At 73.4% G+C, this 57,671-nt stretch carries 31 protein-coding genes (1 of these 31 running past the window's edge); 21 read left to right on the top strand and 10 right to left on the bottom strand.

Annotated elements, in window-relative coordinates; genetic code table 11:
- Both ACIHAD_RS31870 and ACIHAD_RS31865 read right to left on the bottom strand, forming a co-directional pair.
- Positions 1-1,220 carry the start of a DNA-binding protein gene (locus ACIHAD_RS31870; RefSeq protein ID WP_397358380.1) on the bottom strand. The gene continues 3,643 nt to the left of window position 1, outside the view, so 1,220 of the gene's 4,863 nt are visible here — the first part of the coding sequence; it begins with the start codon at positions 1,218-1,220; its stop codon lies off the left edge, out of view.
- Positions 1,217-2,083: a DUF4132 domain-containing protein gene (locus tag ACIHAD_RS31865; protein WP_397358379.1), complete on the bottom strand. Its 867-nt coding sequence runs from the start codon at positions 2,081-2,083 to the stop codon at positions 1,217-1,219. Before ACIHAD_RS31865 ends, ACIHAD_RS31870 begins: the two co-directional genes overlap by 4 nt.
- A 311-nt stretch (positions 2,084-2,394) precedes the next feature.
- Between ACIHAD_RS31865 and ACIHAD_RS31860 the strand changes: the two genes are divergently transcribed.
- From ACIHAD_RS31860 to kstD, 7 genes are all read left to right on the top strand, one after another.
- Complete coding sequence (locus ACIHAD_RS31860; RefSeq protein ID WP_397358378.1) at positions 2,395-3,990, top strand: FAD-dependent oxidoreductase; 1,596 nt, start codon at positions 2,395-2,397, stop codon at positions 3,988-3,990.
- A 29-nt stretch (positions 3,991-4,019) separates the two neighbouring features.
- On the top strand, positions 4,020-5,231 hold the full coding sequence (locus tag ACIHAD_RS31855) for a cytochrome P450 (RefSeq protein WP_397358377.1): 1,212 nt from the start codon (positions 4,020-4,022) through the stop codon (positions 5,229-5,231).
- A 92-nt stretch (positions 5,232-5,323) separates the two neighbouring features.
- Positions 5,324-8,170, top strand: a complete 2,847-nt coding sequence (locus tag ACIHAD_RS31850; protein ID WP_397358376.1) for a helix-turn-helix transcriptional regulator — start codon at positions 5,324-5,326, stop codon at positions 8,168-8,170.
- A gap of 74 nt (positions 8,171-8,244) precedes the next feature.
- Positions 8,245-8,367, top strand: coding sequence for a hypothetical protein (locus ACIHAD_RS31845; protein ID WP_397358375.1), 123 nt, complete (start codon positions 8,245-8,247; stop codon positions 8,365-8,367).
- Between the two features lie 117 nt (positions 8,368-8,484).
- The gene (locus ACIHAD_RS31840; RefSeq protein ID WP_397358374.1) at positions 8,485-12,510 is read left to right on the top strand and encodes a S8 family serine peptidase; all 4,026 of its coding nucleotides are present in this window, start codon (positions 8,485-8,487) and stop codon (positions 12,508-12,510) included.
- A 183-nt stretch (positions 12,511-12,693) separates the two neighbouring features.
- Complete coding sequence (locus ACIHAD_RS31835) at positions 12,694-13,584, top strand: YihY/virulence factor BrkB family protein (protein WP_397358373.1); 891 nt, start codon at positions 12,694-12,696, stop codon at positions 13,582-13,584.
- Positions 13,585-13,658: 74 nt separating this feature from the next.
- On the top strand, positions 13,659-15,416 hold the full coding sequence (gene kstD / locus ACIHAD_RS31830; protein WP_397358372.1) for a 3-oxosteroid 1-dehydrogenase: 1,758 nt from the start codon (positions 13,659-13,661) through the stop codon (positions 15,414-15,416).
- Positions 15,417-15,419: 3 nt separating this feature from the next.
- Here the strand turns inward: kstD and ACIHAD_RS31825 are convergent, their stop codons facing one another.
- A complete protein-coding gene (locus ACIHAD_RS31825) occupies positions 15,420-16,088 on the bottom strand; it encodes a hypothetical protein (RefSeq protein ID WP_397358371.1) in 669 nt (222 codons plus the stop codon).
- 451 nt (positions 16,089-16,539) lie between these two features.
- Here ACIHAD_RS31825 and ACIHAD_RS31820 point away from each other — a divergent pair, with 451 nt between their 5' ends.
- From ACIHAD_RS31820 to ACIHAD_RS31805, 4 genes are all read left to right on the top strand, one after another.
- A complete protein-coding gene (locus tag ACIHAD_RS31820) occupies positions 16,540-17,931 on the top strand; it encodes an APC family permease (RefSeq protein ID WP_397358370.1) in 1,392 nt (463 codons plus the stop codon).
- A gap of 186 nt (positions 17,932-18,117) precedes the next feature.
- The gene (locus ACIHAD_RS31815) at positions 18,118-18,681 is read left to right on the top strand and encodes a dihydrofolate reductase family protein (protein ID WP_397358369.1); all 564 of its coding nucleotides are present in this window, start codon (positions 18,118-18,120) and stop codon (positions 18,679-18,681) included.
- 413 nt (positions 18,682-19,094) lie between these two features.
- Entirely contained in the window at positions 19,095-23,798 is a 4,704-nt protein-coding gene (locus ACIHAD_RS31810) for an amino acid adenylation domain-containing protein (protein WP_397358368.1), read from the top strand.
- On the top strand, positions 23,795-33,232 hold the full coding sequence (locus tag ACIHAD_RS31805) for an amino acid adenylation domain-containing protein (RefSeq protein ID WP_397358367.1): 9,438 nt from the start codon (positions 23,795-23,797) through the stop codon (positions 33,230-33,232). The genes ACIHAD_RS31810 and ACIHAD_RS31805 overlap by 4 nt, the downstream gene beginning before the upstream one ends.
- 47 nt (positions 33,233-33,279) lie before the next feature.
- Here the strand turns inward: ACIHAD_RS31805 and ACIHAD_RS31800 are convergent, their stop codons facing one another.
- The 5 genes from ACIHAD_RS31800 to ACIHAD_RS31780 form a co-directional block, all read right to left on the bottom strand.
- Complete coding sequence (locus ACIHAD_RS31800) at positions 33,280-35,232, bottom strand: ABC transporter ATP-binding protein (RefSeq protein WP_397358366.1); 1,953 nt, start codon at positions 35,230-35,232, stop codon at positions 33,280-33,282.
- Complete coding sequence (locus ACIHAD_RS31795; protein ID WP_397358365.1) at positions 35,229-36,965, bottom strand: ABC transporter ATP-binding protein; 1,737 nt, start codon at positions 36,963-36,965, stop codon at positions 35,229-35,231. The genes ACIHAD_RS31800 and ACIHAD_RS31795 overlap by 4 nt, the downstream gene beginning before the upstream one ends.
- A complete protein-coding gene (locus ACIHAD_RS31790) occupies positions 36,965-37,588 on the bottom strand; it encodes a TetR/AcrR family transcriptional regulator (RefSeq protein ID WP_397358364.1) in 624 nt (207 codons plus the stop codon). The genes ACIHAD_RS31795 and ACIHAD_RS31790 overlap by 1 nt, the downstream gene beginning before the upstream one ends.
- Before the next feature lie 69 nt (positions 37,589-37,657).
- Positions 37,658-39,367 (bottom strand): MFS transporter, encoded by a 1,710-nt coding sequence (locus ACIHAD_RS31785; protein WP_397358363.1) that lies wholly within the window; start codon positions 39,365-39,367, stop codon positions 37,658-37,660.
- 122 nt (positions 39,368-39,489) lie between these two features.
- Positions 39,490-39,792, bottom strand: a complete 303-nt coding sequence (locus ACIHAD_RS31780; protein WP_397358362.1) for a 4a-hydroxytetrahydrobiopterin dehydratase — start codon at positions 39,790-39,792, stop codon at positions 39,490-39,492.
- Between the two features lie 109 nt (positions 39,793-39,901).
- Between ACIHAD_RS31780 and ACIHAD_RS31775 the strand changes: the two genes are divergently transcribed.
- From ACIHAD_RS31775 to ACIHAD_RS31740, 8 genes are all read left to right on the top strand, one after another.
- Positions 39,902-41,038 carry an FAD-dependent oxidoreductase gene (locus tag ACIHAD_RS31775; RefSeq protein ID WP_397358361.1) on the top strand — a complete coding sequence of 379 codons (1,137 nt, stop codon included), beginning with the start codon at positions 39,902-39,904 and terminating at the stop codon, positions 41,036-41,038.
- Positions 41,039-41,266: 228 nt separating this feature from the next.
- Complete coding sequence (locus ACIHAD_RS31770) at positions 41,267-42,385, top strand: NAD(P)/FAD-dependent oxidoreductase (RefSeq protein WP_397358360.1); 1,119 nt, start codon at positions 41,267-41,269, stop codon at positions 42,383-42,385.
- Between the two features lie 67 nt (positions 42,386-42,452).
- Complete coding sequence (locus ACIHAD_RS31765; protein ID WP_397358359.1) at positions 42,453-45,491, top strand: amino acid adenylation domain-containing protein; 3,039 nt, start codon at positions 42,453-42,455, stop codon at positions 45,489-45,491.
- A gap of 16 nt (positions 45,492-45,507) precedes the next feature.
- Positions 45,508-46,491, top strand: coding sequence for an aldo/keto reductase (locus ACIHAD_RS31760; protein ID WP_397358358.1), 984 nt, complete (start codon positions 45,508-45,510; stop codon positions 46,489-46,491).
- On the top strand, positions 46,488-47,210 hold the full coding sequence (locus ACIHAD_RS31755) for a hypothetical protein (protein WP_397358357.1): 723 nt from the start codon (positions 46,488-46,490) through the stop codon (positions 47,208-47,210). The genes ACIHAD_RS31760 and ACIHAD_RS31755 overlap by 4 nt, the downstream gene beginning before the upstream one ends.
- A 9-nt stretch (positions 47,211-47,219) precedes the next feature.
- Positions 47,220-48,059 (top strand): family 3 encapsulin nanocompartment shell protein, encoded by an 840-nt coding sequence (locus tag ACIHAD_RS31750; RefSeq protein WP_397358356.1) that lies wholly within the window; start codon positions 47,220-47,222, stop codon positions 48,057-48,059.
- 37 nt (positions 48,060-48,096) lie between these two features.
- Positions 48,097-49,722 (top strand): AMP-binding protein, encoded by a 1,626-nt coding sequence (locus ACIHAD_RS31745; RefSeq protein WP_397358355.1) that lies wholly within the window; start codon positions 48,097-48,099, stop codon positions 49,720-49,722.
- 1 nt (position 49,723) lies between these two features.
- On the top strand, positions 49,724-51,106 hold the full coding sequence (locus ACIHAD_RS31740; RefSeq protein WP_397358354.1) for a DHA2 family efflux MFS transporter permease subunit: 1,383 nt from the start codon (positions 49,724-49,726) through the stop codon (positions 51,104-51,106).
- A 34-nt stretch (positions 51,107-51,140) separates the two neighbouring features.
- On the opposite strand, the gene ACIHAD_RS31735 is transcribed toward ACIHAD_RS31740, so the two are convergent.
- On the bottom strand, positions 51,141-51,779 hold the full coding sequence (locus tag ACIHAD_RS31735; RefSeq protein WP_397358353.1) for a GntR family transcriptional regulator: 639 nt from the start codon (positions 51,777-51,779) through the stop codon (positions 51,141-51,143).
- Between the two features lie 18 nt (positions 51,780-51,797).
- On the opposite strand from ACIHAD_RS31735, the gene aceE reads away from it, so the two are divergent.
- Both aceE and ACIHAD_RS31725 read left to right on the top strand, forming a co-directional pair.
- Positions 51,798-54,245: a pyruvate dehydrogenase (acetyl-transferring), homodimeric type gene (gene aceE / locus ACIHAD_RS31730; protein ID WP_397358352.1), complete on the top strand. Its 2,448-nt coding sequence runs from the start codon at positions 51,798-51,800 to the stop codon at positions 54,243-54,245.
- A 102-nt stretch (positions 54,246-54,347) separates the two neighbouring features.
- Positions 54,348-55,721, top strand: a complete 1,374-nt coding sequence (locus ACIHAD_RS31725) for a sensor histidine kinase (RefSeq protein WP_397358351.1) — start codon at positions 54,348-54,350, stop codon at positions 55,719-55,721.
- A 124-nt stretch (positions 55,722-55,845) separates the two neighbouring features.
- On the opposite strand, the gene ACIHAD_RS31720 is transcribed toward ACIHAD_RS31725, so the two are convergent.
- Positions 55,846-57,465, bottom strand: coding sequence for a serine/threonine-protein kinase (locus ACIHAD_RS31720; RefSeq protein ID WP_397358350.1), 1,620 nt, complete (start codon positions 57,463-57,465; stop codon positions 55,846-55,848).
- Positions 57,466-57,671 lie beyond the last annotated feature (206 nt).

The following is a 57,671-nucleotide window of genomic DNA, read 5'->3' as shown; positions in this document are numbered from 1 at the left end:
AGGTCGATCAGGTCGGCGTCGTCGTCCACCGCGATCGTCCCGCCGGTCTCGGTCAGCTCGGCGCGCAGCCGGTCGGCCATGCGCTCGATCAGGGCGTGCAGCGCGGGCAGGTGCGGCGGGACGCCCCAGGCCCGTTGCCGCGCGGCCAGGAACCTGCGCAGCCAGCCGGCGGCGCCGTCGGCCGAGCGCTCCTCCTCGGGCACGTCGGCGTGCAGCCCGGCGGTCGCGCCCGCGCCGTCCAGGATGTCGAGCCAGATGCCCGGCAGCTCCCGGTCGCGGCCCTCGGGGATGACGTTCAGCAGCGTGCCCCTCAGCTCGGGCCGCTGCCGGGCCAGCGCCGCGACGGCCGGGGCGTGGGACCTCCACCAGCCGGTCGGGGCCTGCATGACGGCCGGCAGCGTCAGCACCTCGGCCAGGTAGTCCTGCTCGGCCGCCTCCGCGTCCACGCCGGCGGCCCTGGCGAGCCTGCGGATGTCGGCGGCCATCTGCGCCGAGGGGGCCAGCCCGCCGGCGGTCCTGCGTACGCACAGCCGCGCGTACCTGCTCAGCGCCTCCGCGGCGGGCAGGCGGGCGGTCAGCTCCTTGGCGTAGCCGGACAGCGCCTTGACCGGCAGCGCCCCGGCCAGCGCGAACTCCAGGAACACCGCGTCGAGCCGGTCCTCGTCCACGGCGAGGCCGTGCTGGGCCTCGGCCCGGCGGGCGGCGGAGAAGAGCTGCCCGGCGTACTGGGTGTTGTCGGCCGCGGCGAACACGCGGGCGGCCTGCTCGTAGAAGGTCGGCAGGAAGTGCGGGACGGACGCGGCGAGCTGCCCGGCCAGCCGCTGGTAGGCGTCGAGCGCCATCTTGGGCTTGGACCGGGCCTGCCGGGCGACGCGCTCCAGCTCCGGCACGACGGCCAGGGCGTGGTGCCCGTCCTGCGGGTGGTGGACCAGCACCCATTCGGGGAAGCCGAGCGAGCGCCGCAGGCCCAGGCCGACCACCGCGGGCTCACCCTCGGGCACCAGGCCGAGGAAGCCGCCCACCGCGTCCTCGGCGGTGCTCAGCTCCTCGGTGACCAGGCGGACGATCACCCGGTCGTCGAGCCCGGGGTGCCGGTAGGCGCGGGCGACCAGCGGCACGGCCCGCTCCCCCGCCCCCTCGGTGCCGGGCGGCAGCACCGCGCCGGCGTCGAGCAGCTCGCCCGCCTCGGAGGCGGTCCTGTCGGACGTGTTGCCGGTCATGCGCTCTTCCCCTCTTCGACCTGCCGCCCGGCGTACAGCGCGGCGGCCATTCGCATGCCTTCGGACCAGGCGACCGGGCCGACCTCGCGCAGCGCGAGCGTCCGGCCGTCCTGGTCGCGCCAGGTGAGGTCGCCCGTGGACGTCTCGCTGTCCCAGTAGGGCTCGCCGATCCAGACGGCGGCCTCGGTGAGCCGGCCGCCGTCGCGCACCTGGCAGGTGGCGAAGCCGCCGGTGACGCGGTAGCCGAGCTGGGTGGCGCGGGCCGCCACGCCGAACCTGGAGGCGTACGTGCCGCCCGCGAAGTCCTTCACCTGGCGCACCCCTTCGCCCTGGTCGGCGGGCTTGCGCCAGATGGCCCGGTGGATCTGCTCGACCTTCTGCGTGATGCCCAGCTCCGCGGCGAACTCGCGCAGGTCGTCGAGGTCGGGCAGGAGCACCGGGTGCGGCAGCGTCACCGTGCGCGCGGACAGCCTGACGGTATCGCCGTCGAGGTTGACGGCGCGCAGCTCGCCGGAGGCGGTCGCGTCCCGCAGGAAGCCCACCTCGTCGGGGTCGTCGCCGACGACCGCCACGTCACGCAGCGCCGTCTGCCACGCCTCGTCGGGCCACACGCGGGCGATCAGCTCGGTCGGCACGGGCAGCGAGGACACCATCCAGGCGTCCACGTGCGCCACGCAGGACGCGGCGTGCCGGTCGAGCCATTCGGCGAAGCGGCGCAGCCGGTCCGCCTCGGGGTGCTCGCGCACCGCCTTCGGCAGCGTCTTGAGCTGCCGCCCGGCCGAGCGGCCGGACGTGGCCCTGGCCGTGACCCGGCCTTCCATCAGGGCGATCTCGTACGCGTCGCCCGCCGCCAGCCAGCCCAATTGCCGCCGCCTCTCGTCGTGAAGCCAAGGGAATGTGTCGAGGCGCGGATCTCCCGCCGCCACGTTGCGCGGAACGTTATCGGCGATCACTGACAAATGCCTACCGACTGCTCGAAGCCCTGGTTACGGTGCCGGGTCCCGCCGGCGACCCGGGCCGCCCGGGATGGCGTGATTTCTCTCCGTACCGCCTAAAGACCAGGGCAGGATCGCCGCGCGCAGGCTACGGGCGCGGGCGGCGGGGGTAGGCCATTCCGGGCCGGGCGCGCCGACCGGGGAGCGGGCGCGCGGCTCGCTCGACGGGGGGATGGCCGGTGAAAGTCGTCGTCGATCTGACGCGTTGCCAGGGGTACGGGCAGTGTGCCTTCCTCGCGCCCGACGTCTTCACCATGCGCGAGGAGTCCCTCCTGTACGACCTGGACCCCGGCGACGACCGGCGCGAGCACGTGCTGCGCGCGGCGGCGGCCTGCCCCGTCCAGGCCATCCACCTCGACTGGACGGCGACCCGGCTCACGCCCGAGCCGCCCGGCCCGCCGGCGCGCGGGATGACCGACGGGCGCATCGTCGTCGTCGGGGCGTCCCTGGCCGGGGCGCGGGCCGCCGGCGTGCTCAGGCGGGAGGGCTTCACCGGGTCGCTGACGGTGATCGGGGACGAGCCCGCCGAGCCGTACGACCGGCCGCCGCTGTCCAAGCAGGTGCTCATGGGACAGGTGGCGCCCGACCACGTCATGCTGCCCCACCTGCGCGAGGTCGAGGCCGAGTGGCTGTGGGGCACCCCCGCGACGGGCCTGGACGTGGCCGGCAAGCGCGTCCTGCTGGCCGACGGCCGCGAGGTCGGCTTCGACCGGGTGCTGCTGGCCACCGGCACCCGCGCCCGGCCCTGGCCGAACGAGGAGGAGGCCCGGCTGGAGGGCGTCCACACGCTGCGCTCGATGCGGGACGCCGCCGGTCTGCGGAAGGCGCTGGCCGCCCGTCCCAACCGGGTGCTCATCCTGGGCGCCGGGTTCACCGGCAGCGAGATCGCCTCGGTCTGCCGCGAGCTGGACCTGCCCGTGACGGTCGTCGAACGCGGCCAGGCGCCGCTCGTCAACGCCCTCGGCGGCGTGATCGGCGACGTGGCCGCCCAGCTCCACCGCGAGCACGGCGTGGACCTGCGGTGCGGCACCACGGTCACCTCATTGGAGGGCGACGGGCACGGGCGGCTGCGCGGCGCCCGCCTGTCGGACGGCAGCACGATCGAGGCCGAGGTCGCCGTCGTCGCGCTCGGCTCGGTCCGCAACGTCGAGTGGCTGCACGACTCGGGGCTGGCCGCCGGGGTGTGGGGGGTGGCCTGCGACGCCGGCTGCCGGGCCGTGGACACCAACGGCCTGGTGACCGACGACGTCTTCGTCGCCGGCGACATCGCCCGCTTCCCGCACCCGCTGTACCAGTACCAGTTCATGACGCTGGAGCACTGGGGGAACGCGGTCACGCAGGCCGAGATCGCGGCCCACAACATGGTCAGCGACCAGACGCAGCGCTGGCCGCACCTGTCGGTGCCGGTGTTCTGGTCCAGCCAGTTCGGGGTCAACATCAAGTCGGTGGGCGTGCCGACCTTCGCCGACGAGCTGGTCGTCACGCAGGGCTCGACGGACGAGCGCCGCTTCGTCGCCGTCTACGGCTACCGGGGCCGGATCACCGCCGCGGTCACCTTCGACCAGGGCATGTGGCTGGAGTTCTACCAGCGGCTGATCGAGCGGGCCACGCCCTTCCCGCCCGCCTTCCGGCACCTCGACCAGCGGGGGGAGGCGCGGCCCGTACCGGCCCGGGTGCCCGAACGGCTGGTCGCGGCTGAGGGGGCGACGGTCGTGGTGACCGGCCACGACCCGGCCGAGCGGCGCGCCTCGCTGCTGCACGCGCCGCAGAGCTGACCCGGCAGGAACCCAGGACAGGAGTGGACATGACCTCGGACGCCGCCTTCCAGCGCATCCTCGACCCGGCCGGCCGCGCCGACCCCTATCCGTTCCTCGGGGAGCTGCGCAGGAACCCGGTGACCCGGCTGGAGGACGGCTCGTACGTCGTCAGCACGTACCGGGAGATCGTCGAGCTGCTGCACGACCCGCGGGTGAGCTCCGACCGCCGCAACCTGGCCGACGCGCCGGAGACGCCGGAGCACGCGCCCGCCTTCATCAGGCTCGACCCGCCGGAGCACGACCGGCTGCGCCGCCTGACCATGCGCCACTTCGGGCCGCCGCACTCGCCGGGCGTCGTGGACGGGCTGCGTCCCATGATGCTGGCCGCCACCACCGAGCTGATCGACGCCCTGGCGGGCAAGACCCGGGCCGACGTCGTCGACGAGGTCGCCTACCCGCTGCCGATCGCGGTGATCTGCCGGCTGCTCGGCGTCCCGGCGGAGGACGAGCAGCAGTTCCACGCCTGGGCGGACCAGATCGTCGAGACGCTCGGGCCGGGCGAGGAGGCCCGCGCCGAGCGGGCGCGGGAGCGCCAGGCGGTGGCGGAGAACCTGGAACGCTACCTCGCCGGGCTGGCCGAGGAGCGGCGGCGGGAGCCGGGCGACGACATGCTGTCCGGGTTCGTCACCTACGAAGGGCCCGACGGCCGGATGACGCCCGAGGAGGTCGTCGCCACCTCGCTGCTGCTGCTCATCGCCGGGCACGAGACCACGATCAACCTCATCGCCAACGGCATGCTCACCCTGCTGCGCGACCCCATCCTGCTGGAACGCCTGCGCGCCGACCCCGACCTCGTCATCACCGCGGTCGAGGAGCTGCTGCGCTTCGAGCCGCCCGTGCAGCTCGTCTCCTCGCGGGTCACCCTCGACGACGTGGTCGTCGGCGGGGTGACGATCCCGGCCGGCTCGCCCGTCGTGCTCGCGCTGGCGGCGGGCAGCCGCGACCCGGCCCACGTGCGCGAGCCCGACCGGTTCGACCCGTGCCGCAGGCCCAACGAGCACCTGGGGTTCGGGGGCGGCGTCCACTACTGCTTCGGCGCGCCGCTGGCCCGGCTGGAGGCGCAGGTCGTGCTGGGGGAGCTGGTGCGCAGGGTGCGAAATCCGCGGCTGGTCGCCGACCCGCCGCCGTACCGGCCGAGCGCGGTGCTGCGCGGCCCACGCCACCTGCTGATCGACTACGACGCCATCACCCCCGCCTGACCCTCCCACCGGCCGGCTCCCCCACCCGAGGCCGGGAGCCGGTGGGGTGATGTGACGTTGATCTATGGGTTCGGGTGCAGTTGAATGAGCGGGTGCGTGCTGGGCGGGTGGTCTCCCCGGTTCTGGTGGGGCGGGAGAGGGAGCTCGCCCGGCTCGTCGCGCTGGTCGCCGGGGCGCCCGCCGTGGCCGTCGTCGAGGGCGAGGCCGGCATCGGCAAGTCCAGGCTGACGGCCGAGCTGCTCGGCGCTCCCGCGGTGACGGGCCTGCGGGTGCTGAGCGGGGCCTGCGTGCAGATCAGGGAGCCGTTCCCGCTGGGGCCCGTCGTCGAGGCGCTGCGCGGACGCGCGTCCGAGCTGGACGGCGCGGCGCTGTCGCCGGTCGCGGGCGCGCTGCGCGAGCTGCTGCCGGAGCTGGCCGGCGTGCTGCCCGAGACGCCGCCGCCGCTCGACGACCGGGCGGCCGAGCGGCACCGGGTCTTCCGGGGGCTCGCCGAGGTGCTGACCGCGCTCGGCCCCGCCGTCCTGGCGGTGGAGGACCTCCACTGGGCCGACGGGCAGACGGTCGAGTTCCTGACGTACCTGATGTCCGTGCTGCCCGGCACGTTACGCGTGGTGCTGACGTACCGGAGCGAGGAGGCGTCCGGGGCGGTACGGGCGATCACCGCGCGCGCCCCCGACACGACCACGGCCGAGCATCTGGTGCTGCCGCCGCTCGACGCCGCCCAGACGCGGGTGATGGCCTCGGCGATCCTGGGGGCCGAGGAGGTGACGGCGGAGTTCGCCGAGCACCTGTGCGGGCGGGCCTCCGGCCTGCCGCTCGCCGTCCAGGAGCTGCTGGCGCTGCTGCGCGACCGCGGCACGCTGATCCGGTGGGAGGGCGGCTGGGCGCGGCGGGCCCTGGAGGAGCTGGACGTGCCGAGCGGGGTGCGCGCCTCGGTGCAGGAACGGGTGGCCCGGCTCTCCCCCGGCGCCAAGGAGGTGGCGGAACGGGCCGCCGTGCTGCAGCTCCCGGTGCCCGTCGCCCTGTTGTCGGGACCGGACGTCGGCGCGATCGACGAGGTGCTCGGCTCCGGGCTGTTCGGCGACACCGGCGGGCTGGTCGGGTTCCGTCACGTGCTGGCGGCCCAGGCGGTCTACGAGGCGATCCCGCTCGGCCGCCGCCAGGCCCTGCACGCCGCCGCCGCCGACACCGTACGCGAGCTGCGCCCGGTGCCGCTGGGACGCCTGGCCCACCACCTGCGCCAGGCCGGCCGGGCCGGGCAGTGGGTGGAGGCCGCGATCGAGGCGGCCGAGCAGGCGTCGCGGCTGGGCGACGACGCCGAGGCCGCGCGCCTGCTGGAGGACGTCCTGCGCGGCGCCGAGCTGCCCGCCGCCCGGCGGGCCGAGCTGACGGTGAAGCTGGGCTGGGCCGCCCTGGAGCTGCTGCGCCCGCCGCCGGTCGCCGACCTGGTCACCGGCGCGCTGGAGCAGGACGTCCCGCCCCCGCTCCGCGGCCGGCTGCGGCTGCTGCTCGCGCTGCACCTGGAGCGCACCCGCACCGACGGCGCCCGCATCGGCGAGGCCTTCGCGCGGGCCGCCGACGACCTGGCCGGCGAGCCGGGGCTGGCCGCGTGGGCCATGGCCGGGGTGGGCCGCCCGCCCAGCGGCCTGCCGCCGAAGGAGACCATGGCGTGGCTGGAGCGGGCGCTGGCGACCCTGCCCGCCGTCGCCGACCCGGCCACGCGCATGCTGGTGCTCGGCAAGATCGCGATGATTTTCGTGGTGATGGGCGACCCGCGCTGGGCCGTGCTCGCCGACGACCTGCTGCGGGAGACCGGCGGGCGGCGGCTGCTGCGCCGCGAGGTCAACGCCTACCGCTCGATCGGGGGCGCGGCCCTGTTCAGCGGGCACCACCGCCGGGGCCGCCGCCTGCTGACCGCGGCGGTCGAGGACGGCGCCGAGCCCGACCTGCGCGAGCGGCTCGAACTGCGCTGCCTGGTGAACCTGGCCGCGGCCGACTACTTCGAGGGCTCCTGGCACGGGCTGCCGGCCAGGCTCCAGGAGCTGCGCGACCACTTCGTGGACGAGCCGCACGAGCGCATCCTGGTGGACATCGTGACCGCCTGCCTGGCCGCGGTGCAGGGCCGCCAGGAGGCCGCGCTGCCGCCGCTGCTCGACGCCGCCGCCGAGGCGCGTACCCGGGGGCAGTACGACGACCTCGTGCTGCCGCTGGCGATGCTGCTCAGGCTGGCCGCGGCGCGGGGCGAGCCGGAGGCGGCGATCGCGGCGGCCATGGAGGCGCTCCGCTCCTGGGAGGCGAGCGAGCTGTGGCCGGTGGCGGTCCGCGCGCTGCCCGGACTGACCGAGGCGCTGCTGGCGGCGGGCCGTCCCGAGGAGGCCGCCGAGGTCGTGGCGCGGCACGCCGCCCGGGTGGACGGGCTCGACGCGCCGCTGGCCGCGCCCGCGCTCGCGCAGGCCCGCGGCCTGCTGGCCGCCGCCGAGGGGCAGTGGGCGCGGGCCGCGGCCGAGTTCGCCGCCGCCGCCGACGCCTTCGAGCAGGTCCCCGCCCGGTACGAGGCCGCGCAGGCGAGCGAGCAGGCCGCCGCCTGCCTGTTCGCCCTCGACGACCCCGAGGCCGCCGTCCGGCTGGGCCGGGCCGTCGCGGTGTACGCCGACCTCGGGGCGCGCTGGGACCTCGACCGCGCGACCGGGCTGGGCCGCAGGTGGGGTGTGCGCCCGGCGACGCAGAGCGCGCCCGCGCAGGCGGGGAACGACCACGCGCTGTCGGCCCGGCAGGAGCAGGTGGCCCGGCTGGCGGCCGAGGGGCTGACCAACCAGGAGATCGCCAGGGAGCTGTTCCTGTCGCCGAAGACGGTGGACAAGCACGTGAGCGCGGCCATGCGCAAGGTGGGGGCGCGGTCGCGGACGGAGCTGGCCCGCCACCTCCTCCCCGGCGACTGAATCCCCAAATTGGGGATTTTTCCCCATAGGGCACCCCATACCGCACCCCATACGGCTGCCGCGACACTTTCGGCATGTCCGAAACCCCCCAGGACCCCGACCGGCCGGACCTGGACGACCCCGTCCCGGACGACCCCTCCCCTCAGGAGGAGACCCCGGACCCCCCTCGCCCGCCGGACGGCTTCGAACCCGTCTGACCCCTCCCGGACGGGATTGAACCCGTCTGACCACTCCCGGACGGTATTGAACCCCGTCTGACCACTCCCGGACGGCATTGAACCCCGTCCCCCCTCCCCCCCGCCAGAAAGGCCACCATGGCATTGCCCCGCCCCCCGCTGGCGCGCCGGACAGGCGTCCTGCTGACCGCGGTCACCGCGCTCGCCGGCGTGCTGACCGCCGCACCGGCGACCGCCGCGACGCCGGACGTCCCCGCCCCCGCAGCCGCTCCCACAGCCCCCGCGCAGGCCGCCAAGGACGTCACCCTGTCCGGGGTGCGCGCCCAGAAGATCGTCGTCACGCTGATCACGGGCGACAAGGTCCAGCTCACCCGGTCCGCCGCCGGCCGGTACCGCGTCGAGACGGCCCCCGGCACGCGCCAGGACGGCCGCCGGATCAACCTGTTCACCCGGTTCACCCCGGACGGCGTCTTCGTGCTGCCGGACGACGCGATCACCGCCGTCCAGGCCGGGCTGGTGGACAGGCGGCTGTTCGACGTCAAGTACCTGGCCGAGAACGGCTACGCCGACGACGTGGCCAAGCGGCTGCCGGTCATCGTGCAGTACCCGGGCGACCAGCCCGAGGCCGCGGTCAAGCGCTCGGCCGCCGCCGTCCCCGCCGGCGATCCCACCCGGACGCTGGAGAGCATCCACGCCTCCGCCCTCGACGTCACCAAGGCCGAGGCGGGCACGTTCTGGCAGGCCGTACGCGGCGGGCAGCCCGCCCGGGAGGGCCTGGCCAAGGCGCCCGGCACACTGGGCGGCGGCATCGCCAAGCTGTGGCTGGACGCCAAGGTCAAGGCCGACCTGGACGTGAGCGTCCCCATGATCGGCGCCCACCAGGCGTGGGAACGCGGCCAGGACGGGACCGGCGTGAAGATCGCCGTCCTGGACACCGGCGCCGACACCGGCCACCCCGACCTGGCCGGGAAGATCGCCGACAGCAAGTCGTTCGTCCCCGAGGAGCCCGTCCAGGACGGGCACGGGCACGGCACCCACGTCGCCTCGACCATCGCCGGGACGGGCGCGGCCTCGGGCGGCAAGTACAAGGGCGTCGCCCCCGGCGCGCAGCTCGTCGTCGGCAAGGTGCTCGACAACACCGGCTCCGGCCAGGAGTCGTGGATCATCGAGGGCATGGAGTGGGCCGCGCGCAGCGGCGCCAAGGCCGTCAGCATGAGCCTCGGCGGCCCGCCCAGCGACGGCACCGACCCGCTCAGCCAGGCCGTGAACGACCTGACCGCCGAGACCGGCACGCTGTTCGTGGTCGCCGCGGGCAACCTGTACGAGGCCGAGACGATCAGCATGCCCGGCGCCGCCGACGCCGCGCTGACCGTGGCCGCGGTGGACAAGAAGGACCAGCTCGCCGCGTTCTCCAGCCGCGGGCCGCGTCCGGGCGGCGGGCTCAAGCCCGACATCGCCGCGCCGGGCGTGGACATCGTGGCCGCGCGGGCGTCCGGCACCGCCATGGGCTCCCCGGTGGACGATCACTACACCGGCGCCTCCGGCACCTCCATGGCCACGCCGCACGTGGCCGGCGCGGTCGCGATCCTGGCGCAGCAGCACCCGGACTGGACGGGCCCGCAGCTCAAGACGGCCCTGATGTCCACCTCCAAGGACGACGGCTTCACCGTCTACGAGCAGGGCGCCGGCCGGGTGGACCTGGACCGCGCGACCCGCCAGCAGGTGTTCGCGACCAGCGGCGGCGTGGACTTCGGCCTGCTGGAGGCCGGCGGCGCGGCGAAGACCGGCGAGGTCTCCTACCGCAACCTGGGCGACCGGCCCGTCACGCTCACGCTGAAGGCGGCGATGGGCGCCGCGAAGCCGGTCCTCGCCGACGCGACGCTGACCGTCCCCGCCGGCGGCACGGCCGCCACCACCGTCACCCTCGACCCGGCCGAGCTCGCCATCGGCACCTACAGCGGTGCCGTGACGGCCGAGGCCGACGGCGTCCGGCTCACCACGCCGCTCGGCGCGGTCCGCGACGCCCCCAAGTACGACCTGACCATCCGCACCCTCGACCGGGACGGCAAGCCGCGCACCCCGACGGCCATGAGCGTCCTGGACGTGGACGGCGACAAGGGCGAGCTCGGCCCCCACCGCATCGACGACGCGGGCCTGGTCGTGACCCGCGTCCCGGCGGGCACCGTCAGCCTGCTCCAGGTGCTCGACTGGGTGGACGGCGACGACCGCGCCAACCGGGCCTGGCTGTTCGAGCCCGAGCTGACCGTCACCGGCGACACCGAGATCACCCTCGACGCCCGCAAGGCCACCGAGATCAGCTTCAGCGCGCCGAAGACCGCGCAGCCGCTGAACAACACCTACGACGTCTTCTTCCAGCGCACCCTGCCCAACGGCAAGGTCTTCGGCGGCACGCTGCTGTCGAGCCGCCCGATCGGCGGGTGGGAGAGGGTGTGGGCGCTGCCGACCAGGAAGGTCACCAAGGGCGGCTTCCGCTTCGCCGGCCAGTGGGAGCTCGGCGTGCCCGAGGTCACCATGACCATGCGCACGCCGAGGCGCACGACCCTGCACCCGGTCACCCGGGTCCACATGATCGACGCGGGCGAGATCCATCCCGGGTACGTCCCGTTCGAGGGCACCAAGGACCTGCGGGTGGTCGACGCCGGCAAGGGCCGTCCCGAGGACCTCGCGGGCAAGGACCTGCGCGGCGCGCTCGTGCTGATCGACGCCGAGCCCGCCGAGGGGATCTTCGGCACGGCGTGCGGCCTGCAGATCGAGCGTGTGGGGCCGATCAGGGACGCGGGCGCCGCCGGCGTCCTGGCCTTCAACGAGAAGGCCGCCACCTGCCCGGTCCCGCTGCCCATCGCGCAGAAGCCGTTCAGCGGGCCGTTCAAGCCGGTCGGCGTCCCCGTCGCCTACGTCTCCAACGCCGAGGGCGTGAAGATCCGCGAGGAGGCCGGCCGGGGCGAGGTGACCGTCCGGGTCGAGGGCACGCCGAACACGCCGTACTCCTACGTGTTCAGGCCGACCGCCGACGGGCGCGTCCCGGACTCGATGCGGTACAAGGTGACCGACCGTCAGCTCCACCGGGTGGACCTCGACGTGCACGGCGCGCCGTACACGAAGTACATGAGCTGGCGCGCGTCGTGGCGGACCGACGACATCTCCTACACGACGACCAACACCGACATCCTGCACTGGTCCACCCCGATGCCGGAGCGCAGGTCGCAGTACGTCTGGCCGCTGGACTCCAAGCTCGTGAGCGTGGCGGGCCTGTCCGCGCTCGTCGCGTCCGGGCCCGGTGAGGAGATCCAGGAGACCCGCTACCGGCACGAGGTGTTCGACCGGCCGGGCAGCACCGTCCAGAAGTGGTTCGCCACCCCGAGCACGCCGGGCGCCTCGACGGCCTCCGACAAGCTGTACGCGCTCGGCGGCGACCCGGACGCGCCCCCGCTCAAGCAGCTCGTCATCGGGGTGCCGTGCGCGATCTGCGTGCACGACGGCAACCTGTGGGTGACGCCGTCCCTGGTCAACGGGGTCGGGGAACGGCGCGACGACGGCAGCGCGTTCGGCGACCTCGCGCCGCGGTACGAGCTGCACCTGTACCGCGACGGCAAGGAGCTGCCGAACGCCCCCGTGCCGGGGTTCGACACGCTGCCGCGCTACCCGCTGCCCAAGGAGCAGGGCACCTACCGGCTGACGGCGAAGAACGCCTCGCAGGACGTCGAGTGGACGTTCACCGCGCCGCCGGCCAAGGAGCAGCTCAGGCCGGGCGCCAACTGCTACGCCTGGTTCGTCGACGGGCTGGTCGAACAGTGCCGCACCACCCCGGCGGTGTACGTCAGCTACGACCTCGGTGACAGCCTGTCCGCCGGGAACACGGTCGCGGCCGGGCGCAGGCACACGTTCGAGCTGGAGGCCTACCACGGGCCGTCGGCGGCGAGGATGCCGACGATCGCGGGCGTGCGGCTGTGGACCAGCACCGACGACGGCGCCACCTGGCAGCCCGCCGACCTCAGGCGGGGCCGGGACGGCGTCTACACCGCCGGTGCGAAGTACCCGGCCCTGCGCGCCACCAAGGGCGCGGTGAGCCTGAAGGTGGAGGCGTGGGACACGGCGGGCAACCGCCTCAGGCAGACCACCCTCCGCGCGTTCGACCTCCGCTGACCGCAGCGCCGCGGCCGCCCGCCAGGCGGCCGCGGCGCGTCCGGCCCGTCGTCCGCGGGGATGAGGGCGAAACCTCGCCGACCACCCCTGCCGGGCCGTTCCCCGCCTGATCCGCTCATGGCGGTACGGTGAGCACCCGGCGGCGTACGGCCACCGGGACGGAAGCGAAGGGAATCCCGCGCCATGAACGCCACCGGACCGCACAAGGGCCTGGCGGCGGCCTGGCAGCGGGCCCGCGACCGGCACGGCTGGCTCGACCACCTGTCCCGCGCCGTGGTGCGTTACGACAAGACCGACGGCGGCCGGCTGTCGGCGGCCCTGACCTACTACTCCTTCTTCGCCACCTTCGCCCTGGCCCTGCTGGCCTTCGGCATCCTCGGCCACGTCATGGACGACCCGACGGTCCTCGCCACGGTCCAGCACTACCTGAGCGAGAACTTCCCGCGCCTCGACGTCCAGGCGATCCGGGAGGCGGGGGGCACGGCCGGCGCGGTGGCCTTCGTCGCGCTGCCGCTGACCGGGCTGTTCTGGATGGACACCCTGCGCTCGGCCACCCGGGCGATCTGGCAGCTCGACGAGTATCCGGGGCGCTTCCTCCTGCGCCAGCTCATCGACCTGGGCGTGATGGCCGGGCTCGGGCTGCTGCTCGCCCTGTCGCTCGCCGTCGCCTTCGCCGCCGAGCGGCTGCTGACCTGGCTGGCCGTGCTCACCGTGGGCGTGGCGGCCCTGCCGGCGCAGTGGGTGCTCACCGCGGCCGGGATCGTGCTCGGCCTCGGCGTGAACACGCTGCTGGCCATGGCGCTGCTGACCGCGCCGCCGCGGTTGCGGCTGCCGCTGCGCCGCGTGACGGGCCCGGCGCTGGTCATCACCGCCGGGCTGGAGATCCTCAAGACGATCGGCCAGGTCTACGTCAACCTCACCGCGGCCAATCCCGCCTACCGGGTCGTCGCGGGCGCGGCGGGCATGCTGCTGTTCCTGAAGGTGCTCAACCAGCTCATCCTGTTCGCCACCGCTCTCACGGCGACCGGCACGGCGGGCCACGCCAAGGATCTGGCCGTACGGCGGGCCCGTTGACAGGCTAACCAACCAAGCGCATGCTCGCTTCGGCGAGAGGGCCGACCGGCTCTCCCCTGTCGAAGGGATCACCGATGCGACCTGCCTCAGCGGCCTCCGACGTCCTCACCCTCCAAGGGCGCAGCCGCCGTTCCCTGCTCGTCGCGGGCGGGATCCTGGTCACCGGCGCGGCGCTCGGCCAGGACCCGGCCTACGCCGAGGCCGACTACGACGTGGTGGTGGTCGGCTCCGGGGCCGCCGGGATGACCGCCGCCCTCACCGCCGCCAAGCGCGGCCTGAGCACGGTCGTGCTGGAGAAGGCGCCGACGTTCGGCGGGTCGGCGGCGCGGTCGGGGGCGGGCATCTGGATCCCGTGCAACGAGGTGATCCTGGCCGCCGGGGTGCCGGACACGCCCGCCAAGGCCGCCGCGTACCTGGCCCGCGTGGTGGGCGACACCGTCCCGGCCACGCGGCAGCAGGCGTTCCTGGCCGCGGGGCCGGAGATGATCTCGTTCGTGACGCGCAACAGCCCGCTGCGCTTCCGCTTCATGGCGGGGTACTCCGACTACTACCCGGAGTTCCCCGGTGGGATGCCGAACGGGCGCTCCATCGAGCCGGACCAGTTCGACGGCAACCTCCTCGGCCCGGAGCTGGCCCGGCTGAACCCGCCGTACATGGCGACCCCGGCGGGCATGGTGGTCTTCAGCGCCGACTACAAGTGGCTGACGCTCGCCCTGGTCAACCCGAAGGGGGCGGAGGTGTCGGCGGCGTGCCTGCTGCGGGGCACGGAGGCCGCGCTGCGCGGCGAGAAGCCGCTGACGATGGGACAGGCGCTGGCCGCGGGGCTGCGCGCCGGGCTGCTGGCCGCCGGGGTGCCGGTGTGGCTGAACACCCCGCTGCTCGGCCTGCACGTCGAGGGCGGCCGGGTCGCGGGCGTGGTCACCTCGGCCGGGGTGGTCAGGGCCAGGCGCGGGGTGATCGTCGGGTCGGGCGGGTTCGAGCACAGCGCGGCGATGCGGGCCGAGTTCCAGCGCCAGCCCATCGGGACGAGCTGGACCGTCGGCGCCAAGGAGAACACCGGCGACGGCATCGAGGCCGGCGAGCGGGCCGGCGGCGCGCTGGACCTGATGGACGACGCCTGGTGGGGGCCGGTGATCCCGCTGCCCGGCGAGCCGTACTTCTGCCTGGCCGAGCGGACCCTGCCGGGCTGCCTCATCGTCAACGGCGGCGGCCGGCGCTTCGTCAACGAGGCCGCGCCCTACAGCGACGTCGTGCACGTCATGTACGACCGCAACACCCCGTCCGACCCGCACATCCCCGCCTGGCTGATCATCGACCAGCAGTACCGCAACAAGTACCTGTTCAAGGACATCGCCCCGCTGCTGCCCTTCCCCGACTCCTGGTACGACGGCGGCGCCCTGTTCAGGGCTCCGACGATCGAGCAGCTCGCCCGCAAGATCGGGGTGCCGGAGGCCGCCCTGCGGGCCACGGTCACCCGGTTCAACGGGTTCGCCCTGGCCGGGCGGGACGCCGACTTCCACCGCGGCGACAGCGCCTACGACCACTACTACGCCGACCCGTACGTCCGGCCCAACCCGTGCCTGGCGCCGCTCTGGCTGCCGCCGTTCTACGCCTTCAGGATCGTCCCCGGGGACCTGGGCACGAAGGGCGGCCTGCGCACCGACGCCCGCGCCCGCGTCCTGCGCGCCGACGGCTCGGTCGTCCCCGGCCTGTACGCCGCCGGGAACGCCAGCGGCGCCGTCATGGGTCACAGCTACGCGGGCTCGGGCTCGACCATCGGACCGGCAATGACCTTCGGCTACGTGGCCGCGAACGACCTGGCCGGCGCCTGACCGTCAGTCGGCCGTGTAGCTGATCGAACGCACGTCGTAGCCGGCCGCCTTGGAGCCGCGTACGTGCATGAACATCGCGCCGCCCTCGTAGGACCAGGCGCACGCGTAGCCCTTCGGCTCCTTGGAGCAGCCCTGGAAGTGGTGGGCGACGCCGCGCGGGTCGTACCCGACCCGGAACAGCGTCCGCACCGCGCCCTCGGCGCCGACCTCCAGCGCCGCGTACCTGTCACCGCGCTTCCAGGCGGTGAACAGGTGCCCGGCCACGGCGGACGGCCGCACGATGTGCCGGGACAGGTAGACCTTGGTGACCTTGGAGCCGGTCACGGCCATCGCGATGCCGTTCAGGCCGCCGGGCACGCGCACGCTGGTGTGCACGTACCGGCACACGCCGTCCGAGCAGCCGTCGAAGCGGTCGGGGGCGCGGTAGGCGTAGGTGAAGATCGTGCTCACCGCGGCGGGGGTGGCGACCCGCGCCGCGGCGGCGCGGTCGCCGGCCAGCCACGCGCGGAACAACGTGCCCGCCACCTTGCCGGGCGCGGGAGCGGCGGCAGGAGTGGTGGCGGCGGTGGTGGCGGCGGTGGTGGCGGGGGCGGGGGCCGCGGCGGGAAGGCCGAGCGTCAGCGTGGCGGTCGCCGCGAGTGCGGCGCCGCCGAGAACCAGTCGTCTGAACACGCTCCGACGCTAGGATCCGCCCCTTGCGCGGCGATTGCTCCCGGCTTGCAGTCCCTCGGGCGACGTCATCCGCCAGCCCCGGCATGCCGCCGCCGCGAGCCGCGAGCGGGCCGTCGGGCAGATCGTGGAGCGCTACGGGGTTCCCCGAGGCGATTTCGACAACTGACCGAAAGTTTCACGAGCCACCACAGCTCCCACCAAGGCCACCCCGCTCCCGAGGCGCGGCGGCCGGACGGCCGCCGCGCCGTTCGCGTACCGGGGTGGAAGCTCAGCGTGACGACGTGTTCACGGATGACAAGCGGGGATCGTACAGTGTCAGGATGACGGTCGAGATCACGTGGTCGCCGCGGCGCGCGCCGACCGGCCGGGGTTCGCCGTCGCCCGCGCAAGGGAGGTATCCCGCGCAAGGGACGTAGCCCCGCCATCCTCACGGACGAGAAGGACCACCCCCATGGCTCAGATCAGTCCCCCCAGCCCGCCCGAGGCCGGCAGCGGCCAGCCCAGCCTGAAGCGCGTGATGGGCCCCGGCCTGTTGCTGCTGTTCATCGTCGGCGACATCCTCGGCACCGGCATCTACGCCCTGACCGGCCAGGTCGCCGGTGAGGTGGGCGGCGCGGCCTGGTTGCCCTTCACGATCGCCTTCGTCGTCGCGCTGATCACCGCCTGCTCCTACCTGGAGCTGGTCACGAAGTACCCGCAGGCCGCGGGCGCCGCTCTCTACGTGCACAAGGCGTTCGGCAAGCACGCGCTGACGTTCCTGGTGTGCTTCGCGGTGATGTGCTCGGGCATCACGTCGGCGTCGGCGGCGTCGCGGGCCTTCGCCGCCAACCTGGCCACCGGGTTCGGCCTCGACGTGGGCAACGGCGTCATCCTGCTGATCGCCGTGGGTTTCATGCTGCTGATCCTGGCCGTCAACCTGCGCGGCGTCGGCGAGAGCGTCAAGCTCAACGTCGTGCTGACCGCGGTCGAGCTGTCGGGGCTGCTGATGGTCATCGTGCTCAGCCTGTACTTCATCTCCGGCGGCCATGCCGACTTCTCCCGCGTCGTCGCCTTCGAGACCCCCGCCGACAAGAACGTGTTCCTGGCCGCCAGCGCCGCGACGTCGCTGGCCTTCTTCGCCATGGTCGGCTTCGAGGACTCCGTCAACATGGCCGAGGAGACCAAGGACCCGACCCGGATCTTCCCGCGCATGATGTTCGCCGGCATCGGCATCACCGGGCTGATCTACGTGCTCGTGTCCGTCTGCGCGGTCGCCGTGGTGCCGGTCGGGCAGCTCGCCGAGAGTGAGACGCCGCTGGTGACGGTGGTGCAGACCGCGGCTCCCGGCGTGCCGATCGCCTCCCTGCTGCCGTTCATCTCGATGTTCGCCGTGGCCAACTCGGCGCTGATCAACATGCTCATGGCCAGCCGGCTGCTGTACGGGATGAGCAAGCAGGGCGTGCTGCCGCCGTTCCTGTCGGCCGTCCACGCCACCCGGCGCACGCCGCACGCCGCGATCCTGTTCACCACGGTGATCGCGGTCGCCCTCATCACGTTCGTCTCGCTGGTCCCCGACAGCCCGGTCGTGGCGCTGCTGGGCGGCACGACCTCGCTGCTGCTGCTCGCCGTCTTCGCCGCGGTCAACGTCGCCGTCCTCGTCCTGCGCCGGGACGTGACCGGCACCGAGCACTTCAACGCGGGCCGCGTGCTCCCCGTGGTCGGCACCGTCACCTGCCTCTACCTGGTGCTGCCGTGGTCCTCCGGGCGTCCGTCGGGCCAGTACGAGATCGCCGGGATCCTGCTGGTGGTCGGCGCGATCCTGTGGGGAGCGTCCTGGTTGTCGGCCAGGAGGCGCCGGGCCTGACCGGCTTTCGCCGGGGATTTCCGCCGGCATTCCGGGAGTGGCGGCGCGCCTTTCGTGAATCCGTGTCCCATTCGCCGGACTTTCCCTTCCGTTTCCGTCCCGGCGGCCTTAAGCCCGGCGGAAGAAGACCGTAAGTATGCTCCGGCACGGTAGTGACCACAGAGCGGAACCGGAAGGGAAAGATCAATGCGCAAGGTCAAGCTTCAGCTCCAGATCACCGCGGACGGCTTCGTGGGCGGCCCCGGCGGCGAGATGGACTGGGTGAAGTTCCCCTGGACCGACGACATCAACGCCCACGTGGCGGCGGTGTGGGAGCCGGTCGACACCATCGTGCTGGGCCGCAGGCTGGCCGAGGGCTTCATCCCGGCCTGGGAGTCGCGGCCGGCGGGCGAGACCGAGGAGGGCATCGACAAGATGATCAACACTCCGAAGGTCGTCATCTCCCGCAGCCTGTCCGAGTCGCCCTGGAAGAACGCCGTCGTGGCGGGCGGCGACCTGGCCGAGACCGTCAACGAGCTGAGGGCCAAGCCCGGCGGCGACGTGATGGTGGCCGGCGGCGCCTCGATCGGCCGGCAGTTGATCTCGCTGGGGCTGATCGACGAGCTGCACCTGTTCGTCAACCCGGTCGCGATCGGCGAGGGGCTGCCGCTGTTCCCGGCGGGCGAGGGTTACCAGAGGCTGCGCCTGGTCGCCGCGCGCGCGTTCGACTGCGGCGTGGTGGGCCTGCACTACGAGCCGGAACGTTCCTGAACCGAAGAAGACGAAAGGAAGCGCCGGAGAATGGCCCGCCCGTGGACGTCGATTTCTGGTCAGAACGTCGCTGACCCGGAGATAGTCCGGCGGTCAACATCGGTAATGCGAGGGGCCGGAAGAATGGCGGCCGGTGCGCCGGAACGGTCTCCCGGCGGGGGACGCCGGACGGGGTGAGGGGCGCGGCGGCCGGTCGTCCGGCCGATCCGGTCGCCCGGCGGGACAGGCGACCGGACGCCGCGGGCCGTCCCGCGGCGGGCCCGGGGTAGGCCGGCCGGCGGGGAACACGGGTCTGGGACGCGGCTGTGTCAAGTGATTCACTAGAGGGTTGACACCCATCTCGCGACAGGGTCATTCTGTTCCGCGGCGCGCCCAAAAAGTCCCAAAAAACTCAACAATCGGCAGGCGTGACAATGACGTCAGATGCAGCCCCCTCGGCATCTGTTCTGCACCTTTACCAGGAGCGGCTGCGCGCGACCCCGGAAAGGGTCGCCGTTTCGGCCGGTCAGGAACACCTCACGTACGGCGAGCTGGATCGTCTGGCGAACGGCGTGGCCGCTCGGCTGCGCGAGTCCGCCCTGGCCGGACGGCCCTGGGTGGCCGTGCTGGCGGGCCGGTCGATCCGGCAGGTCGCGGGCCAGCTCGGCGCCGTGAAGGCGGGTCTGGCCTTCGCGCCGATCGACCCGGCCACGCCCGCCGAGCGGGTCCGCGCCATGCTGGCGGGCGCCGCGGCCGTGGTGACCGAGCCGGAACGGGCCTCGCTCGTGCCCGACGGCGTCCCGGTGATCGACTCGTTCGAGCCCGCCGGCGAGCCGTCCACGGCGGCGCCCGGCCCGGAGGATTTGGCGTACGTCATCCACACCTCCGGCTCGACCGGGGCCCCCAAGGGCGTGCTGGTCCCCCACCGCGCGCTGTCCAACCTGATCGCCTGGTCGCACGAGACCTTCGGCACGGACGGCCGGGCCCCGCTGCTCACCAGCCCGAACTTCGACCCGTCGGTCTGGGAGATCTGGATGTACCTGACCGGGGGGACCACGATGGTCATCCCCGACGAGCGCACCAGGCTCTCGCTGCCCGCGCTGCGCGACTGGATCGTGGAGCGGGAGCTGACCACCTGTTACGCGCCCACCCCCATTGCCGAGGGCCTGCTCGGCCTGTCCTGGCCGGAGGGGACCAGGCTCGCCACGCTGAGCACCGGCGGCGACCGGCTGACCGTCCACCCGAGCCCCGGCCTGCCGTTCCGGCTGGTCAACCTGTACGGCCCGGCCGAGTGCGCGGTCAACGCGATCGCCGGCGAGGTGCCCCCGCACGACGGCCGGACCCGGCCGCCCGCGCTCGGCAGGCCGCTGCCCGGCGTCACCGTCCACCTGCTGGACGAGGAGCTGCGGCCGGTCGAGGAGGGCGAGATCCACCTCGGCGGCGTGTGCGTCGGCCTGGGCTACCTCGACCTGCCGGAGCTGACGGCCGAGCGGTTCGTCCGCGACGGCGAAGGACGCCTCCTCTACCGGACCGGCGACCTGGCCCGCCGCAACGCCGCCGGCGAGTTCGAGTTCCTGGGACGGCTGGACGACCAGGTCAAGATCCGCGGCAACCGCGTCGAGCTGGGCGAGATCGAGACCGTGCTCGCCCGCCACCCACGGGTGCGGGCGGCGACCACGGCCGTCCGCGGCGACGACCTGGTCGCCTACGTCGTGGGCCCGGCCGGCGAGCAGGAGATCCGCGCCCACCTGCGCAGGTTCCTGCCCGGCTACATGATCCCCACCGCCTGGGTCTTCCTGGACGAGCTGCCGCTGACCGTCAACGGCAAGGTGGACCGTGCCGCGCTGCCCGACCCGGTCCGGCGCGCCCGCGCGATCACGCCGCCCGGCACGCCCACCGAGGCCGCGCTCGCGGAGATCTGGCAGGACCTCCTCGACGCCGGGCCGATCGGCGCCGAGGACGACTTCCTGGCCCTCGGCGGCCAGTCGCTGCTGGCCATGCGCATCGCCGCCCGCGCCTGCGAGCGGTTCGGCAGGCCGGTCGAGCCCCGGATGCTCTTCGAGCACCCCACGGTCGCCGCCCTCGCCCGCGTGATCGACGGCCTGCCGCGGACGTCCGCCGCCCCCGCCGCCGAGGGGGGCGTCACCCCCGCGCAGCGCCGCCTGTGGTTCATCGACCAGGTGGCGCCCGGCGGCTCGCAGTACAACGTTCCCGTCCTGTTCGCCCTGGACGGCCCCCTAGACACCGGACGGCTGGAGCGGGCGATCAACGAGATCGTGCGCCGCCACCCGCCGCTGCGCACCCGCTACGAGGAGCACGACGGCGAGCCCGTCGCCGTGGTCGAGCCGGCCGCGACGATCGCCGTCAAGGTCATGGACGCCACCCCGCGCGGCGCGGACGCGCTGGCCCGGCACGCCGCCCGCGACCCGTTCGACCTCGGGAACGGTCCCGTGCTGCGGGCGCTGCTGCTGCGGCTGGCCGACGACCGGCACCGGCTGCTGGTGACCGTGCACCACATCGCCTTCGACGGCTGGTCGGCGGGCGTCTTCCTGGACGAGCTGGCGCGGCTCTACGCCGGCGAGAGCCTGCCCGAGCCCGCCCGGCCGTACCGGCGCGGGGCCGGGGGCGGCGGGCTGCCGCACTGGCGGAAGGTCCTGGAGTCGCCGCCGCAGCGGCTGGCGCTGCCCGGCGACGGCCCGGGCTCGGCCGAGCCGCTGCGGCGCGGCGCCCGGGTGCGCGCGACGCTGCCGGACGGGCTGCTCGCCGAGCTGGAGTCGCTGGCCAGGCGCGCCCAGGCCAGCCCGTTCATGGTGCTGTTCGCGGCCTTCCAGGCGCTGTTGCACCGCTACAGCGGCCAGGACGACCTGGTGACCGGCGTGCCGTTCTCCGGCCGGGAGGCGCCCGGCGCCGACGCCCTGATCGGCTTCTTCGTCGAGACGCTGCCGATCAGGACCGGGCCGGCGGGCGATCCGACGTTCGAGGGCCTGCTCGCGCAGGTGCGGGCGACGGTCCTGGCCACGCCCACGGACGTGCCGCTGGAGGAGATCGTCAGGGAGCTGTGCCCGGACGGCCGGCCGCCGTTCGACGTGATGTTCGCGATGCAGGACCCGCCGGGCGCCCGGCGCGGCGGCGGGGTCACCTTCCGCGTGCTGGAGGAGGTGGAGAACGGCGGCGCCAAGGCCGACCTGGTGCTCTACGCCGAGGGCCAGGAGATGAGCCTGGAGTTCGCCGCCGACCTGTTCGAGCGCGCGAGCGCCGAGCGCCTGCTGGGCCACTACGTGCGCGTCCTCGAACAGGTGGCGGCCGACCCGTCCGCGCCGGTCTCCGCGCTGCTCGCCCGCGGGCACGAGCCGCCGGGACGCGGCCCCGACCAGTGCCTGCACGGGCTCTTCGAGCAGCAGGCGGACCGCACGCCCGACGCGGTCGCCGTCGAGTTCGAGGGCGCCTCGCTCACCTACGCCGAGCTCGACCGCCGCGCCAACCAGCTCGCCCACCTGCTGCGCGAGCTCGGCGTGGGCCCGGAGGTGCCGGTCGCCCTGCACGTACGGCGCTCACTCGACCTGCCCGTGGCCCTGCTCGGCATCCTGAAGTCGGGCGGCGCGTACGTGCCGCTCGACCCGTCCTACCCCGAGGGCCGCCTCACCCAGGTGCTGGAGCGGGTCGAGACGCCGGTCCTGGTGACCCACCGGGCGCTGGCCGGGAGCCTGCCGCACGAGCGTCCCGTGCACGTCGACACCGATCTCGACGGCCGTCCCGGCCACCGGCCGGACAGCGGGGTCACCCCGGACGACCTGGCCTACATCCTGTTCACCTCGGGCTCGACCGGACAGCCCAAGGGCGTGGAGATGACCCACCGCCCGGTCGCCAACCTGATGGCCTGGCACAGCGGCGCGTACCGGAGCCTGCAGTTCACCGCGCTCGGCTTCGACGTCTCGGTCCAGGAGATCTTCAGCACCTGGGCGTACGGCGGCACGCTGGTCATGGTCGGCGACGAGACGCGGCGCGACCCGGCCGCCCTGCTCGACCACATCGCCACCAACCGGGTGGAACGCATCTTCCTGCCGTTCGTGGCGTTGCAGTCGCTGGCCGGCGCGGGGATCGAGCCGCCCGCGACGCTGCGCGAGGTGATCACCGCGGGCGAGCAGCTCCAGGTCACCCCGCAGCTCGAACGGTTCATCCGGCCGTGGATGCGGCTGCACAACCAGTACGGGCCGACCGAGGGCGCGATCATCGACATCGCCCACACGCTCACCGGCCCGCCGCAGGACTGGCCCCGGCTGCCGCCGATCGGCCGGCCCGTCCCGGGCGTCCAGACCCCGATCCTGAACCGGCTGGGCCAGGAGGTGCCCGACGGCGTGCCGGGCGAGCTGCACCTCGGCGGCGCCTGCCTGGCCAGGGGCTACCACGGCCGGCCGGACCTGACGCGGGAACGTTTCATCACCTGGCGGGACGGCCGCCGGCTCTACCGGACCGGCGACCTGGCCCGCCGCGACGCCGCCGGGGACATCGAGTTCCTGGGCCGCGCCGACGACCAGGTCAAGATCCGCGGCTACCGGGTCGAGCCGGGCGAGATCGCCGCCGTGCTGACCGGGCATCCGGCCGTCCGCGAGGCGTTCGTCATGGTCAGGGACGGCGCCCTGGTGGCGTACGTGGTCGCCGACGGCACGCCCGAGCTGCGGCCGTACCTGGCCGAGCGGCTGCCGGAGTACATGGTGCCGAGCACGTACGTGCCGCTGGCGGCCCTGCCGGTGAACCCGTCGGGCAAGGTGGACCGGCAGGCCCTGCCCGAGCCCGGCCATGGCGCGCGAGCCGTCACGGCGGCCCCGGCCACGCCGGTGGAGGAGGCCGTCGCCGCCGTCTGGCAGGAGGTGCTGGGCGGGCAGATCGGACGGCACGACAACCTGTTCGAGCTGGGCGGCAACTCGCTCAACGTCACCCGGATCGCCTCCCGGCTGCGCGACGCGCTGGACGTCCGGGTGCCGCTGCGCACGCTCTTCGCCCGCCCGACCGTCGCCGAGCTGGCCGCCGAGCTGGCCTCGCCGGAGGTGGAGACGGCCGCCGAGCTCTATCTGATGGTGGCCGCGTACTCCGACGAAGAGGCCGAGGCACTGCTGCGTTCGATGGAAGGTGATCAATGAGCCTGTCAGCCCAGCAGAGGCAGCTCCTGGACGCGTTACGCAAGAAGAGGCAGCAGGCGGCCGGGCGGCCCAGGCCCGACCGGCTGCCCATGTCGTTCACCCAGCTCCGCGCCTGGTACCTGGACCGGACCGCGCCCGGGGCCGCCCACTACCTGATCCCGCTGGCCTTCCGCGTCGAGGGCCCCCTCGACCGCGAGGCGCTGCACCGGGCGCTGAACGCCCTGGTGGCCCGGCACGAGAGCCTGCGCACCACGTTCGCCATGGACGAGGACGGGCCGTACCAGGTCGTGGCGGACACGCTGACGATCCCCCTGGCCGACACCCCCGACGACGCGCCGATGGACCTGACCACCGGCCCGCTCGTCCGCGCCTGCCTGGAGCGCGAGGACGACGGGCGGCACGTCCTGCGCCTGACCCTGCACCACATCGTGGCCGACGCCTGGTCCCTCGACGTGCTGCGCCGCGAGCTGAGCGCCCTGTACGAGGGCCGCGAGCTGCCACCACTCCCCCGGCAGTACCCCGACTACGCGATCGAGCAGCGCGACCGGGACCACGGCGAGGACCTGGACCACTGGCGCGGCACGCTGACGGGCGCGCCGCCGGTCACCGAGCTGCCGCCGGACCTGCCGCGTCCCGAGGTCCAGACGTACGCGGGGGCCGAGCTGCCGTTCTCGCTGGACCTGCCGCGCGAGGAGTTCGCGGCGTACTGCCGCGGCCTCGGGGCGACGCCGTACATGGTGTTGTTCGCCGCCTACCTGGTGGTGCTCGCCCGCCGCTCCGGCCAGGACGACCTGGTGGTGGGCACGCCCATCGCCAACCGCGACCAGGTCGAGTACGAGGGCCTGATCGGGTTCTTCACCAACACCCTGGCCGTCCGCGCCGACCTGTCGGGCGGCCCGTCGTTCGCCGAGGTCGTCGAGCGGGTCAAGGAGGCGGTGCTCGACGCCCACGACCACCAGGCGATGCCGTTCGAGCGGCTGGTGGAGGAGCTCAACCCCGAACGCCGCCTGGACCGCAGCCCGGTGTTCCAGACGATGTTCAACATGCTGCCCGAGGCCACCTCGGAGCTGGAGCTGGCCGGGCTGACGGTCACGCCGGTGGAGATCCCCGAGCGCACGGCCAAGTTCGACCTCACCGTGGGCGTCCGCGAGACCCTGGACGGGCTCGTCGAGTACAACACCGACCTGTACCGGCCGGGAACGGTCCGCGCCCTGGTGGCCGACCTGCGGCAGGTGCTGGCCACGGCGATGCGCGGCGACGAGGCGGCCGGGCACATGCCGCGTCACCAGGTCGTCCAGCTCGTCACCCGGGCCTGGCGGGAGTCGCTGGGCACCGACGGCTTCGGGCCCGACGACAACTTCTTCGAGGTCGGCGGCCACTCGATGCTGGTCCTCCAGGTGCACGAGCGGCTGCGCAGGCGCTTCGCCCTGACGGTCACCGACCTGTTCCGGTATCCGACGATCTCCTCGCTGGCGGCCTACCTGAGCCCCGGCGCCCCCGCCCTCGCGGAGGCGGCCCCCGCCGCCACGGCGACCTCGGGCGGCGCCCTGGCCATCGTCGGCATGGCCTGCCGCTTCCCCGGCGCGAACGGCCCCGAGGAGTTCTGGGCGGCGATCCGCGACGGCGTCGAGGCCGTACGGGACTTCACCGACGAGGAACTGCTCGCCGACGGCGAGGACCCCGAGCGCCTGGCCGACCCGGCCTACGTCAGGTCGGGCACGGTGCTGGACGGCATCGACCTGTTCGACGCCACGCTGTTCGAGTTCACCCCGCGCGAGGCCGAGATCCTCGACCCGCAGCAGCGCCTGTTCCTGGAGACCGCCTGGGAGGCCCTGGAGGACGCGGGCTGCGACCCGGCCCGCCATCCGGGCCACATCGGCGTCTTCGCCGGCTCGGCGATGAGCAGCTACTTCATCGAGAACCTGCTGGCCGCGCCGGACGTGCTCAGGGCCGTCGGCGAGTACCAGGTCATGCTGGCCAACGACAAGGACTCGCTGCCCACGCGGACCTCGTACAAGCTGGACCTGCGCGGGCCGAGCGTCAGCGTCAACAGCGCCTGCTCCACCTCGCTGGTCGCGCTGCACATGGCCCGGCAGAGCCTGCTGGCGGGCGACTGCGACATGGCGCTGGCCGGCGGCGTGCGGGTCAACGCCTGGACCCGGCGCGGCTACGTCTTCCAGAGCGGCGGCATCGGCTCGCCGGACGGCCACTGCCGTCCCTTCGACGCCGGCGCCCAGGGCACGATCGGGGCCGGCGGCGTGGGCGTCGTCGTGCTCAAGCGCCTGGAGGACGCGATCGCGGCGGGCGACACCATCCACGCCGTCGTCCGCGGCTCGGCGGTCAACAACGACGGCACCAGGAAGGTCGGCTACACCGCCCCCGCCGTGGACGGGCAGGCCGAGGTCATCACCGCGGCCCTGGCGGCGGGCGGCGTCGAGCCGGACACGATCGGCTACGTCGAGGCGCACGGCACGGGCACCGCACTCGGCGACCCGATCGAGGTCGCGGCGCTGTCGCAGGTCTTCACCGGCGACCGGCCGATCGCGCTGGGGTCGGTCAAGTCCAACATCGGGCACGCCGACGCGGCGGCCGGCATGGCCGGGCTGATCAAGACCGTGATGGCGCTCAAGCACCGCACGCTGCCGCCCACGGTCAACTTCGGCACGCCCAACCCGCGCATCGACTTCGGCCCGTTCCACGTGCCGACCGAGAGCGCCGGGTGGCCGCGGGGCGAGGGGCCGCGCCGGGCGGGCGTCAGCGCGTTCGGCATGGGCGGCACGAACGCCCACGTCGTTCTGGAGGAGGCGCCCGAACCGGCCGCCGCGCAGGCGGTGCCGGGGCCGCACCTGCTCGTCCTGTCCGCCGCCACAGAACCGGCGCTGGCCGAGTCGGCCGGGCGGCTGCGCGAGCACCTGCGTACCCGTCCGGAGCTGGACCTGGGCGACGTCGCCGGCACCCTGCGGCACGGCCGCCGCGCGCTGCGGCACCGCGGCGCGCTGGTCGCCGAGGACGCCCCGGCGGCGCTCACGGCCGAGCTGATCACCGGCGAGGCGCTGCCGCGCGAGGTCGCCTTCGTCTTCCCCGGCCAGGGCGCGCAGCGCCGCGGCATGGGCGCGGGACTGTACCGGTCCGGCGGCGTCTTCCGCGCCGTCGTGGACACCTGCGCCGCGATCCTGGAGCCCCACCTCGGGCTCGACCTGCGCGAGGCCCTGTACGGCGAGGCCGGCGACCTCGACCAGACCTGGCTCACCCAGCCCGCGCTGTTCGTCACCGAGTACGCTCTCGCCCGCACCCTCGTCGAGCGCGGCGTGCGCCCGTCGATGATGGCCGGGCACAGCATCGGCGAGTACGTCGCCGCCTGCCTGTCCGGCGTCCTCACCCTGGAGGACGCCCTGCGCCTGGTCGCCGCGCGCGGCCGCCTGGTCCAGGGCCTGCCGCCCGGCTCGATGCTGGCCGTGCCGCTGCCCGAGGACGAGGTGCGCGGCCTGCTCGGCGACGACCTGACGCTGGCCGCGGTCAACACCCCCGAGTCGTGCGTCGTGGCCGGTCCAGGGGACGCCGTCGCCGCCCTGGAACGCCGGCTGACCGAGCGGGGCGTCGCCTGCCGCGCGCTGCGCACCTCGCACGCCTTCCACTCCTCGATGCTCGACCCGGTGCTCGACGCGTTCGCCGCCGAGGTCGCCTCGGTACGGCTGCGCGCGCCCGAGGTGCCGTACCTGTCGAACGTCACCGGCGGCTGGGTGAGCGCCGCCGAGACCACCGACCCCGGCTACTGGGTGCGCCACCTGCGCGAGGCCGTGCGGTTCGCCGACTGCGCGCAGGCCCTGGTGACGGCCGGGGCGGCGGTGGCCGAGGTCGGCCCCGGCCGCACGCTGAGCACGCTGGTGCGCCGCCGGGGCGGCCGGTCGGTCGCCCTGCTCGCCGAGCCCGAGGGTGGTCCGGCCGCCCTGCTGGAGGGCGTCGGACGGCTCTGGGTGACCGGCGCGGACGTCGACTGGGCGGCGTTCGCGCCTCCCGGGCGGCGGGTGCCGCTGCCGACGTACCCGTTCGAGCGGCGCAGCCACTGGATCGGGCCGCGCGCCCGGCGCCACGAGCCGGCCGCCGTCCCGGTGGCGATGGCTGTGGCGGCCGACGACCTCGACCCGGTGGCCGCGGCCTGGCGCGACGTGCTCGGCCTCACGCCCGCCGCCCCCTCGGACGACTTCTTCGCGCTGGGCGGCGACTCGCTCGTGGCCACCCAGCTCGCCTCCCGGCTCGGCCTGCCCATCGAGGCGGTCTTCGAGCACCCGACGCTGGGCGGGCAGCGGGCGCTGGTCGCCGCCACGGCCGGGCCCGAGGTGATCCCGGCCGCCGAGGAGCCGGGGCCGGGGCCGGTCTCGTTCATCCAGCGGCGCATGTGGTTCATCGACCAGGTGCACGGCTCGGCCGCCTACGCCGTGGCCACCGCGCTCGACCTGCGCGGCGACCTGGACGTGGAGCTGCTGCACGGCGCGCTGCGCGAGCTGGTCCGGCGGCACGAGGCGCTGCGGACCGTCTTCCACGCCCCGGACGGCGAGCCGGTGCAGGTCGTGCTGCCCCCGGGCGAGACGCCGCTGCCGGTCGAGGACTGCGACGACGTCGAACGCGCCCTGAGCCGGGACGCGGCCGAGCCCTTCGACCTGGCGCACGGCCCGCTGTTCCGGGCCCGGCTGCTGCGCACGGCCCCCGGCCACCACGTGTTGTCGCTGGCCTTCCACCACATCGTCGTGGACGGCTGGACGATCACGATGCTGGAGGGCGAGCTGGCCGCCCTCTACAACGGCGAGACGCTGCCCGAACCCGAGTACGGCTACCGCGACTACGCCCGCTGGCAGCAGGAACAGGCCATCGACCTGGGCTTCTGGAGCGAACGGCTGCGCGGCGCCCCGCACAGCCTCGACCTGCCCACCGACCGGCCGCGCCCGCCGATGCAGACCTTCGAGGGCGCGGTCGCCGCCCACGTGCTGCCCGCCGAGCTGGCCAAGGGGCTGCGCGGGCTGAGCCAGGAGCGCGGCGCCACGCTCTACATGACGCTGCTGGCCGCGCTGCACACGCTGCTGTACCGCTACAGCGGCCAGGAGGACATCTGCGTCGGCTCGCCGGTGGCCGGGCGCACCCGTCCGGAGTTCGAGGGTGTCGCCGGGTGCTTCATCAACACGCTGGTCATGCGCGCCCGGCTCGACGGCGACCTGCCGTACACCGAGCTGCTGGCGCAGGTGCGCGAGTACGCGCTCGGCGCGTACGCCCACCAGGGCGTGCCGTTCGAACGGCTCGTGGAGGAGCTGAACCCGCCCAGGGACCTGTCCCGCAACCCGCTCTTCCAGGTGCTGTTCAACCTGCTCAACCTGCCCCAGAGCGACCTGGGCATGACCGGGCTGACCGTGACCGAGCGGCCCGTGGAGACCGGCACCGCGCAGGTGGACCTGGCCCTCCAGGTCTACGAGCAGGACGACGAGCTGCTGTGCAGGCTGGAGTACAACACCGCGCTCTACGACGAGGGCACCGCCCGGCGGCTGCTGCGCCACTACGAGCTGCTGCTCGGCGCGATCGTCGAGGCGCCCGCGACCCGGCTGTCCGGCCTGTCCTTCCTCACTGGCGAGGAGCTGGCCGAACAGCTCGGCGGCCAGGACGGCCAGGCGCCCGGCGGCTGCGTGCACGAGCTGGTGGAGGCCCAGGCCGACCGGACGCCCGACGCGGTGGCCGTGGTCTTCGAGGGCGAGACGCTGACGTACCGGGAGCTGGAGGAGCGGGCCAACCGGGCCGCCCACCGGCTGCGGTCGGCCGGCGTCGGGCCCGAGACCCTGGTCGGCGTGGCGATGGAACGGTCGGCCACGATGCTGGTCGCGCTGCTCGGCGTGCTGAAGGCGGGCGGCGCGTACGTGCCGCTCGACCCGATGTACCCCGAGGACCGCCAGGACTACATCCTCGGCCACTCCGGCATCGGCGTGCTGGTCACCGAGCGGGAGCTGGCCGGGCGCTACACCGCCTACCAGGGGCAGCTCCTCCTGGCCGACGACGGCTTCCCCGGCGAGAGCACGGCCCGGCCGCCCGCTCTGGCCGCGGCGGAGAACCCCTGCTACGTCCTGTACACCTCCGGCTCGACCGGACGGCCGAAGGGCGTGCGCGTCCAGCACTCCTCGGTGGTCAACTTCCTCGACTCGATGAGCCGCGAGCCCGGACTGACCGGGCGGGACACGCTGGTGGCCGTCACGACGTTCGCCTTCGACATCTCCGTGCTGGAGCTGTTCCTGCCGCTCACCGTCGGGGCCCGGGTGATGATCGCGAGCCGCGAGGCCGCCTACGACCCGCTGCGGCTGGCCGCCCTGCTGGAGGAGGCCACCGTCATGCAGGCCACCCCGGCGACCTGGCGGCTGCTGCTGTCGGCGGGCTGGGCCGGCAAGGCCGGCCTGAAGGCGCTGTGCGGCGGCGAGGCACTTCCCGCCGACCTGGCCGCCGACCTGCGCGGCCGGGTGTCGGAGCTGTGGAACATGTACGGGCCGACCGAGACGACGATCTGGTCCACGCTCACCAGGGTCGACGACGGGCCGATCACGATCGGCCATCCGATCGCCAACACCCGGATCCTGCTGCTCGACGCCGCGCTGGAGCTCGTCCCGACCGGCGTGGTCGGCGAGCTGTACATCGGTGGGGCGGGCCTGGCCCGCGACTACCTGGGCCGGCCGGAGCTGACGGCCGAGCGGTTCCTCACCTGGCAGGACGGGAGCCGGCTCTACCGGACCGGCGACCTGGCCCGCCGCCGCGGCGACGGCACGATCGAGTTCCTCGGTCGGGCCGACGGCCAGGTGAAGGTGCGCGGCTACCGGATCGAGCTGGGCGAGATCGAGACGCTCCTGCTGGCGCATCCGGCGGTCGGCTCGGCGGCCGTGGTGGTGCGCGGCGAGGAGGAGGACAAGAGCATCGCCGCCTACCTCGTCGCCGACGGCGAGCACGACTGGCGCGAGCACCTGCGGCGCAAGCTGCCCGACTACATGATCCCGTCGTCCTTCACCCTGCTGGACGCGCTGCCGCTGACCCCCAACGGCAAGGTGGACCGCAAGGCCCTGCCCGAGCCCGTGGGCCAGACGCGGACCGAGGGGACGGCGCCGCGCACCCCCGCCGAGGCGCGGCTGGCCGAGCTGTGGTCGTCCATCCTGGGCGTGGACGGCGTCGGCATCGACGACGACTTCTTCGCGCTCGGCGGCGACTCCTTCAAGGCCGTGCGCGCCGTACGCGACTCCGGGATCCCGGCGACCGTGCTGGACCTGTTCAAGAACCCGACGATCCGCGCGTTCGCCACGCTCGACGGGTCGGCCCAGCACGCCGGGCTGTTGCACGAGCTGACGCCGCCGCGTCCGGCGGCCACGGTGACGCTGGTCTGTGTGCCGTTCGCGGGGGCGGGGGCGATCACGTACCAGCCGCTGGCGGCGGCGGTGCCCGATCACGTCACGATGCTCGCGCTGGAGCCGCCCGGCCACGACACCGGCAACCCGGACGAGCCCGCGCTGCCCTTCACCGAGCTGGTCGAGGGCTGCGTCAAGGAGATCAAGGAACGGGTGCGCGGGCCGCTGCTGCTCTACGGGCACTGCATGGGCGGCGCGCTCACCGTCGAGCTGGCGCGCCGGCTGGAGGAGGAGGGCGTCGACCTGGTGAAGGTGGTCGTCGGCGGCCACTTCCCGGCGCCGCGCCTGCCCGGCAAGGCGTTCGCCTGGTTCCGCCGGGTCTTCCCCATGGAACGGTGGACGTCCAAGCGGCAGGCCCTGGAGTTCCTGCGGGCCATGGGCTTCTTCACCGAGGACCTGGACCCGCGCGAGCGCGACTTCATCATGGGCGTCTTCCTGCGCGACACCCAGGAGGGCGAGGACTACTACACCGAGCTGTACCGGGAACCGATCAGGAAGCTGTCCGCGCCGCTGGTGTGCGTGGTCGGCGAGAGCGACCGCGCCACCGAGCTGTACGAGGAGCGCTTCCGCGAGTGGGAGGCGTTCTCCGACTCGGTGTCGCTGGAGGTCATCCCGAAGGCCGGGCACTACTTCCAGAAGCACCAGGCGCCCGAGCTGGCCGAGATCCTCGGCGGCGGCGAACGGCCGCCCGCGCCGCTGCCGCCGCGCTTCCAGCAGGCCGGCCTGAAGACGTTCTTCCTGGTGGCCTTCGGCCAGCTCGTGTCGCTGATCGGCACCGGGCTGACCACGTTCGGCCTCGGCCTGTGGGTCTACCAGCAGACGCGGTCGATCTCGATGTTCGCCATCGTCTCGGTCATGGCGCTGCTGCCCGCCGTGCTGCTGGCGCCCATCGCCGGCACGGTCGCCGACCGCTGGAACCGCCGGACCGTCATGATCACCGCCGACTCGGCGGCCGGCTGCTCCTCCGCCGCGCTCGCCGCGCTGCTCTGGACGGGCGGGCTGCAACTCTGGCACGTCTACGTCATCGTCGCCGTCGGGTCGATCTCCACGGCCTTCCACCAGCCCGCGTACATGGCGGCGGTGGCCCAGCTCGTGCCCAAACGGTATTACGGCAGGGCCAACGGCATGGCCCAGCTCGGGCAGGCGGCGGGGACCGTGCTGGCGCCGCTGCTGGGCGGGGCGCTCATGGCGGCGATCGGGCTGCGCGGCATCATCGTGATCGACCTGTCCTCCTTCCTGTTCGCGGTCACCGTGACGCTGGCGGTCCGCTTCCCGAACGCGCTGTTCAAGAAGCAGGAGGAGCCGTTCTGGCGGGAGGTGACGGGCGGCTGGCGCTACATCACCCGCAGGCACGGGCTGCTGGCGATCATCCTGTTCACCTCGTTCCTGAACTTCCCGTTCGCGATGGTCGAGGTGCTGTCCACACCGCTGCTGCTCAGCCTCACCGACACCCGCGGGCTCGGCATCGCCCTGTCGATGACCGGCGTGGGCCTGGTGATCGGCAGTGTGATCATGACGGTGACCGGCGGCCTGGCCCGCCGCACGAACGGCATCCTGGGCTGCTTCGTCGCGCTGGGCGCCGCGTTCGCCGTCATCGGCCTGGCGCCCCACCCGGCGCTGCCCGCGATCGGCCTGTTCCTCGTCGGCCTGCTGACCGCGCTGTTGAACGCGCACTGGTTCTCGATCGTGCAGCAGAAGGTCGGCCTGGACCTTCAGGGCCGGGTCATCGCGACCAACCTGATGCTCAGCTGGGCCATGGTCCCGGTCGGCTTCCTGTTGGCCGGGCCGCTGGTCGAGCACGTCTTCAACCCGATCGCCGGGGCCGCCCGGGGCCGGGGCATCGGCCTGCTCACGATCGTGGCGGGCGCGGTGACCGTGCTGATCGGCCTGGCGGCCTTCCGGTACGGGCCGGTCCGCCGCCTTGAGGACGATCTGCCGGACGCGATCCCGGACGCGGTGGCCATCACCGACAAGGACCTGATCCAGGAGGCCGCCGACCGCCAACTGGTCTCCTGACCACCGTCCCCCGGTACGCACGAGCGCCGTACCGGGGGACGCCGGCGTCAGTCGACCTCGGCGACTGCCTGGGCGAACTGGGCGGAGTAGAGGCGGGCGTAGGCGCCGTCCGCCGCCAGGAGGGTTTCGTGGGTGCCCTGTTCGACGATGCGGCCCTCCTCCATGACCAGGATCAGGCTGGCGTCGCGGATCGTGGACAGGCGGTGGGCGATCACGAAGCTCGTACGGCCCTCGCGCAGCGAGCTCATCGCCCGCTGGATGAGCACTTCGGTACGGGTGTCGACCGAGCTGGTGGCCTCGTCCAGGATCAGGATGGCCGGCTCGGACAGGAACGCGCGGGCGATCGTGATGAGCTGCTTCTCGCCCGCGCTGACCGTGGCGCCCTCCTCGTCGATCAGCGTGTCGTAGCCGTCGGGCAGCGTGTGCGCGATGCGGTCGACGTGGGCGGCCCGGGCGGCGGCCTCGATACGCTCGCGGGTGGCGCCCTCGGCCCCGTAGCCGATGTTCTCGGCGATCGTGCCGCCGAACAGCCAGGTGTCCTGGAGCACCATGCCGATGTCGGCGCGCAGTTCCTCCCTGGACATGTCGGCCGTGTCGACTCCGTCGAGGGTGATGCGGCCGCCGGTCACCTCGTAGAAGCGCATGATGAGGTTGACCAGGGTCGTCTTGCCCGCTCCCGTGGGGCCGACGATGGCCACGGTCTGGCCGGGCTCCACGGTCAGCGACAGGTTCTCGATCAGCGGCCGGTCGGGGGTGTAGCGGAAGGAGACGTTCTCGAACGCCACACGGCCGCGCAGCTCGGCGGGACGGGCGGGCACGGCCGGCTCGGCCGACTGCTCGGGGGCGTCCAGCAGCTCGAAGACCCGCTCGGCCGAGGCGATGCCCGACTGGACGAGGTTCGCCATGCCGGCCACCTGGGTCAGCGGCTGGCTGAACTGCCGGGAGTACTGGATGAACGCCTGCACGTCGCCCAGCGAGATCGAGCCCGAGGCCACCTTGAACCCGCCCACGACGGCGACCAGCACGTAGTTGACGTTGCCGATGAACATCATCGCCGGCTGGATGACGCCGGAGATGAACTGGGCGCGGAAGCTGGAGGCGTACAGGGCCTGGTTGTGCTCCTCGAAGGTGGCGGCGGCCTCCTGCTGCCGGCCGAAGACCTTGACCAGGGTGTGGCCGCCGTACATCTCCTCGATGTGGCCGTTGAGCTTGCCGGTGGACGACCACTGCTTGACGAACTCCGGCTGCGACCGCTTGCCGACGACGGTGGTGACGTAGACCGACACGGGCACCGTGACCAGGGCGATGAGCGCCAAAATCGGCGAGATCCAGAACATCACCACCAGCACGCCCACGACCGTCAGCACCGACGAGATGAGCTGGCTCATGGTCTGCTGGAGGGTCTGGGCGATGTTGTCGGTGTCGTTGGTGGCGCGGCTGAGGATCTCGCCGCGCGGCTGGCCGTCGAAGTAGCTGAGCGGCAGCCGCGCCAGCTTGGCCTCGATCCGCTCGCGCAGCCGGGACGCCGCCCGCTGCACGACGGTCGTCGTGAGCCGGAACTGCGCGATGCCGAGCAGCGCCGCCACCACGTAGATGGCCAGCACCCAGCCCAGCACGTAGGCCAGCCCGGTGAAGTCGATGCCCTGGCCGGGCACGACGTGCATCGAGGCCACCATGTCGGCGAAGTTGCCCTCGCCCTTGGCGCGCAGGCCCGCCACGGCCTGCTCCTTGGTGATCCCGGCGGGCAGCCGGGCGCCGATGATGCCGGAGAAGATCAGGTCGGTGGCGTGGCCGAGGATCTTGGGCCCGGTGACGGTGAGCGCGACGCTGACGATGCCGAGCGCCAGGACGACGCCGAGCAGCGCGCGTTCGGGCCGCAGCAGGCGCATCAGCTTGCGCAGCGTGCCGCCGAAGTCGAGCGCCTTCTCGGCGGGCCCGGACATCATCCTGCCCGGTCCGAAGGCGGGCTGCGGGCGGCGCGCGGGAGCCTGGGCGGTCATGCCGCGGCCTCCTGTTCGGTGAGCTGGGACAGCACGATCTCCCGGTACGTCGGGCAGGTCTCCATGAGCTCGGCGTGGTCGCCGCTGCCGACCACGCGTCCCTCGTCGAGGACGAGGATGAGGTCGGCGTCGCGGATCGTGTTCACCCGCTGGGCGACGATGACGATCGTGGCGTCGGTGATCTCCTCGGCCAGCGCGGCCCGCAGGCGGGCGTCGGTGGCGTAGTCGAGGGCGGAGAAGGAGTCGTCGAAGAGGTAGATCCCGGGCCGGTGCACGAGGGTCCTGGCGATGGCCAGGCGCTGACGCTGGCCGCCGGAGACGTTCGTGCCGCCCTGGGAGACGGGCTCGTCCAGGCCGCCGGGCATCGCCTCGACGAACGCGCGGGCCTGGGCGATCTCCAGAGCCCGCCACAGCTCCTCGTCGGTGGCGTCGGGCCGGCCGTAACGCAGGTTGGAGGCCACGGTGCCGGAGAACAGGTAGGGCGCCTGCGGGACGAGGCCGACCGCGCGGGCCAGGGCCGCCGGGTCGAGGTCGCGGACGTTGACGCCGTCCACCAGCACGTCGCCGGCGGTCGCGTCGAACAGCCGCGGGACGAGGTTGAGCAGCGTCGTCTTGCCGCTGCCGGTGCTGCCGATGATCGCGGTGGTCCGGCCCGGCCGCGCGGTGAAGCTCACCCCGGACAGCACCGGGTCCTCGGCGCCCGGGTAGCGGAAGTCCACGGACCGCAGCTCCAGCTCGCCCAGGTGACTGTCGGGGGTGACGGGCTCGGCGGGCGGGTGGACGGTCGGGTCGGTGCCGAGCACGTCCTCGATGCGCTCGGCGCAGACCTCGGCGCGCGGGATCATCATGAACATGAACATGGCCATCATCACCGACATCAGGATCTGCATCAGGTAGGAGATGACCGCGGTCAGCGCGCCGACCTGCATGGTGCCGTCGGCGATGCGGTGGCCGCCGAACCAGATGACGGCGACGCTGGAGACGTTCACGACCAGCATGACCGAGGGGAACATCAGCGCCATCAGCCGCCCGACCCGCAGCGACACGTCGGTGAGCCGCTCGTTGGCCACGCCGAAGCGCTCGCGCTCGTGCCGGTCGCGGACGAACGCCCTGATGACCCGGATGCCGGTGATCTGCTCGCGCAGCACCTGGTTGATCCGGTCGATGCGCTCCTGCATGGTGCGGAACAACGGGCGCATCCGCCAGACGACCAGGCCGACGATGACGATCATCACGGGCAGCACGACGAGCAGCAGCGACGACAGCGCCGTGTCCTGGCGCAGCGCCAGCACGATGCCGCCGACGCACATGATCGGCGCGGCCACCATCATCGTGAACGTCATCAGCACGAGCAGCTGCACCTGCTGCACGTCGTTGGTGGTCCGGGTGATCAGGGACGGCGCCCCGAACCTGTTGACCTCCTGTACCGAGAAGCCCTGCACCCGGTGGAAGATCGCGGCCCGCAGGTCGCGGCCGAGGGCCATCGAGGTCCTGGCGCCGTAGTAGACGGCCACGACCGAGCAGACGATCTGGATGAACGTCACGCCGAGCATCACCAGCCCGACGCGCATGATGTAACCGGTGTCGCCGGTGATGACCCCGTGGTCGATGATGTCGGCGTTGAGTGTGGGGAGATAGAGCGTGGCCAGTGTCTGCACGAACTGGAAGAGGACCACGAGCGTGATCTCCTTCCCGTACGGCCTTAGCTGGACCCGCAGCAGGCGGAGCAGCATCAACGGACGCTTTCTGTCGAGGGGGTGAGGGAGGGCCGCACGAGCAGCCCGTCGAGCAGGACGGAGACGATCTCCTCGTCGTCCATGTCGCCGAAGTCACCGGACAGGCCGAAACCGCGGTGGACGCTCACCGAGACGAGCATGAGCAGCAGTTGCGCCGTGGCCATGGGCGAGCGGCGCAGATTGTCGCGGTCGGGCTCGACGAGGGCGGCGAGCGCGGCGGTGATGCGGGCGCGGCTGTCCAGCATGTGCTCCCGGAGCTCGGCGTCCTCGGCCATGAGCTCGCGGGGCACGGCGATGATGTTGACGTTGGCCTTCATGCCGGCCCGCAGCAGCGCCGCCACCTCACACAGCCGGGCCCGCAGCCCGACGGTGGTGCCGATGGCGGCGAGCGCGTTCTCGGCCGGCCGGGGGTCGAACGCGCTCATCAGGGCCGCGCGCAGCAGCGTGGCCTTGTCGGAGAAGACGCCGAAGATCGTGCCTTCGGCCACGCCCGCGGCCTCGGCGATCTGGCGGGTGCTGACGGCGGTGCCGTGCGCGCGCAGCAGGGGGATGGTGGCCTCGATGAGGGCGGCACGGCGCTCTTCGGGCGCCATGGCGGGCACCCGTCGCCTTTTGGTCATGCGGACGAGCGTAATGAGTGAGTACTCGCTCGTTCAAATCATTATTTGTCTGGCATGTGTTCTGGCTGGTCAGCCGGTCTTGTCGTCGGCCAGGTTCTTGAGCCACACGCCGACGTGCTGCATGAGCACGTCCAGCTCGCGGCGGAGCTCGGCGTTCTCGCGGCGGAGCCAGAGCAGCTCGTCCCGCTCCTCCAGGGAGAGCACGCCGGCCTCCTCCGGCCGGACCGGCCGCGGGTGGTGGCGGCTTTCCAGGGCCGGGTCGTGCGTGCGGAAGGCGTCCTCCCAGGGGCCGAGGACGTCGGCGGAGGCCGGAGCGGGCCCGGCCACCGGGGCCGGGGCGGGGGTCACGGCGGGGGCCGCGGCGGCGACAGGGGCCGGAGCGGCGGCGGCCCTGGTCTTCGGCAGCGTCAGGGTGACCAGCGCGGCGACCACCGCGACGCCGCAGCCGATCAGCAGGGCGGTGCGGAAGCCGGTCTCCGACGGCAGCGTGTGGCCGCCGACCGTCACGGTGAGCTGGGCCAGGACGACGCCGACCACGGCGGCGCAGACCGAGGTGCCGATGGAGCGCATCAGGGTGTTGAAACCGTTGGCCGAGGCCGTCTCGCTCCTCGGCACCGCGCCCATGATGAGGGCGGGCATCGCGCCGTACGCCAGGCCTACCCCGGCGCTGCCGATGCAACCGGCGATCATCAGGCCCCAGCTCCAGCCCATCAGGCCGAGCGCGGCGCCGTAGCCGGCCGCGATGACCAGCGCGCCGACGAACAGGCTGGTCTTGGGCCCGCGGGCGGCCGACAGCCGGGCGCCGAGCGAGGAGACCGCCATCATCATCAGCCCGGACGGCGCCATCCAGAGCCCGGCGGCCAGCATCGACTGGCCCAGGCCGTAGCCGAGCGCCGCGGGCAGCTGCAGGATCTGCATGAGGACCAGCGACTGGGCGTACATGGCGAAGCCGACGAGGATCGAGGCCAGGTTGGTGAGCAGCACCTGCGGGCGGGCGGTGGTGCGCAGGTCCACGAGGGGGTCGCGGACGCGCAGTTCCCACAGGGCCCACAGCAGGGCGAGCAGCACGGCGCCGCCGAGCAGCCCGAGGGTGGTGCCGCTCGACCAGCCCCAGTCGCCGCCCTTCGACACCCCGAGCAGCAGGCAGACCAGCGCCGCGCCCAGGCCGAACGCGCCGACGACGTCGAGGCGGCCCCGGGCGGCGACGGGCGTGGCCGGGACGAGCAGCCAGATCAGCACCGCGACCAGCACGCTCAGCGCGGCCGAGCCCCAGAACAGCACCCGCCAGTCGGCGTACTCGGCGACGGCGGCCGAGATCGGCAGCCCGAGCGCGCCGCCGATGCCCATGGACGAGCTCATCAGCGCGATGGCAGGGCCGACGCGCTGGGGCGGCAGCAGGTCGCGCAGCGCGCTGACGCCGAGCGGGATCATGCCGACGCCCAGCCCCTGGAGGCCGCGTCCGGCGATCATCGGGACGAGGGAGCCGGACAGCGCGCACACCACCGACCCGGCGATGAGCGGCACCGAGCAGGCGATCATCATGGTGCGCTTGCCGTAGAGGTCGCCGAGCTTGCCGATCACGGGGGTGGCGACCGCGCCGACCAGCAGCGTCACGGTGATCACCCACGACGTGTCGGCGGCACTGGCGTGCAGCAGCCGCGGCAGCTCGCCGATGAGCGGCACCACCAGCGTCTGCATGAGCGAGCCGACGATGCCGGCGACCGCGAGCACGCTGACGATCCCGCCGCCGGAGCGCGGGCTGGGCGCGGAATGCACCATTAATCCCCCCATTGTCCGAATGCACCCTACACAGGATGTGGCCCCTGCACAACCTGTGCAGCCTGCACACCGGGGGCCCTACAGGGGGGATCACGCGGCCGTCCGCCGCGGGCCGCGGGAGGTCAGCCGCGGTCGCGGGCGCCGCCGTCGAGCACCTGGTCGATGTGGGCGGCGAGCTCGACGTCGCGTTCGGTGACCCCGCCCACGTCGCCCGTCGAGAGCCGGAAGCGGATCCCTGTCCCCGTACGCTCGATCTCGGCCTGGTGGCCCAGCGCGGCGCCCTCGTTGTGCACCGCCTCGCTCAGCCAGCCGTAGCTGTCGGGCGTGATCGGCACGTCCTTGACCAGGGCGTCGCCGTCCCGCCGCCAGCCCTCCAGCGCCGCCATGGCGGTGTCGATGTCCTCGTCGGTCAGGCGCTCGGCCATGTTCCCCCCAAAGTGGTCGTCTCCCGACGCGCTACCACCGATGAGCCGCTTCACACCCGCTATTTTCCTCTATAGCGTGTAGTACTACGATTCGTAGAGGGGGAGTCTCATGCGGGTGCTGGTGGCGGGGGCGGGGATCAGCGGGCTGGCGGTCGCGCGCGGCCTGGTCGCGGACGGCCACGAGGTCGTCGTGCTGGAGGGGGCCGACGGGCCGCGCCTCGGCGGCGGCGCGATCACGCTGTGGTGCAACGGCACGGCGATCCTCGGCGACCTCGGCGTGGACCTGGAGGGCACCGGTCAGCGGCTGTCCGCGTTATCCCTGCGCACGGCCCGGGGCCGCCGGATCATGGACGTGGACCTGGAGCCCCTGACGGCCCGCTTCGGCTCGGCCCCCCGGGTGATCCCGCGCGGCTCGCTGATCAACCTCCTGGCCGCCGGCCTGCCGGACGGCGCCGTACGGTTCGGCGCGCGCGTACGGGACGTGGAGGCCGGCCGCGACGGCGTGCGCGTGCGTACCGCGACCGGCGCGGAGTACGAGGCGGACCTCCTGGTCGGGGCCGACGGCGTGCGCTCGCGGGTACGCGCGCTCGTGCTGGGCGACGGCCCGGCCGCGCCGACGGGCCTGGCGATCTGGCAGGGCCTGACGCCCGCCCCCTTCGACCCCGGCCCGACCACGACCCTGATGATCGGACGGCAGGCCGACGCCGGTTTCATGAGCGCGGGGAACGGGCTCATGCAGTGGTTCTTCGAGCGGCCCTGGTCGCCGGGCGACCCGCCCGTGGACAAGCCGGTGGAGATGTTGCGCCGCCGGTTCGCCGGCTGGGGCGCGCCGATCGCGCGGGTGCTGGACTCACTGTCCGACGGCGACGTCGAGCTGTTCCCGCACACCCGGCACAAGGTCCCGCGCCGCTGGGGCGCGGGGCGGTGCGTGCTGCTCGGCGACGCGGCGCACGCGATGCCGCCCGTCGGGGCGCACGGCACCAACCAGGCGCTCGAAGACGTGGCCGCGCTGACCGCCTGCCTGCGGGCCGCGCCCGGTCCGGCGGCGGTCGTGGACGCGTACTCGGTGCGGCGGAGGCGGCGGGCGGCGCGGGCCTCGATGGTGGCGGCGAACACGCTGGCGGCGTCGGGCCCTCGGGCGCTCATGCAGAGCGAGCCGATGATGCGGCTGCTGGCCGCCGTCCCGTCACGCCTGGGGGCGCCGGGTTTCGGACGTCTGCTGCGCGCGCTCAGCGACCGCATCTGACACTCGGAGCGCACGCCTGCGCCAGTTCTGACATAGGGGTTGACCCCGCCGGGACGGCCTGCCACCGCCGCCGAGGCTTTGACAGGCCGGTAATCACAAGATCGTTTGTTTAAATGCTTGAATTATCGCATTTACGACCTGACTTACTCCGCATTTCGGGCAAGTCATTTCTGTCAGGACGTACAAACTGTTTGCCGAAACCCGGTGAAATGTGATCAGTTTACGGACGTGAGAGATTTTCTCATTGTCGGGGGCGGTGTCGCGGGCGCCTGCGCGGGGTTCTTCCTCGCCGGCCACGGCACCGTGACACTGCTCGAAGCCGAGCAGGTCACCGGCCACCACTCGACCGGCCGGTCGGCGGCGCTCTTCTCGGAGTACTTCGGCAACCGGGCCGTCCGGGCTCTCACGGCGGCGAGCAGGGACTTCCTCGCCGCGCCCCCTCCGGGCTTCGCCGACGTCCCGCTGCTGACCCCGCGCGGCGTGCTCGCGCTGTGCCCGTACGGCGGGGAGACGCTGTTCGACGAGGTGCTGGCCGAGGGACGGCGGGCCCCGACGCCGGCCGTGGAGATCGGCCCCACCGAGGCTCTGGCGCACTGCCCGATCCTGCGTCCGGGCCGGTTCAGCCGGGCGATGCTGAAACCGGGCGCCATGGACATCGACGTGGACGCCCTCCACCAGGGGTTCCTGCGCGGTATCCGGGCCCGGGGCGGCCAGGTGCTCACCTCCGCGCGGGTACGGGCGCTGTCACGTACGGCCGGCGCCTGGCGGGCGGTCACCGACGCGGGCGAGCACGCCGCGCCGACCCTGGTCAACGCCGCCGGGGCGTGGGCCGACGAGGTCGCCGGGCTGGCCGGGGTGCGGCCGGTGGGACTGCGCCCGCTGCGCAGGACCGCGTTCCTGGTGGACCTGCCCGGCGGGACGGACGCCGGGTCCTGGCCGATGGTCACCGACGTGGCGGACACGTTCTACTTCAAGCCCGAGTCAGGCCGGCTGCTGGTCTCCCCCGCCGACGCCACCCTCGTGGCGCCCTGCGACGCCCGCCCCGACGACCTGGACGTCGCCGTCGGCGTGGGACGCGTCCAGGAGGCCACGACGCTGGAGATCCGCAGCGTCCGGCACGCCTGGGCGGGGCTGCGCAGCGAGGTGGCCGACGGGACGCCGGTGATCGGGCCGGCGCCCGACGCGCCGGGGTTCGTCTGGCTGGCCGCCCTCGGCGGCTACGGGGTCCAGACGTCGCCCGAGGCGGGCAGGATCGCCGCCGCGGCGGCGGTCCTGCCCGCCTCGGGCGGGGCCGGCGATCCGGCGTACGCGCCGGGCCGGCTCTGGAACGACTTGGAACGCCTATGAGGGCGACGGGGGCGTGTGAGGCAAGGGGACCGGTCGCCGTTCGTACATTCCTGACAGAGAGGTGGAGATGACCGGCAACACCCGCGGCTTCACCGGCCGGGCGGTCGACTTCGGCCCGTTCCGTCCCGTCCCGGCGTTGATCGAGGAGCAGACCGACCGGTGCCCCGAGCGGCCGGCGGTCACCTACGACGGCAGGACTCTCACCTACAGGCAACTGGACGACCTGGTCAACGGCCTGGCGGCGACGCTGGCCGGGCACGGCGTGGGCAAGGGCGACGTGGTCGCGGCCCTGCTGGTCAACTCGCTGGAGCTGCCGGTCGCGTACCTGGCGCTGATGAAGCTGGGGGCGGCGTTCGTGCCGCTCGACCCGTCCTGGCCGGTCGAGCGCGTGCGCGACACGCTCGACGTGCTGCCGGACGGGCCGATCCTGTGCGCGGGCGGCGAGCGGCTGCCGCCGGGCGCGGCCCACCGGGCGGTGACCGTCGGGATCGACGCGATCGTCCCGACCTCCGAACGCCCGGCGGTCGGCCTCGGCCCGGACGACCTGGCGTACGGCTACTTCACCTCCGGCACCACCGGAACCCCCAAGTGCGCGATGAACCGGCACGGCGGCCTGGCCAACCGGCTGCGCTTCATGACCCGCTACTTCGCCGCGACCGGCGACGACGTCGTGCTGCAGAACAGCAGGCACACCTCCGACTCCGCTCTGTGGCAGCTCTTCTGGCCGCTGACCACCGGCGGGCGCACGGTGCTGCCCGTCCAGGGCGACTTCCTCAACCTCCGGCACACCATCGACCTGATCGCCCGGTACGGCATCACCACCGCCGACTTCGTCTCCAGCGTCTTCAACGCCCTGGTCGCCATCGTGGACGGTGACGCCGCCGCCCTGCGCGCGCTGTCGTCCCTGCGCCGGCTCGTCGTCGGCAGCGAGGCGGTCAGCCCGCGGGCGGTGCACCGCCTGATGGCCCTGCTGCCCGGCCTCGACCTCACCAACGGCTACGGCCCGACCGAGGCGTCCATCGGGATGGTCTTCCACCGGGTGTCGGCGGCCGACGGCGACGCCGTCCCGCTGGGCCGCCCGATCGACAACTGCTACGCGGTCGTGGTGGACGAGGACCTGCGCCCGGTCCCCGAGGGGACGACCGGCGAGATCGCGATCGGCGGCGTCTGCCTGGGCGCGGGCTACCTGGGCGACCCGGCGGCCACGGCCAGGGCGTTCGTGGCCAACCCGTTCCCCGGCGAGATCCCCGGCGACCGCCTCTACCTCACGGGCGACCTCGGCCACCTGGACGACGACGGGCGGCTGTTCTTCGCCGGCCGCAAGGACTTCCAGGTCAAGATCCACGGCGTCCGGATCGAGCTGGGCGAGATCGCCGCGGCGGCCCAGCGCTGTCCCGGCGTGCTGCAGGCCGAGGTCCTGGTGGCCGAGCAGGCGGGGGTGAAGGCGCTGGCGCTGTTCGCCTCCGGCAGGGGCCTGACCGAGGCCGCGCTGGCCGCCGAGCTGCGCCGCACCCTGCCGCGCACCAGCGTCCCCCGCTACTTCTTCCCGCTGGCCGAGATGCCGCTGCACGACAACGGCAAGGTGGACCGCGGCCGGCTCCAGGAGATCCTCGACGGCAGGCTGGCCGAGGACACCGCGCTGCTGGCCGAGAGCGCGCCGACCGCGAGCCTGGACGACCAGGTGCTGCGGGCGATGCGCTCGGCGCTGGGCTGGCCGGGCCTCACCGCGGAGACGCACTTCGCCGAGTCGGGCGGCGACTCCATCCAGGCCCTGTCCGTGGTCCACATGATCACCGCCGAGACCGGCGTACGCGTGGACGTCAAGGACCTGTACGACCACCCGACGGCCGGCGCGCTGGCCCTGCTGATCGAGCGCCGGCGGCACGACCACGAGGCCATCGAGGAGGAGTCGGTGCTGATGGCGCGCGACTCCGTGCTGCCCGACGGGGAGCCCATCAGGCGGGCCTCCAGGCCGGAGCGGCTGCGCACGGTGCTGGTCACCGGGGCCACCGGGTTCGTCGGCAGCCGTCTGGTGCACGAACTGCTGGGCCGTGGCGGGCTGCGGGTGTGCTGCCTGGTGCGGGCGGCCGACGACGAGGCGGCCACGGCCCGGGTGGTCTCCGCCCTCACCGAGCGGGGCCTGTGGGAGCCGCGCTTCGCCGACCGGCTGGCGGGCTACGCGGGCGACCTGGCCTTACCCGGCCTCGGGCTGGACGGCTCCACCTGGGAGCATCTGGCCCGAGCCTGCGACCTGGTGCTGCACAACGGTGCGATGGTCAACTTCCTGTTCGACTACCGCGCCCACCGTCAGGCCAACGTGCGGGGCACGATCGAGCTGGTGCGGCTGGCGATGGCCCACCACCCGGTGCCGCTGCACTACGTCTCGACGCTGGGCGCGTTGCAGACGGAGGCGCTCCACAGGGGCGAGCGCGTCCCGGAGGACTGCGACCCGGCGCTGGCCAGGCCGCCGGGCGGCGGCTACAGCCGGTCGAAGTGGATCGCCGAGCGCTACCTGGCCGAGGCCCGGCGCCGGGGCGCGCTGGTGACCGTGCTGCGGCTCGGCGAGATCATGCCGAGCGCCGACAACGGGTATCCGAACCCGGTCGCCTTCACCCACCTGCTGCTCTCGGCGTTCCTGCGGCTGGGCGTGCGTCCCGACGTCGCCACGCGCACCGACTACACGCCGGTCGACTACGTCGCCGCGCGGGTCGGGGCGGCCGTGGCCGACCCCGAGGTCTGGGGCCGTACGCTGCACGTCTTCCGCGCCGAGAGCGTCAGCATCGACGACGTGCCGGCGCGGGCGGGCGTGCCGGTCACACCGATCCCGTGCGGCGACTTCGCGCGGCTCGTCCGCGAGACCGGCCGGGCGAGCGCGGACCGCGAGCTGATCACGCTCGCCTCGCTGCTGCCCGCCGCGGGGGACGAGGAGGAGCTGCGCCGGGCGTTCGGCGGGCTGCTGACCGACAACCCCGCGCTGTTCCACAAGGACGAGTGCCACAGGCTCGAACAGCGATGGCGGCTCGGCGAGGGCACCCTCGACGGCCCGATCGCCGCCTACCACGCCCGGCTGGCGGGCACGGCCGGGCAGCGGGTGCCCACCGGTTGATCAGGAAAGGTCAGGAATGCGCTACCGCAAGATGGGAAACCTCGGCTGGGAGGTCAGCGAGGTCGGCTACGGCATGTGGGGCATCGGCGGCGGCCCCGGCGGCTTCACCGGCTGGGACTACGACGTCGCCCCCCGGTGCCTCGACGAGGCCGTCGAACTGGGCTGCACCTTCTTCGACACCGCCTGGGTCTACGGCCGCGGCGTCAGCGAGCAGCTTCTCGGCGCGCTGCTGCGCCGCCACCCCGGCCACCGGCTGTACGTGGCCACGAAGATCCCCCCGAAGAACCGCGAATGGCCCCCGGGACCGGACGACACCCTCGACGACGCCTACCCCGCCGAGCACATCCGCGAGTACACCCACCGCAGCCTGGACAACCTGGGCGTCTCGCGCATCGACCTCATGCAGTTCCACACCTGGGAGGACCGCTGGGCCCGCGACGAGCGGTGGCAGGAGGCGATCAGGGACCTCAAGAGCGAGGGCGTGATCGAGGCGGTCGGCATCAGCGTCAACCGGTGGGAGCCGGCCAACTGCCTGGCCGCGCTCGACACCGGCCTGATCGACGTCATCCAGGTGATCTACAACATCTTCGACCAGGCGCCCGAGGACGAGCTGTTCGACCGGGCGCTGCGCGAGGGCGTGGGCATCATCGCGCGCGTCCCGTTCGACGAGGGCACGCTCACCGGCGCCCTGACCGCCGACAGCACGTGGCCGCCGGAGGACTGGCGCAGCACGTACTTCGGGCCGGAGAACCTGGGGCCGAGCGTCGAGCGGGCAGAACGGCTCAAGGCGGCGCTCCCCGAGGGGCTCTCGCTGCCGGAGGTCGCGCTGCGGTTCGCGCTGCACCACCCGGCGGTCAGCACGGTGATCCCGGGGATGCGCCGGCCCGCCCACGTGCGGGCCAACCTCGGCGTCTCCGACGGGCGGCCGCTCGACCCGGACCTGCTGGAGGAGCTGCGGCGGCACCGCTGGGACCGGGTGCCCGCGTGGTGGTCGGGGTGAGCGAACCGCTGGTCGCCATGTGGGCGCACTCGCGCTCGGCCTCGACGGCGTTCCTGCGCATGATGATCGAGCGGGGGGACGTGGCCGTCCTGCACGAGCCGTTCCTGGCGCTGACCGAGGAGGGCTCGCTCGCGCTGCCGTCGCCGGACGGCGGCCGGGTGACGGCCCGTTCGGAGAAGGACCTGCTGGCCCGGCTCGCGGAGCTGGCGCGGACGCGGCCGGTGTTCGTCAAGGAGGTGCTCGACTACGAGTACCCGCACCTGTTCAAGCATCCGGAGGACCTGGCCGGGATCGCGCACACGTTCATCGTGCGCGAACCGCGGCCGACCATCGCCTCGCACTACGCGATCAAACCGGCGGTGACCTGCGACGAGATCGGCTACGAGCGGCTGTTCCGGCTGCACGAGCTGGTCCGGGAGGTCACCGGCCGGCGGCCGCTGGTGATCCGCACCGAACGGCTGATCCACGAGCCGGCGGCGGTCGTCGAGGAGTTCTGCGCCTACACCGGCCTGCCCTTCCTGCCCGGCTCCCTCACCTGGGCCGCGGGCGACCGCCCGGAGTGGGGGCGGACCCGCCGCTGGCACCTGGACGCGAGCGGCAGCGCCGGGTTCGAGGACCGCCGCAACGTCTACGCCGCGACCGTGGACAACCATCCCGCCCTGCGGGCCTTCTACGACCACCATCTCCCCTTCTACCAGCGGCTCGTCCAGTACGAATAGGGAGCATCCATGTCAGAGTCACCGGGCCGGCTGTTCGCGCGGGCCTACGCCGACGACCCCGACCACGCGGAAGTGACCTTCGACTACACCATCACCGAGGCGCACGAGCCGACCAAGGACCGGCCCCGGCTGACCGTGCGCAACCTGCTCAGGGTCGTCCCCGTCGAGGGCGACCGGGCCCGGTTCTGGACGGAGTCGCCGCCCGGCGAGGAGGAGCGGCGGGCGGTGCGCGACTCGGACGTGCGGCGCGAGGCGGCGTTCAGGTTCGGCATGGCGGAAGCCAAGGTGCATCCGATCCGGGCCTGGGTGCAGATCCCCGACGGCCTGGCCGCGGACCCGGACGCCCTGGCCACCTTCCTCGACTACCGCCTCCTGGTACGGCTGGCCACGGCGGAGAACCTGGCCCTGACCACCGCCCTGCTCGGCCATCCGGAGATCGCCCGCCTGCCGTACGACGACTACGTCCACGGCGTCCTGTCGGCGTGCGACGAGGTCGAGCAGTCGGGCGCGACCCCGCACGCGATGATCGTCAACCCGCGCGACTACTACCACCGGCTGGTGGGCCGGGGCGGGCTGCTGGCCGAGCTGGCCGAGGGCAACGGCATGAAGGTCAGCCGCAACCGGTGGGTCGCGCCCGGGGACGCCCTGGTCGGCGACATCTCCGTGGCGGCCAGGCTGCTGGACGCGCGCCACTCGGTGATCCGGGTGGCCGAGCCGCCCCCCGGCACGTTCGCCCGGCCCGGCGTGGCCGTCTGCGCGGAGGTGCACGAGGGTGTCGCGGTGCATCTACCGGGTTTGTTCTACCTGGTCACCCCTGCCGGGGAAAACACCGTATTTCCCACTTCCTAGCAATCGAGTAGAACGAGAACGACGAAAGGCGGTGACCGTGTCGGACGCTGGCCAGGAATACCGGCGCAACGGTTGGTGGCGCGACGAAACGTTTCTGGACGACTTACGCCGCAACATAGTTGCTTTTCCCGACAAATCAGCACTCATTAGCCGGCGCGTCGCCGACGGCGTCACCGATGTCGTCACGTACGCCGAGCTGGGCCGGATGACCGACCGCATCGCGCACGGCCTGGTCAGGCTCGGCGTGCGGCCGGGCGACTTCGTCGCGATCCAGCTCCCCAACCGCAGGGAGACGCTGCCCCTCGCGCTGGCGTGCATGAAGATCGGCGCGCGCATCGCCCCCCAGATGCCCATCTACCGGCACCGCGAGCTGGACTTCATGATCCGGCTGACCGAGGCCAAGCTGTTCGTCACCACGACCCGCCTCGGCCACCTGGACACGGCGGAGACCGGGATGACCCTGGCCCGGGAGATCCCGAGCCTGGAACACGTGATCGTCGTCGGCGGCGGCGGGCCGCCCGGCTCGCTCGACTTCGACGAGCTCCTGCTCACCCCGGAACCGGGCGACCCGGCCGACATCGAGGGCCGCGAGCTGGGCCCCGACGACCCGTTCCTCATCCTGTTCACCTCGGGCACGACCGGCGAGCCCAAGGGCGCGCTGCACAGTCAGAACACCCTGTACGCCGACATCAAGGGCTACGGCGAGGCGTTCGGGCTGGACGAGAGCCTGGTCATCATGACCGCCCAGACGTCGATGCACTACGTGGGCCTGGTGATGGCGTACCTGACGGCGCTGACGCTGGGCGGCACCGCGGTCACGGCCGACGCCTGGGACGCCGGCGTCTACCTCGACCTGATGTCCGACCACGACGTCACCATGTACTACGGCTCGCCGCCGTTCGCCCGGGAGATCAGCGAGGAGCAGGAGGTCCGGCCGCGCAAGCTGCCCGGCCTGAGCGTCTTCGTCTCCGGCTCGGCCCCCGTCCCGCCGCACCTGGTGGAACGGGTCACCGAGACGCTGGGCGTGCGCGTGTACGCGCTGTGGGGCATGACCGAGAACGGCGGCGTCACCATGACCCGCCCGCAGGACCCGCCCGAGCGGGCCGGCGAGAGCGACGGCACGGTCATCTCCGGCATGGAGGTGCGCATCGTGGACGAGGAGAACAGACCGGTCGAGAAGGGCGAGATCGGCGCTCTCCAGGTACGCGGCGCGGCCCAGTGCCTCGGCTACTACCTGCGCGACGAGATCTACGCCAAGTCCGTCACCCCGGACGGCTGGTTCGACACCGGCGACCTGGCCCGCGACGACGGCTACGGCGGCGTGCGCATCTCCGGCCGGACCAAGGACGTCATCGTCGCCAAGATGTGCCTCAAGCTGCCGGTCAGCGACATCGAGGCGCTGCTCGGCCGGCATCCGGCCATCCGCGACATCGCGCTCATCGGCATCCCGGACCCGGCGCTGGTCGAGCAGGTGTGCGCCGTCGTCGCCCCGGCGGGCGAGCCGCCCACGCTGGAGGGCCTGCGCGCCTACCTCAAGGACGCCGGCGTGAACGACTGGTTCTGGCCCGAGCGCCTGGAGGTCGTCGAGGAGATGCCGCGGACCGTCACCGGCAAGATCCGCAAGGTCGAGCTGCGGGAGCGGTTCGGCGTGGCGTCGGACTGAGGTGGCCGGTTCACGGGCGCTCCCGCTCGCCGTCCTGTGCGGGAGCGCCTTCCTCGGCGCGATCGACGTGCAGCTCGCGAACATCGCCTTCCCCGACATCCTGCGCAGCTTCCCGGACAGCAGCCTGCCGGAGCTGTCGTGGGTGTTCAACGGCTACGCGATCGTGTTCACCGCGGCGCTGCTCCCGGCGGGCGGCCTGGCCGACCGGTTCGGCGCGCGGCGGGTGTTCCTGACCGGGCTGGCGGTGTTCGTGGTCGGCGCCGCCCTGTGCGCGGTCGCGCCGTCGGCGGGGGCGCTGATCGCGGCCCGGGTCGTGCAGGGCGTGGGCGGCGGGGTGATCACGCCGCTGACGCTCGCGCTGATCCTGCCGTACTACCCGCGGGAGCGCCGGGGCACGGCGATCGGGTTGTGGAGCGCGGCGCAGTCGGTGGCGACGGCGTCGGGGCCGTCGCTGGGCGGCATGCTCGTCGGCGTCTGGGACTGGCGGACGGTGTTCTTCCTGCACCTGCCGGTCGGGGTCGCCGTGCTGGCGGGCGCCTGGCGGATCGTGCCCAAGCAGGCGGGCGAGGCGGCCACGTCCAGGATGCCGGACATCGCCGGGCTGTTCCTGCTGGTGGGGGCCATCGGGCTGCCGTCGCTGGCGATCGTGCAGAGCGACGCGTGGGGACCGGGCAGCCCCGGCACGATCGCGGCGCTGGTCGCGGGCGTCGTCGTGGCCGTGCTGTTCGTCCGGCGCGCGCGCACGCATCCCGCCCCGATCGTGGACCTGGGCGCGCTGCGGGCGCGCGGCACCCAGCGGGCCAACCTCGCGATGTTCCTGGTGGGGCTGGTGATGTTCGCGCTGCCGCTGGCCATCATCCTCTTCCTGACCGGGATCTGGGGGTACTCCGTGGCCGCGGCGGGGCTCGCCGTCACGCCGGGCGCGCTCGCCCAGGTGCTGACCGCGCCGCTGGCCGGACGGCTGGCCGCCAGGACCGGCCATCGCCCGCTCGCCCTGTGCGGGGTGGCGCTGCTGGCCCTGTCCACGGCGTACCTGGCGTTCGCGGCGGGGGGCGGGCAGGCGTACCTGGCGGTGGTGCTTCCGGCGGTGGTGCTGTCGGGGGTCGCCGTGGCCGTGCTGATCACGTCGCTGAGCGGGGCGGCGGTGGCCGAGATCCCGCCCGCGCGGCTGGCCACCGGCACCGCCCTGTCGGTGACCTCGCGGGCCTGCGGTGCCGTCATCGGGGTCTCGGCGCTGGTGCTGGTGCTGTCGGGCGACCGGCTGGGGGTGGTCGGGGCGTACCAGGGGGTGTGGCTGACGATGCTGGGCCTCTGCGCGCTGGTCGCCGTGGCCGCCGCCGGTCTGCGCGCCCCGCGGGCCGAGCCGGCCGCGCAGCGCGCCTGACCGGCGTACGCCTTCAAGGGACGGGCCTGTCGAGTCAGTCGGGGGCGTAGGCCAGGACGTGGTCGTGGAGCAGGCGTCCGGCCTGCGGGTCGTCCCGCTCGAACGCCTCGACCAGAGGTTCGTGGTCTGCGGCGTTCTCGTGCGGACGCATCCTGAACAGCCGGATCGACACGTGCGTCCAGACCTCGACGCCGAGCGACTCCCACACCGAGACCAGCAGCGCGTTGCCCGAGGCCGCCACGATCTCGCGGTGGAAGGCGACGCCGTGGCGCACCTGGTCGTCCAGGGAGCCGGCGGCCGCGGCGGCGTGCAGGCGGGTCACGTGGGCGCGCAGCGCCGCCGCCGTCGGGCGGCCGAGGCGGGTGGCGGTCTCCTCCAGCCCGGCCCGCACCTGGTAGACCTCGCGCAGGTCGGCGAGGGTGAAGCCGCGGACCCGGGCGCCCCTGTTGGGCGCGGACTCGACCAGCCGCAGCGCCTCCAGCTCGCGCAGCGCCTCGCGTACGGGGGCCTGGCTGACCTGGAGCTCGACGGCCAGGCGGCGTTCCACGATACGCTCGCCGGGCTCCCAGCGGCCGCTGATCAGGCCGTCGAGCAGCACCTTCCTGATCTCCTCGCGCAACGGCGGCCGCACCACGGGTTCCACAGATAATCCTTTCATCGGATGATCGATCATATGGTGTTTAATGGAAGCATGGAGAAAGATCTGGATCCCCAGGAGACCGCCGAATGGCTCGAATCGCTTGAGGCGGTCCGGCGGGCGGCCGGTCCCGATCGGGCCGAATACCTGCTGCGCAGGCTCGCCACGAGCACGCGCTACCTCAACACGGTGCCCACCGCGGAGGAGCCGGCCTACCCCGGCGACCTGGAGCTCGAAGAACGCGTCGCGGCCTACGACCGGTGGAACGCCGCCGTCATGGTCAGCCGGGGCAGCAAGCTGGGCCTCGGCGGCCACCTGGCCACCTACGCCTCGGCGGCCTGGCTGTACGAGGTCGGCTTCAACCACTTCTTCCACGGCGCGGACGACCAGGTCTTCTTCCAGGGGCACGCCTCCCCCGGCGTCTACGCGCGGGCGTTCCTCGAAGGGCGCCTAAGCGAGGCCCAGCTCGACCTGTTCCGGCGCGAGACGCAGGGCGGCCTGCCGTCGTACCCGCACCCGAGGGCGATGTCGGGCTTCTGGCAGTTCCCGACCGTGTCGATGGGCATCGGCCCGCTCAACGCGGTCTACCAGGCGCGCTTCAACCGCTACCTGCACAACCGCGGCATCAAGGACACCTCGCACAGCCATGTCTGGGCCTTCCTGGGCGACGGCGAGATGGACGAGCCGGAGTCCACCGCGGCGCTGACGCTGGCTGCCAGGGAGGGGCTGGACAACCTCACCTTCGTGATCAACTGTAACCTCCAGCGGCTCGACGGCCCGGTACGCGGCAACACCCGCATCGTGCAGGAGCTGGAGAGCGTCTTCAGGGGCGCGGGCTGGAACGTCGTCAAGGCGCTGTGGGGCGCGGAGTGGGACGGCCTGCTCGGCTCCGACGAGCTGGTGGCCAGGCTCGGCGAGGTGCCGGACGGCCAGTTCCAGACGTTCGCCGCCTCCGACGGCGCCTACATCAGGCAGCACCTGTTCCAGGGGCTCGACGTGCCGTACGCCGACGACGACCTGCGGCGCATCGTCGGCGGCTCGCGCGCCGGGCACGAGCCGCGCAAGGTGTACGCCGCCTACCACCGGGCCCTCCAGCACCGGGGGGCGCCCACCGTGGTCCTCGTCCAGACCGTCAAGGGCTGGACGCTCGGCGCGGGCGTCGAGGCGCGCAACGCCAACCACCAGATGAAGAAGCTCACCCTCGACGAGTTCCGCGTCATGCGCGACCGGCTCGGCCTGCCCGTCCCCGACTCGGCGCTGGCCGGGGAGCTGCCGCCGTACGCGCACCCGGGGCCCGACTCGCCCGAGGCCAGGTACGTCGCCGAGCGCCGCCGCGAGCTGGGCGGCCCGATCCCCCACCGCACGGTCGTCCCGCGACCGCTGCCGCAGCCGGGCGAGCGGCCGTTCGCGGCCCTGGCGAAGGGCTCTGCGCAGCCGGTGGCCACCACGATGGCGTTCGTGCGGCTGGTCAAGGACCTGATGAAGGAGCCGGAGACCGGGCGGCGCTGGGTGCCGATCGTGCCCGACGAGGCCAGGACGTTCGGCATGGAGTCGCTGTTCCCCACGGCGAAGATCTACTCGCCGCTCGGCCAGCGGTACGAGGCCGTCGACCGGGAGCTGCTGCTGTCGTACAAGGAGGCGGTGGACGGGCAGATCCTCATCGAGGGCATCACCGAGGCCGGGTCGATGGCCTCCTTCACCGCGGCGGCCACCAGCTACGCCACCCACGGCGAGCCGATGATCCCGTTCTACATCTTCTACTCGATGTTCGGCTGGCAGCGGACCGGCGACCAGATGTGGGCCCTGGCCGACCAGCTCGGCCGCGGCTTCCTCCTCGGCGCGACCGCCGGCCGCACCACCATGACGGGCGAGGGTCTCCAGCACGCCGACGGCCACTCCCAGCTCCTGGCCTCCGCCAACCCCGCCTGCCTGGCCTACGACCCGGCCTTCGCCTACGAGGTCGGCGTCATCGTCCGCGAGGGGCTCAGGCGCATGTACGGCGAGGCGGCCGAGGACGTGTTCTACTACCTGACCGTCTACAACGAGGCGCTGCCGCAGCCCGCGATGCCCGAGGGCGTCGAGGAGGGCATCGTCAAGGGCATCTACCGCTACTCCGAGGGCGGCGGCGCCGCGCACCTGCTGGCCAGCGGCACCGCCATCCACTGGGCGCTGGAGGCCCAGCGGCTGCTGGCCGAGGAGTACGGGCTGGGCGTGGACGTCTGGTCCGTCACCTCGTGGAGCGAGCTGCGGCGCGAGGCCATGTCCGCGACCGGGGTGCCGTACCTGCGGCAGGCGCTGGCCGGGACCGAGGGGCCGGTGATCGCGGTCAGCGACTGGATGCGGGCCGTGCCCGACCAGATCAGGCCGTGGATCGACCGGCCGTGGACCTCGCTCGGCACCGACGGGTTCGGGCTCTCCGACACCCGGGAGGCCGTACGCAGGCACTTCGGGGTCGATCCGCGTTCGATCGCGGACGCCGTGCTGAAGGCGGTGGAGGAGTAGCGGCGGGGTGACTCGTCCCGGCGTAACCGCATTTATCGAGGAATCTCCCTAAGTTAGGGCCTGGTGCCCCAACCGTGTTCTTCTGATCCCGGAGGGAGACGGGTGAGAACACGGTTGGGCCGGTCGCTGCGCACGCGGCTGGCACTGCTCGCCGGCATCGCCATGTTGCTGCTGAACGTGGTCGTCAGCGGCTTCGTCATGTTCGGCATCCACGACGACGTCGCCGACGTGCGCGCGAGCGAGGTGTCCGGGAAGGCCCTGCGCATCCTTCTCATGGTCAAGCACAACCAGTTGCCCCGCGTGCTGGAGCCCGGCGGGCTCGACGGCATCCAGGTCGTCGACCCGGCCGGTCGCGCGGTCTCCTGGACGCCCAACCTGGCCGCCGCGCCCCGCCAGACGGCCCAGATCCCCCATCCCGAACAGGCCAACTACGTCAGCAGGAGCTGCGACCTGCCCGCCTTCCCCGGCCGGTGCGAGCTCGTGGTCGCCCTGCGCGCGTTCCAGCCCGAGGGCACCTGGATCATCTACGCCTTCGACACCGCGGTCCCCTGGTACGTCAGCCTCCAGGTCGTGCTGTTCCAGTTCGTGGTGTCGGCGCTGCTGGTCGGGCTGACCTTCTTCGGGGTGTCGCGGGTCGTGGCCAGGACGCTCGCCCCCGTCAGCAGCATCACCAAGAGGCTCGCCGAGATCACCGCGGACGGCGGCGGCCTGCGGGTGCCCGTCCCGGACACCGACGACGAGATCAGAGCCCTGGCCGAGACCGCCAACAGGACGCTGGAGCGGCTGGAGGCGGCGCGGGCGCGCCAGGAGGCCGCGATGGAGCAGCAGCGCCGGTTCGCCGGCGACGCCTCGCACGACCTGCGCAGCCCGATCACCGCCATGCGCGCGCAGGTCGAGGAGGCCATGCTGCATCCGGAGGAGACCGACTGGCGGGAGACCAGCACCCAGGTGCTGGCCAGCCTCGACCGGCTGCAGGCCATCGTCACCGACCTGCTCACGCTGACCAAGCTGGACGCCGGGGCCCCGAGCGACCACGAGCCGGTGGACCTGGGCGAGCTGGTCTCCGCCGAGACCACCAGGCCGCGGGCCAAGCGGGTGATCACCGGCCCTCAGGAGGGCGTGGTCGTCATGGGCGACCGGCTCCAGCTCACCCGCCTGCTGACGAACCTGCTCGACAACGCCGAGCGGCACGCCGAGACGCAGGTCACCGTGACGGTCCGGGAGCAGGACGGCCAGGCCGTCCTGGAGGTCACGGACGACGGCGGGGGCATCGAGCCGGCGCAGCGCGAGATCGTCTTCCAGCGCTTCACCCGCCTGGACGACTCCCGCAACCGCGACGCCGGCGGCACCGGCCTGGGGCTGCCGATCGCCCGCGAGATCGCGACCGCGCACCACGGCACGCTCACCATCGAGGACTCCCCCAAGGGCGCCCGCTTCGTCCTCCGCCTCCCCCTCCCCACGCCCGCCGGACACTGAGGACCCCCTTCCCGCCGCACGCCTCACCCGCTGGAGGCAGGGGGCCGCCCCGTCCGGGGCCGGCCACACACGCAGAGGAGGGCCCCCTATCTGGCGCACGCCTCATGTGCGGGCCGGGGTGTTCCTAGTGCTTGGTGTGGCCGCGGGCGCGGCCGTTGCCGTGCTTGGCCTTGGCGGCTTGGTGGCCGAGCTTCTTACCCTTGCCGGGGCTGGTGCCGACCACGGCGGGCGGCTGGGAGAGGGTCTGGGCGGGCGGGCGGTGACGGGGGGCGGGCTCCTCGCGGGTGCCGTCGGAGGCGTGTTCCGGGGTGCGTTCGCGCGAGACGGCGACCGCGTGCATGATGCCCGTCTGCTCGTGGGCCTGGTTCGGCGCCGGGTCGGCGTAGGAGGGCGTCCGGGGGGTGGCGGGCTCGTCACCGGTCCAGGACGTCGTGACGAGCACGCTGGTGACGAGCGCGGCCAGGGCGGTGAGCTGCCGCCAGCGTTGCGGCCTGCTCGGCTGCGGGATCGACACCGAGAACGGCAACAGCTCCCGATGAGCGTGCAGCCCTCGCGCCGCGCCGGGCACGGTCCGGCGTACGGCGTGGTTCCGCTCGCTGGTCCTCCGTCCCCCGCGGTCCCACCCCCGGGTCCTCCGCACGGTGTCGGGGACGGCCTCCGAGGTCAGCTCCGAGGCGGCGGCCGCGGCGACGTCCGAGGCGGCGGGGCGCGCAGCGGGAGCGGCCTTCGAGGTGAGGGCAGGGGCGGCGTCCGAGGCGGTGGGGGTGGGCCCTGAGGGCAGTGCAGAGGTGGTGTGCGGGCTGGTGGCGGGAGGCGGGAGGGGGGTGGCGGGGTAGAGGGACGGGGGGAGGAGGTCGCCGGTGTGGGGCACGGGGGCGGCCAGGGGGATGGCGGCGGTGTCGTGGGGTTCCTCGTCGCGCAGCGCGGCCACCCGGTCCAGACGCCGCCGTGCCTGCTCGCCGTCGATCCGGCGGGCCGGGTCCTTCTCCAGCAGGCCGGCGATGACCGGCGCGAGGGGCCCGGCCAGGTGGAACGGCGCGGGCTTGGAGGTGAGCACCGCCGTCAGGGCCGCCAGGTGGCCGCTGTGCGGGAAGGGCGACTGGCCTTCGACGGCCGCGTACAGGGTGGCGCCGAGCGACCACAGGTCGGCCTGCGGGGTCGCGTGGCCGCCGCGCAGGCGTTCCGGGGCGATGTACGCGGGCGTGCCCACCACCATGCCCGACTGGGTGATGGTGGACTGGTCGTCCAGGGTGGTGGCCAGGCCGAAGTCGGTGAGCAGGGCGTGCCGGTCGCCGTTCAGCAGGATGTTCCCGGGCTTGACGTCGCGGTGCACGATGCCGTCGGCGTGCGCCGCGCTCAGCGCCTCCAGCACCTGCAGCCCGAGGCGCGCGGTGTCGGGCACGGACAGCGGCCCGCGTTCGGCGATCACGTCGGCGAGGCTGCGCGAGGGCACGAGCTGCAGCACGATCCACGGCCGCTCGTCGGCCACCACCACGTCGTAGACGGCCGCGATGTGCGGGTGGCTCAGCCGGGCGGCCAGCCGCGCCTCCCGCATCGTACGTCCGAGCAGCCGCTCCCGCTCGGCCCCCAGCGCGTGCCCGAGGGTGACCTCCTTGACCGCGACCTGCCGGTCGAGCAGCTCGTCGTGCGCCCGCCAGACCCTGCCCATGCCGCCACGGCCCAGCTCGGACAGCAGCCGGTAGCGTCCGGCCAGCAACCAGCCCGCACAGCGCGAAAGGGACATGACGCCCTGCCTACCCGATCATCCCGTCCTCATGCAACGGCCTCACAGGCTTCGAGTCGATCCTGTGAGGACGCCGCGTCCGGGAGGGACGCCGGTCCCTCCCGGCGGAGACACGACTTACCCGTTCGTGGGGAAGCCGAGGTTCACACCACCATGGGACGGATCCAGCCAACGCGAGGTCACCACCTTGCCCCGCGTGTAGAAAT

The organism is Nonomuraea sp. NPDC052265 (assembly GCF_044547985.1).
Classification (GTDB): domain Bacteria; phylum Actinomycetota; class Actinomycetes; order Streptosporangiales; family Streptosporangiaceae; genus Nonomuraea.
This window is presented reverse-complemented; position numbering and strand designations above follow the sequence as displayed.

Coding starts and splice junctions, on each gene's coding strand:
- ACIHAD_RS31855 (WP_397358377.1), top strand. CDS start 4,020: ATGACCTCGGACGCCGCCTTCCAGCGCATCCTCGACCCGGCCGGCCGC.
- ACIHAD_RS31845 (WP_397358375.1), top strand. CDS start 8,245: ATGTCCGAAACCCCCCAGGACCCCGACCGGCCGGACCTGGACGACCCC.
- ACIHAD_RS31840 (WP_397358374.1), top strand. CDS start 8,485: ATGGCATTGCCCCGCCCCCCGCTGGCGCGCCGGACAGGCGTCCTGCTG.
- ACIHAD_RS31835 (WP_397358373.1), top strand. CDS start 12,694: ATGAACGCCACCGGACCGCACAAGGGCCTGGCGGCGGCCTGGCAGCGG.
- kstD (WP_397358372.1), top strand. CDS start 13,659: ATGCGACCTGCCTCAGCGGCCTCCGACGTCCTCACCCTCCAAGGGCGC.
- ACIHAD_RS31820 (WP_397358370.1), top strand. CDS start 16,540: ATGGCTCAGATCAGTCCCCCCAGCCCGCCCGAGGCCGGCAGCGGCCAG.
- ACIHAD_RS31815 (WP_397358369.1), top strand. CDS start 18,118: ATGCGCAAGGTCAAGCTTCAGCTCCAGATCACCGCGGACGGCTTCGTG.
- ACIHAD_RS31810 (WP_397358368.1), top strand. CDS start 19,095: ATGACGTCAGATGCAGCCCCCTCGGCATCTGTTCTGCACCTTTACCAG.
- ACIHAD_RS31805 (WP_397358367.1), top strand. CDS start 23,795: ATGAGCCTGTCAGCCCAGCAGAGGCAGCTCCTGGACGCGTTACGCAAG.
- ACIHAD_RS31800 (WP_397358366.1), bottom strand. CDS start 35,232: ATGACCGCCCAGGCTCCCGCGCGCCGCCCGCAGCCCGCCTTCGGACCG.
- ACIHAD_RS31795 (WP_397358365.1), bottom strand. CDS start 36,965: ATGCTGCTCCGCCTGCTGCGGGTCCAGCTAAGGCCGTACGGGAAGGAG.
- ACIHAD_RS31790 (WP_397358364.1), bottom strand. CDS start 37,588: ATGACCAAAAGGCGACGGGTGCCCGCCATGGCGCCCGAAGAGCGCCGT.
- ACIHAD_RS31785 (WP_397358363.1), bottom strand. CDS start 39,367: ATGGTGCATTCCGCGCCCAGCCCGCGCTCCGGCGGCGGGATCGTCAGC.
- ACIHAD_RS31780 (WP_397358362.1), bottom strand. CDS start 39,792: ATGGCCGAGCGCCTGACCGACGAGGACATCGACACCGCCATGGCGGCG.
- ACIHAD_RS31775 (WP_397358361.1), top strand. CDS start 39,902: ATGCGGGTGCTGGTGGCGGGGGCGGGGATCAGCGGGCTGGCGGTCGCG.
- ACIHAD_RS31765 (WP_397358359.1), top strand. CDS start 42,453: ATGACCGGCAACACCCGCGGCTTCACCGGCCGGGCGGTCGACTTCGGC.
- ACIHAD_RS31760 (WP_397358358.1), top strand. CDS start 45,508: ATGCGCTACCGCAAGATGGGAAACCTCGGCTGGGAGGTCAGCGAGGTC.
- ACIHAD_RS31750 (WP_397358356.1), top strand. CDS start 47,220: ATGTCAGAGTCACCGGGCCGGCTGTTCGCGCGGGCCTACGCCGACGAC.
- ACIHAD_RS31735 (WP_397358353.1), bottom strand. CDS start 51,779: ATGATCGATCATCCGATGAAAGGATTATCTGTGGAACCCGTGGTGCGG.
- aceE (WP_397358352.1), top strand. CDS start 51,798: ATGGAGAAAGATCTGGATCCCCAGGAGACCGCCGAATGGCTCGAATCG.
- ACIHAD_RS31720 (WP_397358350.1), bottom strand. CDS start 57,465: ATGTCCCTTTCGCGCTGTGCGGGCTGGTTGCTGGCCGGACGCTACCGG.